This is a genomic window from Fluviispira vulneris (assembly GCF_014281055.1).
GTDB lineage: Bacteria > Bdellovibrionota_B > Oligoflexia > Silvanigrellales > Silvanigrellaceae > Silvanigrella > Silvanigrella vulneris.
The window spans coordinates 113777-171447 of sequence record NZ_JACRSE010000002.1; the positions used below are offsets into that span (position 1 = coordinate 113777).

54 protein-coding genes and 2 tRNA genes (2 of these 56 running past the window's edge) are annotated in these 57671 nt (G+C 32.4%); 26 read left to right on the forward strand and 30 right to left on the reverse strand.

The window, feature by feature from the left end; all coding sequences use genetic code 11:
• From H7355_RS04345 to H7355_RS04370, 6 genes are all read right to left on the reverse strand, one after another.
• On the reverse strand, positions 1-1372 hold the 5' portion of the coding sequence (locus tag H7355_RS04345) for a TldD/PmbA family protein (RefSeq protein ID WP_390808028.1). It extends 74 nt beyond the left edge of the window; only the first 1372 of its 1446 coding nucleotides appear in the window; it begins with the start codon at positions 1370-1372; the stop codon falls past the left edge of the window.
• Between the two features lie 43 nt (positions 1373-1415).
• Complete coding sequence (locus H7355_RS04350) at positions 1416-2201, reverse strand: substrate-binding periplasmic protein (protein ID WP_186645500.1); 786 nt, start codon at positions 2199-2201, stop codon at positions 1416-1418.
• A 28-nt stretch (positions 2202-2229) separates the two neighbouring features.
• On the reverse strand, positions 2230-4041 hold the full coding sequence (gene aspS, locus H7355_RS04355; RefSeq protein WP_186645501.1) for an aspartate--tRNA ligase: 1812 nt from the start codon (positions 4039-4041) through the stop codon (positions 2230-2232).
• A 99-nt stretch (positions 4042-4140) separates the two neighbouring features.
• A complete protein-coding gene (gene trmD / locus H7355_RS04360; protein WP_222435658.1) occupies positions 4141-4884 on the reverse strand; it encodes a tRNA (guanosine(37)-N1)-methyltransferase TrmD in 744 nt (247 codons plus the stop codon).
• A complete protein-coding gene (gene rimM / locus H7355_RS04365) occupies positions 4881-5441 on the reverse strand; it encodes a ribosome maturation factor RimM (protein WP_186645502.1) in 561 nt (186 codons plus the stop codon). The genes trmD and rimM overlap by 4 nt, the downstream gene beginning before the upstream one ends.
• Positions 5438-5797, reverse strand: a complete 360-nt coding sequence (locus tag H7355_RS04370) for a hypothetical protein (RefSeq protein ID WP_186645503.1) — start codon at positions 5795-5797, stop codon at positions 5438-5440. Before H7355_RS04370 ends, rimM begins: the two co-directional genes overlap by 4 nt.
• A gap of 106 nt (positions 5798-5903) precedes the next feature.
• Between H7355_RS04370 and H7355_RS04375 the strand changes: the two genes are divergently transcribed.
• The 8 genes from H7355_RS04375 to H7355_RS04410 all read left to right on the forward strand — a co-directional run bounded on the left by H7355_RS04375 (position 5904) and on the right by H7355_RS04410 (position 17259).
• On the forward strand, positions 5904-6893 hold the full coding sequence (locus tag H7355_RS04375; RefSeq protein WP_186645504.1) for an NUDIX domain-containing protein: 990 nt from the start codon (positions 5904-5906) through the stop codon (positions 6891-6893).
• A gap of 104 nt (positions 6894-6997) precedes the next feature.
• Positions 6998-8359 carry a cytochrome ubiquinol oxidase subunit I gene (locus tag H7355_RS04380; RefSeq protein WP_222435659.1) on the forward strand — a complete coding sequence of 454 codons (1362 nt, stop codon included), beginning with the start codon at positions 6998-7000 and terminating at the stop codon, positions 8357-8359.
• 1 nt (position 8360) lies between these two features.
• Complete coding sequence (cydB, locus tag H7355_RS04385) at positions 8361-9377, forward strand: cytochrome d ubiquinol oxidase subunit II (RefSeq protein ID WP_186645505.1); 1017 nt, start codon at positions 8361-8363, stop codon at positions 9375-9377.
• A 161-nt stretch (positions 9378-9538) separates the two neighbouring features.
• Entirely contained in the window at positions 9539-12604 is a 3066-nt protein-coding gene (locus H7355_RS04390; protein WP_186645506.1) for an NAD-glutamate dehydrogenase domain-containing protein, read from the forward strand.
• Positions 12605-12650: 46 nt separating this feature from the next.
• Positions 12651-13721, forward strand: a complete 1071-nt coding sequence (locus H7355_RS04395; protein WP_186645507.1) for an AI-2E family transporter — start codon at positions 12651-12653, stop codon at positions 13719-13721.
• Between the two features lie 45 nt (positions 13722-13766).
• Positions 13767-14735, forward strand: coding sequence for an aldo/keto reductase (locus H7355_RS04400; RefSeq protein ID WP_186645508.1), 969 nt, complete (start codon positions 13767-13769; stop codon positions 14733-14735).
• A gap of 7 nt (positions 14736-14742) precedes the next feature.
• Positions 14743-16191: a CRTAC1 family protein gene (locus tag H7355_RS04405; protein WP_186645509.1), complete on the forward strand. Its 1449-nt coding sequence runs from the start codon at positions 14743-14745 to the stop codon at positions 16189-16191.
• A gap of 12 nt (positions 16192-16203) precedes the next feature.
• Positions 16204-17259, forward strand: a complete 1056-nt coding sequence (locus tag H7355_RS04410) for a phytoene/squalene synthase family protein (RefSeq protein WP_186645510.1) — start codon at positions 16204-16206, stop codon at positions 17257-17259.
• Between the two features lie 15 nt (positions 17260-17274).
• On the opposite strand, the gene H7355_RS04415 is transcribed toward H7355_RS04410, so the two are convergent.
• Positions 17275-17499 carry a cold-shock protein gene (locus tag H7355_RS04415; protein ID WP_186645511.1) on the reverse strand — a complete coding sequence of 75 codons (225 nt, stop codon included), beginning with the start codon at positions 17497-17499 and terminating at the stop codon, positions 17275-17277.
• Positions 17500-18119: 620 nt separating this feature from the next.
• Here H7355_RS04415 and H7355_RS16010 point away from each other — a divergent pair.
• The 3 genes from H7355_RS16010 to H7355_RS04425 all read left to right on the forward strand — a co-directional run bounded on the left by H7355_RS16010 (position 18120) and on the right by H7355_RS04425 (position 22766).
• Complete coding sequence (locus H7355_RS16010; RefSeq protein ID WP_286190657.1) at positions 18120-18251, forward strand: hypothetical protein; 132 nt, start codon at positions 18120-18122, stop codon at positions 18249-18251.
• A gap of 78 nt (positions 18252-18329) precedes the next feature.
• Positions 18330-21449: a lantibiotic dehydratase gene (locus H7355_RS04420; RefSeq protein ID WP_186645512.1), complete on the forward strand. Its 3120-nt coding sequence runs from the start codon at positions 18330-18332 to the stop codon at positions 21447-21449.
• An 18-nt stretch (positions 21450-21467) separates the two neighbouring features.
• Positions 21468-22766 (forward strand): lanthionine synthetase C family protein, encoded by a 1299-nt coding sequence (locus H7355_RS04425; RefSeq protein ID WP_186645513.1) that lies wholly within the window; start codon positions 21468-21470, stop codon positions 22764-22766.
• Positions 22767-22859: 93 nt separating this feature from the next.
• Here the strand turns inward: H7355_RS04425 and H7355_RS04430 are convergent, their stop codons facing one another.
• On the reverse strand, positions 22860-24380 hold the full coding sequence (locus H7355_RS04430) for an ABC transporter substrate-binding protein (protein ID WP_186645514.1): 1521 nt from the start codon (positions 24378-24380) through the stop codon (positions 22860-22862).
• A gap of 501 nt (positions 24381-24881) precedes the next feature.
• On the opposite strand from H7355_RS04430, the gene H7355_RS04435 reads away from it, so the two are divergent.
• The gene (locus H7355_RS04435) at positions 24882-25439 is read left to right on the forward strand and encodes a hypothetical protein (RefSeq protein ID WP_186645515.1); all 558 of its coding nucleotides are present in this window, start codon (positions 24882-24884) and stop codon (positions 25437-25439) included.
• Here H7355_RS04435 and H7355_RS04440 read toward each other — a convergent pair.
• From H7355_RS04440 to H7355_RS04485, 10 genes are all read right to left on the reverse strand, one after another.
• The gene (locus H7355_RS04440; RefSeq protein WP_186645516.1) at positions 25407-27074 is read right to left on the reverse strand and encodes an ATP-binding protein; all 1668 of its coding nucleotides are present in this window, start codon (positions 27072-27074) and stop codon (positions 25407-25409) included. The two genes, H7355_RS04435 and H7355_RS04440, sit on opposite strands and share 33 nt — an antisense overlap.
• Positions 27025-28698, reverse strand: coding sequence for an ABC transporter substrate-binding protein (locus H7355_RS04445; RefSeq protein WP_222435660.1), 1674 nt, complete (start codon positions 28696-28698; stop codon positions 27025-27027). The genes H7355_RS04440 and H7355_RS04445 overlap by 50 nt, the downstream gene beginning before the upstream one ends.
• A 271-nt stretch (positions 28699-28969) precedes the next feature.
• The gene (locus H7355_RS04450; protein WP_186645518.1) at positions 28970-29221 is read right to left on the reverse strand and encodes a hypothetical protein; all 252 of its coding nucleotides are present in this window, start codon (positions 29219-29221) and stop codon (positions 28970-28972) included.
• Between the two features lie 176 nt (positions 29222-29397).
• Entirely contained in the window at positions 29398-29700 is a 303-nt protein-coding gene (locus tag H7355_RS04455) for a hypothetical protein (RefSeq protein ID WP_186645519.1), read from the reverse strand.
• Positions 29701-30045: 345 nt separating this feature from the next.
• Positions 30046-31500: a catalase gene (locus tag H7355_RS04460; protein ID WP_186645520.1), complete on the reverse strand. Its 1455-nt coding sequence runs from the start codon at positions 31498-31500 to the stop codon at positions 30046-30048.
• A gap of 142 nt (positions 31501-31642) precedes the next feature.
• Entirely contained in the window at positions 31643-32413 is a 771-nt protein-coding gene (locus tag H7355_RS04465; protein ID WP_186645521.1) for a carbonic anhydrase, read from the reverse strand.
• A gap of 484 nt (positions 32414-32897) precedes the next feature.
• Positions 32898-33776, reverse strand: coding sequence for a hypothetical protein (locus H7355_RS04470; RefSeq protein WP_186645522.1), 879 nt, complete (start codon positions 33774-33776; stop codon positions 32898-32900).
• 185 nt (positions 33777-33961) lie between these two features.
• Positions 33962-34336: a RidA family protein gene (locus tag H7355_RS04475; protein WP_130606309.1), complete on the reverse strand. Its 375-nt coding sequence runs from the start codon at positions 34334-34336 to the stop codon at positions 33962-33964.
• Positions 34337-34430: 94 nt separating this feature from the next.
• The gene (gene rfaE2 / locus H7355_RS04480; protein ID WP_186645523.1) at positions 34431-35945 is read right to left on the reverse strand and encodes a D-glycero-beta-D-manno-heptose 1-phosphate adenylyltransferase; all 1515 of its coding nucleotides are present in this window, start codon (positions 35943-35945) and stop codon (positions 34431-34433) included.
• 54 nt (positions 35946-35999) lie between these two features.
• The gene (locus H7355_RS04485) at positions 36000-36737 is read right to left on the reverse strand and encodes a hypothetical protein (protein ID WP_186645524.1); all 738 of its coding nucleotides are present in this window, start codon (positions 36735-36737) and stop codon (positions 36000-36002) included.
• A 75-nt stretch (positions 36738-36812) separates the two neighbouring features.
• Between H7355_RS04485 and H7355_RS04490 the strand changes: the two genes are divergently transcribed.
• Positions 36813-38666 (forward strand): hypothetical protein, encoded by a 1854-nt coding sequence (locus H7355_RS04490; protein ID WP_186645525.1) that lies wholly within the window; start codon positions 36813-36815, stop codon positions 38664-38666.
• Here H7355_RS04490 and H7355_RS04495 read toward each other — a convergent pair.
• The 3 genes from H7355_RS04495 to H7355_RS04505 form a co-directional block, all read right to left on the reverse strand.
• On the reverse strand, positions 38659-39591 hold the full coding sequence (locus H7355_RS04495; protein ID WP_186645526.1) for a TIGR00282 family metallophosphoesterase: 933 nt from the start codon (positions 39589-39591) through the stop codon (positions 38659-38661). The two genes, H7355_RS04490 and H7355_RS04495, sit on opposite strands and share 8 nt — an antisense overlap.
• A complete protein-coding gene (gene rny / locus H7355_RS04500; RefSeq protein ID WP_186645527.1) occupies positions 39581-41155 on the reverse strand; it encodes a ribonuclease Y in 1575 nt (524 codons plus the stop codon). Before rny ends, H7355_RS04495 begins: the two co-directional genes overlap by 11 nt.
• A 179-nt stretch (positions 41156-41334) precedes the next feature.
• Positions 41335-41417: transfer RNA gene (locus H7355_RS04505), tRNA-Leu, on the reverse strand.
• A gap of 215 nt (positions 41418-41632) precedes the next feature.
• Between H7355_RS04505 and H7355_RS04510 the strand changes: the two genes are divergently transcribed.
• The 3 genes from H7355_RS04510 to H7355_RS04520 are packed head-to-tail and all read left to right on the forward strand — an operon-like array spanning position 41633 to position 43203.
• On the forward strand, positions 41633-41953 hold the full coding sequence (locus H7355_RS04510; RefSeq protein WP_186645528.1) for a thioredoxin family protein: 321 nt from the start codon (positions 41633-41635) through the stop codon (positions 41951-41953).
• A gap of 1 nt (position 41954) precedes the next feature.
• Positions 41955-42200, forward strand: a complete 246-nt coding sequence (locus H7355_RS04515) for a DUF6952 family protein (RefSeq protein WP_186645529.1) — start codon at positions 41955-41957, stop codon at positions 42198-42200.
• A 16-nt stretch (positions 42201-42216) separates the two neighbouring features.
• Positions 42217-43203, forward strand: a complete 987-nt coding sequence (locus tag H7355_RS04520; RefSeq protein WP_222435661.1) for a YeiH family protein — start codon at positions 42217-42219, stop codon at positions 43201-43203.
• A gap of 17 nt (positions 43204-43220) precedes the next feature.
• Here the strand turns inward: H7355_RS04520 and H7355_RS04525 are convergent, their stop codons facing one another.
• The 5 genes from H7355_RS04525 to htpX all read right to left on the reverse strand — a co-directional run bounded on the left by H7355_RS04525 (position 43221) and on the right by htpX (position 48389).
• A complete protein-coding gene (locus H7355_RS04525) occupies positions 43221-44630 on the reverse strand; it encodes a DHA2 family efflux MFS transporter permease subunit (protein WP_186645531.1) in 1410 nt (469 codons plus the stop codon).
• Position 44631: 1 nt separating this feature from the next.
• Complete coding sequence (locus tag H7355_RS04530) at positions 44632-45459, reverse strand: nitrilase-related carbon-nitrogen hydrolase (RefSeq protein ID WP_186645532.1); 828 nt, start codon at positions 45457-45459, stop codon at positions 44632-44634.
• Positions 45460-45540: 81 nt separating this feature from the next.
• Positions 45541-46266: a hypothetical protein gene (locus H7355_RS04535; RefSeq protein ID WP_186645533.1), complete on the reverse strand. Its 726-nt coding sequence runs from the start codon at positions 46264-46266 to the stop codon at positions 45541-45543.
• Positions 46263-47381 carry a hypothetical protein gene (locus H7355_RS04540; RefSeq protein ID WP_186645534.1) on the reverse strand — a complete coding sequence of 373 codons (1119 nt, stop codon included), beginning with the start codon at positions 47379-47381 and terminating at the stop codon, positions 46263-46265. The genes H7355_RS04535 and H7355_RS04540 overlap by 4 nt, the downstream gene beginning before the upstream one ends.
• A 108-nt stretch (positions 47382-47489) precedes the next feature.
• Complete coding sequence (htpX, locus tag H7355_RS04545; protein WP_186645535.1) at positions 47490-48389, reverse strand: protease HtpX; 900 nt, start codon at positions 48387-48389, stop codon at positions 47490-47492.
• Between the two features lie 118 nt (positions 48390-48507).
• Between htpX and panB the strand changes: the two genes are divergently transcribed.
• Together panB and H7355_RS04555 are read left to right on the forward strand one after the other, a co-directional pair.
• On the forward strand, positions 48508-49335 hold the full coding sequence (gene panB / locus H7355_RS04550) for a 3-methyl-2-oxobutanoate hydroxymethyltransferase (RefSeq protein WP_186645536.1): 828 nt from the start codon (positions 48508-48510) through the stop codon (positions 49333-49335).
• A complete protein-coding gene (locus H7355_RS04555; RefSeq protein WP_222435662.1) occupies positions 49332-49601 on the forward strand; it encodes a (2Fe-2S)-binding protein in 270 nt (89 codons plus the stop codon). Before panB ends, H7355_RS04555 begins: the two co-directional genes overlap by 4 nt.
• On the opposite strand, the gene H7355_RS04560 is transcribed toward H7355_RS04555, so the two are convergent.
• Complete coding sequence (locus tag H7355_RS04560) at positions 49591-50319, reverse strand: substrate-binding periplasmic protein (protein WP_186645537.1); 729 nt, start codon at positions 50317-50319, stop codon at positions 49591-49593. The two genes, H7355_RS04555 and H7355_RS04560, sit on opposite strands and share 11 nt — an antisense overlap.
• 139 nt (positions 50320-50458) lie before the next feature.
• Positions 50459-50534 (reverse strand) — tRNA-Trp (locus tag H7355_RS04565).
• Between the two features lie 89 nt (positions 50535-50623).
• Here H7355_RS04565 and dut point away from each other — a divergent pair.
• A complete protein-coding gene (gene dut / locus H7355_RS04570) occupies positions 50624-51079 on the forward strand; it encodes a dUTP diphosphatase (protein WP_186645538.1) in 456 nt (151 codons plus the stop codon).
• On the opposite strand, the gene H7355_RS04575 is transcribed toward dut, so the two are convergent.
• Positions 51062-51826, reverse strand: a complete 765-nt coding sequence (locus H7355_RS04575; RefSeq protein ID WP_186645539.1) for a hypothetical protein — start codon at positions 51824-51826, stop codon at positions 51062-51064. The two genes, dut and H7355_RS04575, sit on opposite strands and share 18 nt — an antisense overlap.
• A 333-nt stretch (positions 51827-52159) precedes the next feature.
• Here H7355_RS04575 and H7355_RS04580 point away from each other — a divergent pair, with 333 nt between their 5' ends.
• The 7 genes from H7355_RS04580 to H7355_RS04610 all read left to right on the forward strand — a co-directional run bounded on the left by H7355_RS04580 (position 52160) and on the right by H7355_RS04610 (position 57348).
• Entirely contained in the window at positions 52160-52498 is a 339-nt protein-coding gene (locus H7355_RS04580; protein WP_186645540.1) for a hypothetical protein, read from the forward strand.
• Positions 52499-52628: 130 nt separating this feature from the next.
• Positions 52629-52868: a hypothetical protein gene (locus tag H7355_RS04585; protein ID WP_186645541.1), complete on the forward strand. Its 240-nt coding sequence runs from the start codon at positions 52629-52631 to the stop codon at positions 52866-52868.
• Positions 52869-52882: 14 nt separating this feature from the next.
• Entirely contained in the window at positions 52883-53383 is a 501-nt protein-coding gene (locus tag H7355_RS04590) for a type II 3-dehydroquinate dehydratase (protein ID WP_186645542.1), read from the forward strand.
• A gap of 1 nt (position 53384) precedes the next feature.
• Positions 53385-54311 carry a hypothetical protein gene (locus H7355_RS04595; protein WP_186645543.1) on the forward strand — a complete coding sequence of 309 codons (927 nt, stop codon included), beginning with the start codon at positions 53385-53387 and terminating at the stop codon, positions 54309-54311.
• Positions 54308-55381, forward strand: coding sequence for a type I phosphomannose isomerase catalytic subunit (locus tag H7355_RS04600; RefSeq protein ID WP_186645544.1), 1074 nt, complete (start codon positions 54308-54310; stop codon positions 55379-55381). Before H7355_RS04595 ends, H7355_RS04600 begins: the two co-directional genes overlap by 4 nt.
• Positions 55381-55962, forward strand: coding sequence for a hypothetical protein (locus H7355_RS04605; protein WP_186645545.1), 582 nt, complete (start codon positions 55381-55383; stop codon positions 55960-55962). The genes H7355_RS04600 and H7355_RS04605 overlap by 1 nt, the downstream gene beginning before the upstream one ends.
• A gap of 429 nt (positions 55963-56391) precedes the next feature.
• Positions 56392-57348 (forward strand): hypothetical protein, encoded by a 957-nt coding sequence (locus H7355_RS04610; RefSeq protein WP_186645546.1) that lies wholly within the window; start codon positions 56392-56394, stop codon positions 57346-57348.
• Here the strand turns inward: H7355_RS04610 and H7355_RS04615 are convergent.
• Positions 57345-57671, reverse strand: partial view of a hypothetical protein gene (locus H7355_RS04615; RefSeq protein WP_186645547.1) — the 3' portion only. It continues 705 nt past the right edge of the window; only the last 327 of its 1032 coding nucleotides appear in the window; its start codon lies off the right edge, out of view — the gene reads right to left on this strand; its stop codon occupies positions 57345-57347. The two genes, H7355_RS04610 and H7355_RS04615, sit on opposite strands and share 4 nt — an antisense overlap.

Consider the following 57671-nt stretch of genomic DNA (forward strand, 5'->3'; position numbering starts at 1 on the left):
CTGAACCGCAAAAACCAGCAGATATTTCAAGATCATTGCCAGACATTGAAATCCTTTGCATAACATCTGGTGCTTGTCCGATAAGTGTTGCACCTTTAACCGGTTTTGTTACTTTACCATTTTCAATTAACCAGGCTTCTTCGACTGCGAAATTGAAATCTCCTGTGCTTCCAACACTTCCTCCACCTAATTTCTTGCAATAAATACCTTTGTCTATGCTTGAAAACATATCTTCTTTTGAATAATTGCCATGGGCAATATAGGTGTTTCTCATACGACTAGCTGGTGCAAATGTGTAATTTTGTCTTCGCCCACTTCCAGTTCGTGGGTGGCCTGTTAAAAGATTTCCTGCTTTATCACAAAGAAAATTTCTTAATATTCCATTTTCAATGAGCAGTGTTTTTTGTGCAGGCATCCCTTCATCATCCATATCTATAGAACCAAAGCCATTTTCCCAACTTCCTTCATCCCAAGCTGTAAGATTTTCATGGGCAATTTTTTCACCTTTTTTATCTAAAAATGGAGTTGAATTTCTTTGTATTGCAGTTGTTTCAAGCAAGTGTCCACAAGCTTCATGGAAAATAACACCGCCAAATTGATTAGCTAAGATAACAGGATAATTGCCAGAAGATACAAAATCAGCATGCAGCATATGACCAGCACTCTCTGCAAGCTTTTCAGAAATTTCTTGTGTGTTTATCTTTCTAAAGAAATTTGGGTTAGCTGCATCGCCATAACGTATATGTGACGATGTTCTATGTGCACCATCTTCGCAAAAAACTTGGGTAGAAATTGATTGATTGAGACGAATATCTCTCGCAAATATTCCTTCACTCGAAGCGACTAAAACTTCTTGCCAATCTCTAAATCCATTCGTTGTTGCACTCTGTAAGAACTTTGTTGTTTTTTGTTGGGCTAAATTCATTTGAATAAGAGAATCGCACAATTCTTTTACTGAACTGCATTGTGCTAACCAGTTTGATTTTTCTTTTATTCCAACATAATCACGCAATGGCTCTAAATTTATTTCAGGTATTATTCTATTTTGTGAGAGACTTAGACCGTGGATATTGAGTGCTCTTTCTAAAATAACTTGAAGTCCTTTAAAGCTTAAATCATTTGTAGAAACGTAACAATCTTCTTTTCCTTTGAAAACACGGACACCAGCGCCTAAACTTAAAGCTGGATTTATTGCTGTTACTTTTCCATTTTCAATTAACGAACTTAAATAATTTCCTCTTTGCAGAAAAAATTCTATGAAATCAGCACCAGCAGCGCGGCCTATTCCAAGTAATATTGAAAGAGGCTCTCTCCAAGTATTGTCAAAAGATGCTGAGTGCATAATATGATTTTTTTGAGAAATATTATCCATTGAGAGTGCGTTTCTCATTATTTTCTCCATGAATGAGTATTATTTAATTTGGCAAGAAAAGAGCATCACGATATTGTGTAAGAATAGCATCGTATCTTCCAGTTTCTTTAATTATTTTATCTGCTTTTTGAAGTTTTTCTATCATATCTTTGGGTGCATTTTTTGTTACGGCTAAGAAAAAAGAGACATCAAGTGGACTAAAACCTTTTTTTAGACTTTTAACATCTAACTTTTTTGCATGCACAGTTTTTACAACTGTGCTTTCCGAGTTAAACCAAGCATCTGCTTTTTTTTTAAATAGATTATCTGCACACTGAGCGACTGTTGGAACTGGAGCTAAATTTTCAAAACCTTGACTAATTAAATATTTATATAAAACGGAATCAAGCCAGACACAAATTTTATTTAACTTCTTTGCGCTCTCCAATGAGTTTATATTTAATTTGGCATCTTTTAATGAGAAAAATGCTGTTTGAATATTGGCGATATGGCCGGTATTATAAAATGTATTTAAATTCTTCTCGTTTAAAATTGCGACCGTGGAGTATATTTTAGGATTATCCTGATCAACAGTTTTCATTATATTAAAAATATCTGGCAATGGATGAATTTCTTGGCGGTATTCTGTGTTAGATATTTTAAAAAGTTCTTTGGCAACATTTACATAGAATTCAGCTGGTGAAGGAGGGGTCATCAAAGTGATAGTCTGATTTGCATAGACATGCTTTGAGCAAATAATAAGTATGAAAAAGCTTAAATATCTTACAAAGATATTTAATATATTGATTAAAAATATTTTGAAATCGAGCATTTTAAAATGAAAATTCACTTTGTCCTCGATAAAAGCTTTAATATTCTTAAAGCTTTTTAATTTGAATATGAATATCGTTTAGTTGTCGCTCAGATACTGTTCCAGGAGCACCCATCATAAGATCCATGGCTTTTTGATTGAGTGGAAATGTGATCACTTCGCGAATATTTGGTTCATCTAGGAGCAGCATGATCATACGATCGATGCCTGGCGCAATACCTCCATGTGGAGGCGCACCATATGCAAATGCATTCCAAAGTGCCCCAAATTTACTTTCAACCACTTTTTCAGAGTAACCCGCTATTTCAAAAGCCTTTTTCATAATATCTCTGCGATGATTGCGAATAGCACCCGATGAGAGTTCAACACCATTACATATAAGGTCATACTGGTACGCTAAAATATCAAGAGGGTTCTTTTGTTGTAAAGAATTCATACCACCTTGAGGCATAGAAAATGGATTGTGTGAGAAATCAATTTTTTGTTCGTCTTCATTGAATTCGTACATTGGGAAATCAACGATCCAAGCAAATGCCCATGTGTCTTTATTTCTTAAATTGAGTTTTTCACCCAAGTGAAGACGAACTTTGCCGCCTGCAGTTTGGGTTGCTAGCTTATTGATTCCAACAATAAAAACAACTGCATCGTTGTTTTGTAAATTTAATTGACTGCCAAGTCCTTTTTTCTCGGCATCGCTGAGCTGTTTAGCAATCGAACCTTTCCATTCACCATCCTTGACTGCAAGCCATGGAAGGCCTCCTAGGCCATTTTCTTTGGCAAAAGTGTCTGCTTCATCAAAAAATTTACGGCTTTGAGTGGCAGCATTGGGAAGCACAATAGCGCGTATAATTCCTTTTTGTTCAAGGGTATTGCTGAATATGGCAAATTGTGTGTTTGCTAATGTTTCTTCTACATTTTGCATTTCAAGGGCAAAACGCAAGTCTGGTTTGTCGACCCCATATTTATCCATGGCATCATGCCAAGGAATACACGGGATTTTGCGATTTTTGTGAATATATTTTGAATCATAATTTGCTAGAGGAGTTATTTTTCTCTTAGTAAATGCTTCATTTTCGAAGAGGCCAAACATAAGATCTTCAATAATATCAAAAACATCATCTTGGGTTACGAAGCTCATTTCAATATCGAGTTGATAAAATTCTCCAGGTGATCTGTCACCCCTTGGGTCTTCGTCTCTAAAACAAGGAGCAATTTGGAAGTATTTATCAAAACCTGAACACATTAAGAGCTGTTTAAATTGTTGTGGTGCTTGAGGAAGTGCATAAAAGTGACCTGGGTGTAGGCGACTTGGGACTAAGAAATCTCTTGCACCTTCAGGTGAGCTGCTTGTTAAAATGGGTGTGCTGAATTCATTGAAGCCAAGAGCATGCATTTTTTCGCGGATATAACGAATAACATGACAACGAAATAAAATGTTTTTATGCATTTTTTCAGTTCTTAAATCGAGATATCTATAGGTGAGTCGCGTATCATCACTTTCTTGTTTTGGATTGTTTACAACAGGAAATGGCAATATCTCTGAAGGTGATTCAATACTGAATTCACTTGCTATAACTTCAATTTCTCCAGTAAATATCTTTTTATTGATTGCGCCTTCACGTTTTACAACTTTACCTTTAACTTGAATAACCGATTCAGAGCGCACACAGCTTGCTTCGGCAAAGAATGGAGAATTTGGTGGGATAACAACTTGAGTGATACCATAGTGATCTCTGATATCAATAAAAATGAGTCCTCCTAAATCGCGTTTGGAATGCACCCATCCCATAAGAGAAACACTTTGATTGATATGCTCAGTATTGATTTCAGAGCATGTATGTGTACGTAAAGTTTGCATTTCCAAATACCTTTCTAGAAAAATACAAGATAACGGTTGGGACATAACATAAATAAAGTTCGTAGCCTAGTGAAGTTAAAAGGATCAGAGTGAATAAGGTTAGCTAAACTTCCAAATTTTTTCGACAAAAACTTTTTCTTGTCTACTCAAAGTGTCCCAGTGCTCAAGGATCAGATCGGGGCGGTTTTGTGCAGTGATTTTAAGCTGCTCTTTTCTAGTAAAATCTGCAATTTTCTTATGATTTCCAGAAAAAAGGATGTCAGGAGCTTTCATACCAGAAAAGTTTTCGGGATGAGTGTATTGAGGGGCTTCAAGCAAGCCATTTTCAAAACTATCCGATTCTGCACTCAGGTGATTGCCCAATACTCCTGGGACAAAGCGAGCGACAGTGTCGATTAAGCACATGGCAGGCAGTTCACCTCCCGATAGGACAAAATCTCCAATACTTAAATTTAAATGTGCATGTTTTGCTATTACTCTTGCGTCATAGCCCGCATATCGGCCACAGAGTAGAAGAATATGTCTTTTTTTTGCAATATTTTTCGCTATTGAGTTGTTAAAGACCTTACCTGAAGGAGTTAAATTTATAATATATGTTTCTTCTGTTTTGACAGACAAGATAGCTTTTTCAGTGATATCAGGGCGGATAACCATACCGTCTCCGCCTCCAATAGGACTGTCGTCTACATTTTTTCTTATATTATCGGCAAAGTCTCGTAAGTAAATGGTTTCGAGTTGGATAATATTTTTTTTTATAGCTCTTGCAATGACGCCTTCATTTTTTATAGGTTCGAACATTTCTGGGAAAAGGGTCACAGCAGAAAAGCGTAAAAATTCTTTCACTGCTCATCATCCTCAAAAAATTCAGGTGTATACACTATTTCAATCAACCTATTCTCTTCGTCTATCTTTTTAATAAAAGAATCGACAAAGGGAAAGAGAGCAGTTCTGTCGGTGCCATTGATTTTGATTTCAAGATTGTCTTGTGCACCAAAGGAACTAACACCAATTATTTCACCAATTGTACCTTTATTTTCTGCAATAACTTGAAAACCCTTTAAATTGCCTACAATATACTCATCTTTACCAACAGAGATTTCGTTCTTATGAACATAAATTTTTTTATTATATAAGGACTCGATTTCGTTGCGCGATTCAAAGCCTTCTAGAATCAATGCAAGGGCATTACCACTCAGATATGCTTTTAGAACTTTTTTTTCATGATATCCTTGAGGAGTTTCTATCAAGAGTTTTTTATAACCGTCCCATTTCGAGCGTCTATCTTCTGTCTTCAAAAAAAATGCGCCCTTCAAACCATGAGGGCGACCTACTTGCGCAAACTGAATATACCCTCGCGAAGAGAGCTGGTTTTCATCTAAATGTTCTAATTTAATGGTCATGATTCCGGGTCTTTTAAAAATGCGTTCAGTTCTGATTCCATATCAGACTGAGTGATGTATCCCAGTTCTACAAAAATTTGTCCAATAGGGCGAATGTTTTTTTGCTGAATTTCAAGAAGATGTGTGACATCTTCTTGAGTGAGGAGACCCATTGACACTGCTATTTCACCAAAGGGTTTAGCTGTTTCGGATTGTCTGTTTAGTATCATAAAAATTTGCTCGACGGTTAGTTTTCCTTCGTTTAGAGCAATACGACCGATTGGGAGCCAAGTTTGTTTTTGAATATCGAGAGCCATCATAACTTGTCCAGGCGTTATATATCCTTTTTTTACTAGATAGGATCCAAAAAGCAACATAAGAACCTCTCAGGCCCGCAAGGTGAATAATGGTGTCTAAGTTTATGACTCCTATTTGTCGACATATTTATTAAGAATATGAGCTTTTAGAAAGGAAATGTGTCAAATGCTCTCACCGTATATAAGGTTAAGAGATGATTGTGTTTTATGCCAAAAACTAATGAAAGCTAAAAATGAAAATGATTTTCTTTTTGATGGAGGAAATCATTTTTTAGTTTATAAGAGTCCTTTTGCGCAAAAGTGGCCAGGGGCATTGATGGCTGTTTATAAAAGACATATTTATGAGCATTCACAAATAAGAGGTAACGAACTGCTAGACACATTACAAAGTTTAGTTTGTTTAGAAAAGGCAATCATAAAAGTAACAAAATGTAAAAGAATAAATTTTGTAAAGTTTGCTAACGTTGCTAATCATTTACATTGGCATATCATCCCTCGTTATTATAAAGAAATCTATTTAGAAAAATGTTCGTGGGAGTTATCAGACATTTCTAAAGAAGATCTTTACAAAAATATTGAACCTAATTTTTTTGTAAAAAACCAAAATTTATATGCAAATTTAAAAAAAGAATATACTTTTGAAATTCATCATAGAGAGTCATCATACTTTGGATGTGCTTTGTTTTTAAGGGCAAGTGATAAGAATATAAGAAATAATATTTGGAAATTAAGTCTGGATGAAATAATCAAAAGTGCAAGAGAAAAGCCAAGTGAATGGGAATGTCTCTTAATGAAAAGAAATTATTTTGATTTTGCTTGGGATTTTATTGGAGGAAATAGTGATATCAATGAATTTCCAGAATATACAATGATCCGTGAAGTGAAAGAAGAAGTTGGTTGGAAAATATTACATTATAAAGAAATATGTCGGCAGTGGAAACAAGGCACGATAAAGGGTTTTGTTTATTTAGCTATTCCCGAAGAAAAACAGTATATGGATGACGATCCTCCAAGAACTCCATGTGATGAAGTGCAAACTGTTAAGTATTTTAATTTATGTGAGATTATTAATTCGAATCATTTTTCAGACAGTGTAAAAGGACGAATCAAAGCATTTATTGATAAACGCTCAGATTTCTTAAGTATCGATCCATAAAAAAATAATATATTTCTCCGCAACTATTTGCTGCATTCCCTTTAATAAAACTTCTTTTAAGACATATATGTGTGACTGAATTTTATATTAAAGGAGAATCAGATATGACTGATTTCTTGAACACTGAAATATTAGCTCGTTTGCAATTTGCGCTTACGATTATGTTTCATTATTTATTTCCCCCTCTTTCCATTGGCCTTGGTTTATTACTTGTTTTTATGGAAGGGATTTATCTTAAAACTAAGAATCCTATATATGAAAAAATAACAAAATTCTGGGTAAAAATTTATGCTGCTAACTTTGCCATGGGTGTAGCCACGGGGCTCGTTATGGAATTTCAATTTGGCACCAACTGGTCTTCATACTCGAGATTTGTTGGAGATATCTTTGGTTCTGCACTTGCATCGGAAGGAATATTTGCTTTCTTTTTAGAGTCAGGTTTTTTAGCAATTTTAGTCTTTGGCTGGGATAGGGTATCACCCAAGATACATTTTTTTGCGACGCTTATGGTGGCTCTTGGTTCGGTGGGTTCAGCCGTTTGGATCATCATTGCAAACGCTTGGATGCAATCGCCTACGGGTTTTCATCTTGTAGGGGAAGGAATGCAGCAAAAAGCTGTGATCGATGATTTTTGGGCAATGGTTTTTAATCCTTCGAGCGTGAGAATGATCGTTCATGCCATTATCGGTTGTTGGTTGATGGGTGCATTTTTTGTAATGAGTATATGCGCTTATTATATCATTCAGAAAAAACATCTTGAAGTTGCCAAGAAATCATTTGTTATTGCCCTGCTTCTTGGCTTCACCGCTTCAATTTTAGCTGCAACTTCTGGGCATTTTTTAGCAGATCGCATTGCTATCACTCAGCCAGCTAAATTGGCGGCAATGGAAGGGCATTTTAACACAGGCACGAGTGGTGCACCTTTGTATTTATTTGGCATTCCAAATAGTGAAAAAGAAACTGTTGAGTATGGAATAAAAATACCGGGTGGATTGAGTTTTTTAGTGCATTGGAATTTTAGCACCCCTGTTATTGGTTTAGATCAATTTAAAAAAGAAGATAGGCCACCTGTAGGAATAACATTTTTTTCTTATCATCTCATGATCAGTTTAGGTGTCTATATGTTGCTCTTAACAACATTGTCTTTAATTTTGTTGAAAAATAAAAAATTATTTGAAGCAAAATGGTTAATGAAACTCTATTGTTTTTCAGTTATTGCTCCTATTCTTGCCAATCAAGCTGGCTGGGTTGCAACTGAAGTGGGTCGTCAGCCTTGGATTGTTTATGGACTTATGCGCACCCCTGAAGGCCTTTCTAAGGCAGTTAAAGCAGATCAAATATTATTTTCAATTATAGTTTTTGCATTTATTTATATTCTTTTATTTATTGCTTATATTTTTGTTATCCACAATAAAATAAAACATGGTCCAGATGAAATTGCGCAAAATAAAAAAGTAGGAGTTTAAAATGGATCTACATATTTTTTGGTTTATTATGTTAGGTATTCTTCTTGCTGGATATGCAGTTCTCGATGGATTTGATCTTGGTGTAGGTATTTTATATCCACTAGCTAAAACAGAAAACGATAAGAGATTATTTTTAAATTCAATTGGACCATTTTGGGATGGAAATGAAGTTTGGCTTGTTACTTTTGGAGGTGCTTTATTTGCAGCATTTCCAGAAGCATATGCAACAGCATTTTCGGGTTTCTACACTCCTTTTATGTTGTTGCTATGGGCACTTATTTTTAGAGCTGTTTCTATTGAATTTAGAAGTAAATATCATTCTAATATTTGGAAAAATACTTGGGACATAAGCTTTTGTCTCGCAAGTATCCTTGCAACTTTTCTATTTGGTATTGCGGTGGGTAATTGTCTAAAAGGAATACCTGTCGGCGAAGATAAAGAGTTCTCTGGTGTCTTAGCAGATTTATTAAGTCCCTATGCAATTACAATTGGTATTTTAGCTATCTCTACATTCGCCATGCATGGTTCAATTTTTCTTTATTTAAAGCTTGAAGGTGAAATAAAAGAAAAAATATATAAATGGTTATGGCATACTTTTGGTTGTTTTGTTGTTTGTTATATTTTCAGTACGATTTACACATTGGTTTCCATTCCGCATGTCATTCATAATTTCGAACGCTATCCATGGTTATGGATTATTGTGGTTTTAAATGTTTTAGCCATTGGGAATATCCCGAGAGCTTTGTTTTTAGGGAAACCGGGTTATGCTTTTTTATCTTCTTCAGCAACTCTCATAGCTTTTACTGCATTGTTCGGAGTAGCGCTCTTTCCAAATCTCATAACTTCAAGTATAAGCGCTGAATATAGTTTAAGTATTTACAATGCGTCTTCTTCTGAGAAAACTTTAAATTTGATGAAGATCATAGCCTTTTTAGGTATGCCTTTTGTTATTTCCTATACACTCATTATCTATTGGGTCTTCAGGGGTAAAGTTAAACTAGGTAAATTCAGTTATTAACGGTTTTGCAGAGTTTTTTTTATTCTAAATTCTCCTTTCCTTTCCGATAAAAAATGGTTACTGAATTTGCAAGTCAATTTTGATGTGTTAGTTACATTTTAAGTTTATCCTTTGATAAACTATTTGTTTGTTCATGTAGTGATACCGACTTGGAGTAAATCATGACATTACCAAAAATTCATAGCCATAAATGGTTAAGTGAAGTTGAATTGCTAGATTCAGATATTGAGCCATCAGAATCTCTCATGCCTGCAAATATTGAGAAGTTTTTTGCGGGCATTGCTGATACAAAAGCCTGTGCAAATGCGACCAATGGCATATTAAGTGATATAGCAAAAGAACTTGAGCACACAGTTCCTTGGTTTCTTTCGCAAATGCCACCTCTTTATTTGTGGTCTACCTCACAAAAAGCTGTCATGGACGATATTCTTGAAATCGTATCTGGGAAAGTTTTGACTGAAAGGCAAGTGGCAGAAAGAGTTTGTGCAGCATCACAAACAGTCACGTTGATTGCTGCGGGCGAACATTCAACAGCGTCGGTACGGATTGCGCCTGAGCTTTCTCGTTTTAAATGCAAGCTTGCCCGTTTGTTTAATTCTTTGGACAAAAAAATTGGTCTTTGTGAAATTTATCATGCTCCATACAATACGGAAACTGCTTGGTCGAGCAAAGCAAATCAAGCAAAACAAGAATCTCTTAAAAAAATATTAAGTAACAAGCCAAAAGCAAAAGTCGATGACTTTATTTCTTCTCTTGATAAAGATTATGTTGATGTATCAACTGTCAAGCAAATGGCCTTAGCTTATGATGCAATAGATTATTGTATGGAAAATGAAAATTCATTTGTTAATTTAACTACTATCGTAGATGAAATGACTAAAGATGCTCGTGTAAGAGTAGATATTTGCTTAAAGCATTTTCCTGTTAACGCTGCAATGGAAAATATAATTGGAATTTTTAATCGCTATAACTTTCAAGTCCGACGTTTATTAGCGACTGAAATATGTGCTAAAGATAATCAGAAATTCACAGTGTTGCATCTTATTTCTGGTACGCCTACAGGTGAAGTAATAACAGAAGATATGAAGTCTTGGGGTAAAGTATTAAAAAGCTTAAAAACCCTTTCTTATGTGGATCATGGCGACGAATTTACAAATTTATTACAAGGTGAAAATCCTTTCAGTTTAAATGAAACAAATCTTGTTCGTGCATTAGCAAATTGGGTACATATTTTCTTAACGAAACAGAATCCATATTATTATTCTATTGATCGCGTTTCAAAAGTTATTGTTAATAATCCTCATTATATGGATTTGAGTATCAAATATTTTAGAGCACGTTTTGATCCTCGTTTTCAAGGTGAGCGTAAACAATCAATTATTGAATACTATAATCAATTAAAAGCTACATTTGTAGAGTTAAATGATGTTGTTGAAAAAAATATATTAAAAGAAGGTTTAAATTTCTTAAATCATATTTTAAAAACAAATTATTTTTTAATTTCTAAAGGTGGTCTAACTTTTAGAATGGATCCAAGCGCGCTTGATAAGCATTATTATCCAGAAATGCCTTTTGGTATTTTCTATATGATCGGTCGCAACTTTAGAGCTTTCCAAGTGCGTTACCGTGATATTTCTCGTGGAGGGATGAGAGTTGTTATGCCTCGTTCTTCAGGAGATTATGAAAATGCTTTGGCTGGCATTTTTGATGAAGTCAATGGACTTGCCTCTGCACAGCAATTAAAGAATAAAGATATTCCTGAAGGTGGAAGTAAATGTGTTATGGTTGTCCGCCAAGGTGGCGATAAAAATGAAGCTGTTAAAGCTGCCATTTCAGGTTTACTCGATTTAATCGTGACTGATCCTGTAACAGGGAATTTAAAAGAAGGAATTATTGATTATCATGGTAAAGAAGAGATTATTTATCTAGGCCCAGACGAAAATCTCACTGATGATCTCATTGTTTGGATCATCAAACACGCACTTCACCGCAAATACAAATATGCTTATGCCTTTATGTCTTCCAAACCTGACTTTGGCATAAATCATAAAGTTTATGGTGTGACATCGGAAGGTGTGAACGTTTATGTCGACAATGTTCTTCGTTACCTTGGTCTACAAAATTCGACTTTTAGAGTGAAAATGACCGGAGGACCAGATGGTGATGTTGCAGGCAATGAACTCAACATTCTTTATCGTGAATATGGAGAGCGCTGTCGTGTGGTTTCCATAGGTGACGGCTTTGGAGCTGCTTACGATCCAAAAGGTTTAAATTGGCAAGAACTCTTACGCTTATATAAAGAATCTCGCTCTATTGTAGAATTCAATCCGCAAAAATTGAGTGGGGACAGTAAAGCTTTTGTTATTTCAGCAAATACAAAAGAAAATATGAAAATTCGTGACACCTTATATGCAACAGTTGAAGCAGAAATATTTATTCCTGCGGGTGGTCGTCCTTATACGGTTAAAGAAAGCAATTGGGATAAGTATTTATTGCCAAATGGTAAACCAAGTTCTTTAGCAATTGTGGAAGGTGCTAATATTTTCTTTACCAAAGAAGCAAGACAAAAGATTGTGGATTCAGGAGCCGTAGTTATTAAAGATAGCTCTGCAAATAAAGCTGGTGTGAGTTGTTCTTCCTATGAAATTATTGCTTGTTTAACAATTTCACCAGAAGAATTTTCTGAAATAAAAGATATATATGTAAAACAAGTTTTAACTATTATCCGTTTTAATGCAGATCAAGAAGCTAAACTTTTGTTCCGTGAATGGCAAAAAAATAAAGCAGGCACAGATCTTGTTAAATTGAGTTATGAAATTTCTACTGAAATTAACTCTGCAAAAGATATTTTACTTGATAAATTAAATTTATTAAGTGACGAAGAACTGTCTGGTAGTAAATATAACTTTATATTATTAAAACATTGTCCTGGAATTCTAGTTGAAAAATATCGCAATCGAATTATTGAGCGATTACCACGTGCACATAAAATTGCGATTTTAAGTGCCCATATGGCGAGCCATTTAGTTTATAGAGAAGGTTTGAATTGGCTAGAGTCAATGCATCCTGACCAAATATTTAAAGTTGCTCTTGATTATATGGATGCAGAACGTAACATTGAGAAAATGGTTGCCGAGCTTGAAAATAGCAATATCTCATTTAAAAATGAAATTGCTGAGGTTCTCAAAGCAGCAGGTGCAAAACACTTGGCGTCTCATCGCCTTTAATATCTTTTTAAAAATAGCTGCGGTAACCTCAAGCTAGGAGGTTACCGTGCGTACTTTTTTTACTCGTGAACAAAACTTTTTTCTTATCATAGCATTACTTTGTATATATATAATTTATCCTTTTTTACTTCCATTTGTTTTAGGGATTACCTTAGCTTATCTATTTGAGCCAGTATTATATAAAATAATATTTTATTTTAAATTGAAAAAAATAGTTTGGCATTGGCTGACTGCAATTGTTATTATTTTATTAACATTTATTTCAATATTAGGTCCGATATTTACTTTAATCACAACAGGTATTCAGGAATTGAGTGCTGTGCTTAGCATGCTTGAAAGTGAATTAAAAAATCCTACACATATTGACAGCGTTGCAAAGCATATCAGTCAGTATTTATTAAAATTTGGGTTTGATTATTCAATTGCAGAACTTATTGACAAAGGCCTCGATTTTCTAAAAAAAGCAGCATCCACCGTAGCTTCAGGTGCAGGGACTGCTCTCACAGCGACTCCTGGTTTTATTATAAAAGTTTCTGTAATGATCTTGACTTGGTGTTTCTTTTTAATCCATGGAAGAAAGTATCGAGAAACTATTTTACCCAAAATAATTCCATGGGAAACAGAACGCCTAATTGTAGCTAAAACTGTGTCGGCAGTGTTAAAAGCTCTTATTGTTGCAAACGTTCTTGTTTCCTGTATTCAAGCAATTCTTATCACCACTACCTTAGTGGCATTTGGTGTTCCTCGTTATGCTTTGCTAGGTATAATTGCTTTTTTTGTTTCATTTATTCCTGTCATTGGCACAGCACCCGTGATGCTTGGTTCCGCAGCTTGGCTCTATTTGAGTGAAGATAGAGTGGGGGCAGCGATTGGATTATTAATTTGTGCAGGGATTATCAGTCTTGCAGACAATGTATTGAGGCCTTTCTTTATGAAAGGAGGGGCTGAATTGAGTTTCTTTTGGATATTCCTTGCCATAGTGGGTGGAATGTCACAATTTGGGGTGACTGGCGCTGTCTTAGGTCCAGTGTGCTTTGCGCTTTTTGTTGCCGCGAGTAAAACATTAGATGAGTTGAGACGAAAGACAGTTCTGGAAGAAGATATTCCAAATCCTTAATAATATTTATTTTTAGGATTAAAATAACAAAAAGGATCATATGCAATGATTTTTCGTTCTCTTGGTAAAAATTTACAAGTTTCAGCTCTTGGTTTTGGGGGCGCTGCAATCAGTGGTGAGGAAGGTGGGTATGGATTTGGTTCTATATCTGAAGAACAAGCCTACGATCTCCTACAATATGCTTATGAAAAAAAAATCAATTTATATGACACAGCTCCTATTTATGGTTTTGGCAATTCTGAAAAAAGAATTGGTAAAGCTCTTTCGGGTCAAAGCAATATTAGAAAGAATATCGTTCTTGTTTCAAAACTTGGCGCCACTTGGAATGCAGATAAAATTAGAATTCTAGACAATTCTCCAGATACAGTTAAACGTATGCTTTCAGAATCATTAACAAACTTAAAAACAGATTATCTAGATCTCTATATGATTCATTGGCCAGATGCTAAGAACCCTGTAGAAAAAACCATGGAGGCACTTCTATATGCAAAAGAAGAAGGACTTATTCGCAATATAGGTGTTTGCAATTTTAGCCAAGATCAATTGGAACGTGCTTTAAAAGTTGGACAGGTGGATGTGATACAAAATCCATTTTCATTGCTTGATATTGAAGCAAAAAATGAATTATTTACATTTATTAAAGAAAGAAATATAGGATTTATGTCCTATGCAACCCTAGCTAAAGGTATGCTTTCTGGTTCATTTGCAAATAATAAAAAGTTTGAGAATTCCGATGTCAGGAATTTAAAAGGGAGAGTTTTTCAGGATCTCTTCAATTCAATCCAGCCATTGCTCAATACATTTTTTAATTTAGCGAAAGAGTGTTCCATGACTCCTGCACAAATAGCGCTTGCTTGGGTGCTTTCCCATGAAGAAATTGGAGTGGCTCTCTGTGGTGCTAAGACGTTCGAACAAATTGATGGGCTGATAGATAAAGTAAATTATTCTTTGCCATTAGAGGTAAAAAATACTTTAGATAAATTGTCCCTAGAATTTAAAAAAGTACGAGTATAAAAAAATTATGTTTTTTAAAAATAAAAAAAATAAAATACCATTTTCAGATGCATCACATGTTCTTGAGAATAATTACCCATCACAATCATATGGTGTCGTAATCTTTGATATTGATGGAGATAATGAAAATGAAATATTAATTGCAAATGCATTTGGCGAAAATATTATATATAAATATGATGATAATAAACAGAAATTTTTTGATATAGCTCCTGAGAATTTTAAAGAACCCAATAAAGCGACTTTAAGTCTATGTGTAGGAGACTTTCTTGGGAATGGTTCACCAGCAATTTATATGATGCATGCCGATACTTTAGGCGGTATTAAAACACAATATGACAGTGTTTTTGTAAGAGAACTAAATGAAAAGCATCAACTCAGTTTTAAGGATTTTCTCGGAACACATTCAAGCATGAGCAATCCATATTCAGGGAGAAGTGTTGCTGCTGTAGATTCTCAAGGCAAAGGTAAACATGATTTCTATGTGGTAAATTATGATGCTCCAAGTTTATTTTATACATATGATCTTCTTGATAAGTCTATAAAAGAAATATCTAAGGAATTGGGTATACGGCAATATGCAGGTGGAAGAAGTATATTGGCTCAATATATAATTAGTAATAATGCTTTGGATATTTTTATAGGCAATGAAGAAGATCCAAATGCCTTATTTAAAAAAAGTGATACTGGGAAATACGAAGAAGTTGCATTTAATTATAATTTATCAGATATCGAAAACGATGCTCGTGGTATAGCAATCGCAGATTTTGATGGAAATGGTCTTGCCGATATTGTGATTGGAACTTGGGAAGGTTCAAATTCCGTATTCATGCAGAAAAGTATTGGAATATTTGAAAATTACTCACCTGGATTTTTTAGTGAACCACGTCGTATTCGCAGTGTTATTGTTGCCGATTTTGACAATGATGGCAATGAAGAAATTTTTATTAATACCATTGGACAGCGAAACAGAATGTTTCGTTATTTAGGCAATAATGATTGGGAAGAAATTGATATTGGTGCACTTGCATGTCGAGATCTACAAGGGACAGGTGCTTCTGTTGGCGATTTAACGGGCAATGGTTTTTTGGATATTTTTATTACTGTTGGTGAAAGAAATTCACAAAAAAACAAACTCTTTCTTGGTGTGGCCAATAATAACTTGTGGCTCCGTATACAGCCGCTTACACAAAATGGCTTTCCAGCATTAGGTGCTAAAGTGAGATTATATTCTAAAGCGCATAGAAACCAAACCAAGTATATATGCTCTGGTAGTGGATATCTCTGCCAAATGGAACCTGTTGCACATTTTGGATTCGGCACGCTAGATCCCGAAATTATATCTATTGAAATCACTTGGCCTGGGAACGGGAAAGATCTTCCGATTACACGAAAATTGCTTGGTAAAGATATAAATTTAAATACTTTTATTCAAGTTCCGCATCCTAATTCCTAAGAAAGTTAATAAATGGATCTCTTAAAGAAAAATACGCAATTCTCTGCAAATGAAATAGCTTCTGCTCGAACAAGTTCTTTAGAATATTGCGAAAAAATTATAAATAATGTGTCACGTTCTTTTGCACTTGGAATTAATTTATTAAATGGCGAACTCAAAAAAAGTGTTTTAATTGGATATTTATTATGTAGAATAATCGATACAGTTGAAGATGATTTATCATTAGAAACACAGGTAAAAGAAAAGTATTTAAAAGATTTTTTAAGTTGCTTTGATAATATTGAAAATTCTTATGCATATTCAAGAATTAATAGTGCTTTGAAAGGTGACAAACATCATCTTGAACTTGTAAAAAATACTCATCAGGTCTTTCAAGTATATTTTACTTTATCGCAAAACACTCAAAATATTTTAAAAAAGTGGGTTTCAGAAATGTGTCACGGAATGATATATTTTGTGACAAAACAGCCTAAAGGAATTCGTATTCAAAATATTAAGGAGTATAAAAATTATTGTTACTTCGTTGCAGGGACTGTTGGCTATTTACTAACAGATCTTTGGCGTGAATACGCTTGTAAATTGAGTGAGAAAAATTACATTGAGCTCAACAAATATTCTGGAATTTTTGGTGAAGCTTTGCAAACGATAAATATCTTAAAAGACATAGCTTGGGATGCAAAATACGAAAACTCAATTTACATTCCCCAAGAGTTTTTACTCAAAAATGGTTCATCACATGAAAATATTTTAGATGAAAAGTATTACCGGCAGAATGAAAAAGCAGTTAAAGAACTTATTCTTATTGCTCACGAGAATTTAAGAGCATCTTTAATTTATATAAAAGAAATATCGAAATTTAATTTTAGGATTCGTTTTTTCTGTATTTTCCCACTGCTTATGGCCTTTGCGACCTTGAGAAAAATAGAAAATGCTCCAAATCTACTGACTCCTGAAAAAACGATTAAAGTTTCACGCCCAGAAGTAAAAAAAATAATAAGAATGTCTTTCTTAAGTGCTCTGAGTAATAAACTCATGTTGAGGGCGGTTCAGCAAATTTCCTCTAAATAAATTATATGAGACATTCTAAATTACAGTGACATTTTCAGCTTGCGGACCTTTTTGTCCTTGGGTTACATTAAATTGCACTTTCTGTCCTTCTGATAAAGTTCGAAAGCCACTTCCCGAGAGTGCAGAGAAATGGACAAAGACATCTGGTCCACCATTGTCTTGTTTGATAAAACCAAAGCCTTTAGTTTCATTAAAAAATTTCACTGTCCCATTGATTTTTCCACTATTATCCGAAGTCATAAGAGTTCCCCCAGGAATCAGTCCGTTGTACAAATTTATATTATGAGTGTAGCAGAGATTTAAAAAGATCTTAAGCCAAATTTTTTAGGAAAAAATTATTATATTGAAAATTTTGCAGTCTGAGTTTTATAGCTAGATTTAGTTTTGTCATTATTAAATTTATTTTTTCATTTATTTGCATAGGAGTTAATTATAAAAATAAACTATATACACATAAAAAGTTAGTTTTTTTATCGATTTTAGTGATAGAAATATAGAATAATCTGTAATTTATGATAATGATTTTAAAATTTTTTATTAATACAAAAATATTGAAAAATATTATTTTTTTTATATATGAGATTATATTTGTAAAGTATGGTAAAATTTATTAATTATTTAAAAAAAATTTAATTGAAAAGTTCTATTTATCTGTGCATTTTATTAACCCTAAATGTTTTAGCTCAAATCTTATTCCAAATAGTAAGCTTATTGACAACGATTATATTTAAATTTAAGATCTTTGTTGTCAATCCAAAAATTCAAATACTTTCTAATTATTGAGAGAAATGCGAGTTTGGTTGATCATATAAACATCTTTTTTGTTTTATGGATATTAACTTTTTTTAATGGAGGTTTTTATGTTAAACATGGCAGAAAATCAAAGTGAAGATCTATTTGAAATTGAGTTTAGCGTTAACACAGTCGAAATAATTGAAACTGCAATTATGAGTGGTTCATGTTTTTCTTGTATACTGTGCCGGACAAGATAAGAATAAAGCACGAAAAGTAAAACTTTCGTGCTTTATTCTTTTAAATAAAATAAATTTATAGAAAATTAGGGAAATGAAATGATTTTACCTGCCCAATTTTTTTTGTTAAGAATGCCAATCTTTCCCGTTAATTTTTTTCTCGAATACTTAAAAAGCTATGAGGATATTTTAATATATTTAAAAAATAAACCTTATTACAACATCTTTAAAGAAGCAATATTACTTTCAAGTCCTTCGTTGTATGAAAGTTTAATGCTTTATGAATCCGATAAAATTCACGACCTGAGAAAATTGACACAAATAAAATCAAGTCTACTAAAATATTTTTCCCGAGCTTGCACACGTTCTACTCCTTATGGCTATTTTGCAACTGTACAAATGGGATATTATTCTGAAGAGATTCGTTCATTTTATCAAAATGAAAATAAATACTATAAATCTATTCATCCAGACATGGAATGGTTACAAGGATTCGTGCGAAAAATAGAAGAAGATATAGCCTTTCTAGCTGATGTAAAATTAAAAATAAATCCCATTATCTATCAACATGGTGATAGAGTTTTATTACCTTATTCTTCAATTAAGACTAAAGAGCAGAATTCAGATAATAAGCTGCAAATAAATGAAGATGTATCCATTAAAAATAATTCACTCGTCAATTTTATCCAAATAGTATTAAAGGATGAAACAAAACTTTCATATTTAGTAGATAAAATTAAAATTAAATTCCAGCTTAATGATGATATTAAAATCTTAAATCTTTTGCAGGATCTCATTAATAAGAGTTTTATAATAACAGAGCTCAAACCTATTCTCGGAAAATCAGATGTCTTTTCAGAGTTTATTGATAAGTTAGGTCAATTTCCATCGCAAAAACAGAATTATGAATATTTAATTAATTTAAAAAATGAAATAAATAAGTACGCTGAATTAAATATTGGTGATGGTATAACTCAATTGGAAAAAATTTTAAGTAAAATGAAAGAATATCTTCGTGTAAGTAATTATTTACAAGTAGATATTTCGGCTCAGAACAAAAAATCCTTTAGATTAAATAATAAAATGCTAAGTAACTTGCAAGATGCTGCAAATTTTATGCTTATGCTTTCTCCAAAAGAATTTGGCTTTGCTCATATGAGAGAATATTACGAGGAATTTTTAGAAAAATATGGAACTTATCGTGAAATTTCTCTCAAAGAATTGATGGATGAAAATTTAGGACTCGGAGCACCTGCTGAATATAAATATCCCCAAAGTTATAGAAAAATTAAGAAAAGCAAAAAATCTGGCGAAGAGAAATTAGTCGCTCTATTAATAGATAAAATAATGCTGAGCCAAGGGAATTTAGTTGAATCAATTCAAATAACAGAAAATGATCTCAATAATCTAAGCTTAAATAAAATTAATCTTGATGGTATACCAGAATCTGCAGAGATTTATGCACAGATATTTGATGATAACTCTTTACTTGCAGATAAAATAGCTTTATCAGGCATTCAATGGACCTTTGGTGCTTGTGCATCGTTTGGACGCTTCACTGATTTATTTTCAAGTGCAGAAAAAAATGATATTCGTTCTTATATAAAAACCATTGAAGAGAAAAATCCTGATATTTTATATTGCGAAATTGTATATTCTCCCCATGCAAGTAGAAGTGGAAATGTTGCATTAACTGAGAGCTATTGGGGATATCAAATTTATTTAGACTCATTTCAAAATAAGCATGGATCAGTTTTAACTCTTGATGATATTTTTGTTTGTGCAGATGCGAAAAGGTTATACTTTAAATCAAATAAATATCAAAAAGAAGTTGTCTTTGTCGCATCACATGTTTTAAATTTTCAAAATGCTCCTAATATAGTACGTTTTATGCGGGAATTGAGTTTTGAAAATAAAGTTCTCTGGAATTTTTTTCAGATAGGTGATTTAGCAAAGTCTACATATATTCCACGCATAGAGTTTAAGAATGTTATAATTTCACCAAGAACTTGGACTTTGACTATTGATTCTCTTAAATATCATAAAGAAAATATTACGATAAAAGATGATTTTATATCTGCATTTAAAATGTGGAAGAATAGTTGGAGAATTCCGAGATATATATATTGTGTTCACACAGACAATAAAATTTTATTAGATATAAATCAAGATTTTCATCTCCAAGAAATAAAGAGAGAATTATTAAATAATAAAAAAGTTATTTTGCAAGAATATTTAGATATAGAAACAGCAGAAAATAAAGACGAAAAATTTATTTTCAATAAAGAAATTGTTTTTCCTCTTTTACGAAATGAGAAGAGAAATAGTTCCTTTACAATTTCTAAGAGTATAAGTAATAATAATTACCCTCGCTTGTTCTTCCCTGGCAGTGAATGGTACTATTGTAAACTGTATTTTTCTAAAAGTCGAGAAGAAGAATTTATAGCTAATTATATTCATGAATTTATGCTTGAAATAAAAAATGAAATTAATATCGAATCTTGGTTTTTTATTCGATATAGTGACGATAAAAAACATATTAGGTTAAGAATTTTGCTAAAAGATAAGCTTGAATATACTAAATTATCGGAAAAAATGAATTTATTCTATACACTCTGCAGTAAAAGAGGGATTTTGAACTCTGTATGTGTGGATTCCTATGAGCCAGAAATAGAGAGATATGGTGGTCCAGATTTATTGCCATTTGCAGAAAAAATATTTCAATATGATAGTCAGTTATCCTGTTTGATTTTAAAAAATAAAAAATTGATTGGTGAAGAATTTTCTTTAGAATATTTATGTGCATTTTTATCGATTGAATTATTAGATGCATTTTCTTTGAATTATAAAGAAAAATTAAACTGGGCTGAATCTATTACAAACAAAGACTTGTATATAGATGATTTTAGAGATAAGAGAAAAAGAATTACAAATATATTTATGGAAAATGAATTGAAATGGTATAAAAATAAAGAATTTAATTTTTTAAATGAAGCCATTCAATTTCGCTCAAATGCTGTCGAATCTTTTAAAAATATTTTTGAAAAAATATATGATGAATCCAATATATATGAAGCAAGAAGTAGTATTATAAAAAGTTTAGTCCATATGCAATGCAATAGAAATCTGGGTATTAATCGAGAAAGAGAAAAGAAAGCAAATGCATTTATATTACATACTCTATATAGTTTAAAATTTTATTTGAATAAAAATAATTGAAATTAAATGGGGAAAATAATGTTTCACGAAATCATTACTGAAATATCTAAACGCTTTGAAGACATTTCTTATATTGAAAATAATACAAAAAATTTCTTTACTGATAAATTGTCGTTTAATCATACGAGTCTTGCTGAAGGATTTCCTGCAATAGCATTATTTTATGCACAATTAAACTTAATTGAGCCAAATGCAAGAATGAAAAAATTAATTCATTTATATCTAGAAAAAACAATTTCGTATTTTCAAAATAAAAATATTGCATCAAACTCATCTATTTTTAGTGGAATTTCGGGACTTAATTTTGTTGTGTGGATGTCATCTGAAGAGGGCAAATTATATCAGGGATTATTGTCTAAAATTGATGCAGTTTTGTTTTATATGTTAGATCAGCAGCTAAAAAATATTGCTCAGAAAACATTATTGAGTCCAATGGATTATGATCCTATTCAAGGCCTTTCAGGTGTCGTTCGCTATTTGATATTACGAAAAAATGATAGAAAAAATTATTATTATTTGCAAAAATGCTTAGAAATTCTTATTCAATTAAGTTCATATAAAGAGATTGATGGAAATTACATCCCTGCTTGGTACTTTGAAAATGAAAATACTCAAAGCGAAAAAAATTGGTATGACGGTTTTCATAAAAGTTTTAATTTAGGATTTTCACATGGTATTTCCGGAGTCTTAGCTGCTTTAAGTTTAGCAAAAATAAACAGTATCGATATTAAAGGTTTGGATCAAGCGATTCTTAATATTAAAAATTGGCTTTTAAAATGGACTCTAAAAGACACATGGGGAGATTATTGGCCCAGCATGATAACCTTAGAGGAAGAATTGCAGGGTGAAATTTCGTTAAAGCAAGAGAGGGGAGAGCGGCAAGCTTGGTGTTATGGAACCCCAGGTATTTCAAGAGCGATTTACCTTGCAGGACAAGCATTAAACGATCATGAATTAAAAAATTTTGCTTTGAAAAGTTTTTTAGCAATAGAACAAAGACCAGAAGAAACATGGCGCTGCAATTCACCAACGTTTTGTCACGGCTATGCAGGCCTTTTGCAGATTGCCAAACGATTTTATTTTGATACAAAAGAGCCAAAGCTGGTTCCACTTATTTCTCGATTGGAACAAAGAGTTATGCATTTTTATTCCCAGGGCTCGCCATATCTCTTTAAGGCGGAAAGTAAAAATGGTAAACTAAGTGGAGATCTTGGAGAAATTGGCATTATTGAAGGCACAGTGGGAGCCGTTTTATGTCTTCTCCATACAGATCATTTTTCACATTGTATCTGGGATTATCCATTTTTAATTTCTTAAAGATAAATTTTTTTGCAGAAATATTTATTTTTTATTATGTAATATTTATATTTTATTAAGGTATAAGTTGAATTAGATGTGGATTAATTTGGACTAAAATAATTTAAAATCGAGGAGTTTAATTTTCCATAAATCAAGTCGAACACCACTGTATTCAGATTCAAGAAACTCAATTCTATCTTTTCTATAGGCAAATCTCTTCTTTACATTAAAAATAACCACCATATAATTTTTCTTTTTAAAATATTTGCTCAAATTACGAGTGTATTCAGGGTTTGATAAAAAATTATTTACAGATAATTCGTATAAATCTAAAAACTCCTTGTCATTTTCTGGATAGATGTTATTGAAGAAAGATCCGGCTTTAAAATAAGCAAAATTTGCATTTGGATCATCTGTTTGGGTGTCAAAGCCCGTAAACCACAGCACATTTTCATCATCTTTTTTAAACTTTGTGTAGTTTAAATCTGTATTGTAAAATTTTAAATTGATGCCTATTTCAGAGAGCTGACGTTTTATTTCTTTGATATAATTAACACTGTTTAAATCTTTTTTAATTGACCAAAATGAATGCACATTAAATTCTTTTCCTCGCCAAAGTTCAGCAGGCACCTTATTTAAATATTCTTTGGCTAACTCAACGTTTTGCACAGTTAAGTTTTCTCTAGACCTATATCTTTCTTGCCAAGAGTATCTAGCTAGCATTTGATCTTCTGCTACGAGGTCATTGTCAGGAGAAAAATTAACAATTTTTTCTCTATCTAAAGCGAGCGAAATTGCCGCTCGAAAATTTTCATTACTTCCAAGCTTTGATTTAAAATTGAAGAGAAATCCTCCATTAACATAAATATTAGGAAATAATACTTTCCCATCATATTGAGATTCAGACATATGAGAAAGGAAACGGAGATCGCCTATATCTTTATTCTCAAATATAATTCGGATGTACTTTGGAATATCCTCATTTGAAGTTTTTTCTAAAACAAATTGATACTTTTCCAAATCAGATTTTACAATTTTGTAGCGGCCAAAACCAATTGGTATACCCTTCCAATCAGCATAATTCTCAGTCAGTTCTTCGATTGGGACAATTGGCATATATGCGCTAGAAAGTTTTTGTAATAGGAAATTATTATCTCTTTTTAAATGTAAAATGATCTGGTGATCATTTATAACTTCAAATCCAGATAAAACACTTCTTGGGTAATTTAGATGATTAATCATCTGATACTTTACAGGCATTAATGAATCTATGCCTTCAATATCATCAAGATTAGAAAATGCAAAATTATCCTCACGATTTTGCATTAAAAGTCTTATAAATGAGAATTCTACATCAAAGGCTGTGACTGTTCTTCCATTATGAAACTTGACATTTTCTTTAAGATTAATGATACATTTTTTATTCTTACAAGAATAATTATCGACAAGAATGTATGGATCCTTTTTTGTGCTCAACTCTACTAAATCAATTAAATTACCAAAAACAGCAGAACCAAAAGTTTCAACTACATTTGTCGCAGTGTCAACATAATTCCATGGAATATAAGGTGTTTCTCCTAAATTTATAGTTAAAGTCTTTTTGTCATTGTAAATATCCGAATCGCTATACATGTTTTCATCCTTTTGATTGTTTAAAACTATTAAAAACGTTGATAATATAAGCGTAGATATTATTAAGAAAATATATATTAATTTCATTTAAAACTTCGCTTTTAATGGAAAATTGGGTCAAAAAAAAAATTTAATCATAAAAATTTAAAAAATGCAAATCAATTTTTAAATTTTAATTGGTATCATTATTTAAATTTCAATTTTTAAAATTGATCTCGGGAATATTGAATTTAATAAAAATAAAAATTATAAATTTTTAATAATAAATTTATAATTTTTTTCTATTGTGATTTTACAAAATCATTCAATTAAGTATGCATAATAGGTTGGAAAAAATGATTTTTAATTTCCTAAAGATATTGAATATATTGATAAAAAAAGATTAATTTAAATTAAATATAATATTTAATCTTATTTTTTGTAATTTACAGATATAAATTTTGAAAGTATAACTAAGTTTGGTTGGTGTATTATTTTATTTTACAAATAAAGGTATTTCTTATGGATAATAAAAAATTAGAAGATAATATTCGACATGAGTTAAATAAAATTTTATTGCTTTGCGAAGCAGAAATAAAAAATGGAAATGAAGTTGAAAAAGAAAGATTTTCAAGAAGCGAAAATGAAGCGTTAAAATATTATTTGTATTTTTCTTTAATCACCAGAGAATTAATGGCAAAAAAAATTGGAGTCTCATGTGAAAGGCAATTGAGAAGATATTTTGAATCTCCTTTATCTGTTCTAAATAATTTTTATTTGTGTAATAATATTGCAAATTATTTAAAAATAAACTATATTGAATTTATGTCGAGAATAGTGGATGAAAAGAAATCTGAATTGAATTATCAATCATCATTACTTGAAGCTATTAAGCAATATGATGAGCAATTTTCAATTGCTGCTAGAAGAAAATTAACAAAACTTATTTTAGTCATATTAGAAAATAAAATTGATATTGATTGCTTTTATGAAAGTTCAATATTTTTAATTTCAAAAAAACAATACAAAATTGAATCAATTAATAGGTTAAAATTGTTTATTGGTAAATATGTCAGTTAATATATTTTGATAATTATTTGCTTTTTTTGGGATAAATGCTTTTACTTTTTGAAGGAATTTCTGAGGAATCGTTCTCAAAGCCTCTTTTTCATAAGATGAGCATATGACAATATTTCCATTGAATTTATCTTTTATATAAATATCTATATCTTCAAAAAATCCGCTTTCAATTAAATTATAATCTCCAAAGTTAAAATCACAAATAATAAGGGAAATTTTACTTAAAAAATCTTCATTATTTATTCTTTTTCCCATGCTATAAGAAAAAAAAGATTCGGGATTTTTAAAAAAAAGTACTTTCGCATCTGTCATTTTCTTTTTCCATTCATCCCAGAAAAGAATTTCATCTTCAATCATAATAACAAGAGGAATATCTTCTATATTTGGTATTGTAAGATAATCATCCTTTTTGTTCACTCTACTTTTTTGTGTTTCCATTTTAATTCTTAAATTAGAATATTTTAAGCATGGTAATAAAAGTCTAAAAGTAGTTGGATTATTTGAATATAATAATATTTCAGCAGATGATCTATTTAACATTTTTTTAAGATTTGTAAGTCCTTGTCCATGCCCATTCTCTTTAGTGGAATAGCCATCAAATATTTTGTCTTTAATTTTAAGTTCAATTGGGATTCCATCATTAGAAACATCAATAATTATTTTAGAATTATATCTTTTTTGCGAAATATTTATCTTAATTACTTTAGCATTTACGCTTTCATGTAGAGCATTATCTATGAGAACAATAATTGAGTGTTCTAAATATTTATTGATATAGTTAATTAGATTATATGTGTTAATACTTATTTCAATTTTAACATCTAAAGTGGAAAATTTAGAAATTCCTTCTATAAACTCTTTTGGATTAATACTGGTAAATCTTGAGTCATCTATTAGCTCTGCAACTTGATAGTTATAGTGAATTGCTCTCTTAACGATATCTTCTTTATTTCCATTTGAGTTAAGAACATTAATCTGATTGTCTAAACTATGCTTAATTAAGTTGATCGTATTATGAATGGTATTTACTCTTATTTTATCAATTAATTTATCTTGGCCTTTATTATAATATATTTTTAAAGGAAGTGCTACTAAAAAAGTCCAAATCATAAAGCAAAATAAATTTAAAATAATTATAGCAATAAAAAATGGTAAATTAAAAATGTAAATTATTTTTTTATAATATATAACTTTATATTCTTTGTTTCTTGTTTCATATATATTTGCAAAATATAAATATTTATTATATAGAATAAAAAATTCTTTTTTTGTTAATTTTCTTTTAATAACTTTGACTCTGTCTTCATTAATTTCTATATCTGAAATACTCCATATTGGGCTACTCGATAAAGTACAGTTTTTACAATCCCATATCTCAACAGAAAAATTATTTGAATTTGATTTCTCATAATTATAAATAGAAAGTGAAAATTCTAGCAATCGAGTTAGAATGTCCTCATTATTATTGAATTTAGATAAATGCTGTATATATCCACTTCCAGAATAAAATAACTCATCCATGTTTCTTTTAAAATAAATAAAATTTTCTAGGATAATAATTGCAACAATAAGAAGAGAAATGAATTCAAGTTTTATAAAAGTATAGATTGAAAATTTTTGTAAGTAATTCCTCAAATGTTAGCCTATTAAAAAAATTATCTTCTTTTAAACGAATTTTCCACAGATCCATTCTGATTCCGTTGGGCTGTGGCTCAATGAATTCAATTCGATTCTTCTTATATGAGAATCTTTTTTTGACATTTAGGATAACAACCATGTAATTTTTTTCTTTGAAATAAGAGCTGAGTTTTTGTGTGGCTTCAGGTTGTTCCATAAAGGTGTTGTTTGATTCTTTAAGAAGATTTTCAAATTCTTTATTGTTTTCTGGGAATATATGCCTAAAAAATGATCCTTTAGTAAAATAAGCAAAATTTCGATTCGGATCGTTAGAAAGTGAATCAAAGCCAGTCCACCAAAGCACATTTTCATCCACTTCTTTAAATTTAGTATAGTTAAAATCTGTATTGTGAAAGACTAAATTCAATCCAATTACTGAGAGCTGCTGTTTTATTTCTTGAATGTATTTTATATCGTTTAAATTTCTTTTCAGTGTCCAAAAAGAATGCACATGCAAAGTTTTATCAAACCAAAGTTCTTTAGGAACTTTATTTAAAAATTCTTTTGCCAAGATAATATTTTGTTTAATAAGAGGCTCATGTGCTCTATATTTTTGTAAAATGGAATGACTTGGGAGAATTTGATCTTCTGGCTCAAGGTCATTATCAAGTGAAGTTTGCGCAATTTTGTCACGATCAAGTGCGTGAGATATAGCATTGCGAAAGTTTTCGTTTGCCCCGAGCGGGGTACTAAAATTAAAAAGAAAGCCTGCATTCACATATACAGTGGGTAGAATAACCTTGCCGTCTAATTTTGAATCAGACATATGTGATAAAATACGAATATCTCCTATATCTTGATCGCTAAAGACGATACGTATATATTTGTGAATATTTTCCAAAGCTAAATTTTCTAAGATAAATTGAGATTTATCTAAGTCAGCTTTTATAAGTTTATAGCGGCCAAAGCCAATCGGTAAATGTTTCCAATGGATATAATCAATTTGTAGTTCTTCAATGGGAACGATAGGAAGTCTGCCTGTATTTAATTTTTCAATAATATAAGGATTATTTCTTTTTAAATGGAGAACAATTTTGAAATTGTCTATCACTTCGATTCCTTCAAGAATACCTCTTGGGTATACGATTCCATTTTTGGTCTCGTTTTTACTTTTTTGAATGCGATCAATTCCCTGAATGTCATTAAGTATAGTAAATGCAAAATTATCTTCTCTCTTTTGCGTGAGGAATCGGATAAGTGAAAATTCGAAATCATAGGCTGTTACGCTGCGGCCATTGTGAAACTTAACTTCTTTATTTAAATCAATTCTGCATTTCTGCTCCTTGCAGACATAATTTTCTATTAAGATATATTTATTTGTGCTGCTTTTAATTTCTTGTGTTTCAATAAGATTCCCAAAAACAGCAGCAGCAAAAGTCTCTATGACATTTGTTGAGGTATCGATAGAATTCCAAGGTATCTGAGGTGTTTCGTTTAAGTTCACAGTTAATGTATTTTTTTCATTAAAAAGTTCTGAATCTGTATACATATCAGTTTTTCCTGTGCTGTGTTTATTCAAAAATATAATTATGATTGTTATTGAAATTACTAAAGTTATGTGTGAAATGATTTTATATCTCATAATGGTATCCTCAATTATTTAAAATTGATATAGTATTGTAAATGATTGTGACTTTTATATCAAGTTAACATTTTTTTCTAAGAAAATGGTGGATATAGAGAGAAATGAGAAGATAAATTTAAAAATTTGATAAATTAAAAAGGCATATTGAATATTTTTATGCGATCATTTGCTGAATTTCTGCAAATAATAATTTTCTCAATTTTGTGAATTTAATCCCTTCCATTGCTTTGATTCCAATTTCTATGCTTTGCTTTCAGATATACATAAATTAATTCAATTCCACCTTTGCTAGATTTAGCATTTGAACTTTATCCTGCATAACTAGGGATTTAATTCGCAATGGATTATAGTAATAAGATATTTTTCGCTCGAGCAGTGGTATGACATAAGCTCTGCTATCCACATACTTTGTTAATGAGCGGATACTTTCAACTTGGTCACTTTTTGAAGCGACTTTGGCAGCATAGAACGCTTGGTCAAGAATTCCTGGAGATAAATTAAATGACCCATCCATCTCCATGAATTGTCCTAAGACTGCGGAGTTAATTATTGATAAACTATCACTACCTGCTGACTCTAAATAGGGCTTGAATTTCTTTCTGTTAAAAGTATGTGCATGTTTGTTTCCGCAAATAAGTTTATAGGTTTAAAAAAGAGAATTATAATTATATATTATTTTATTCATGTTTATCCAAATCATTGTAAACGAGATGAAGCATGGGCAAGTTTTAAATGATCGACTAAAAAATTCGAATCGACATTATTAATGAGTTCTATCAGTAAAACTTCTTCATCGTTTGTCTGAGTCTTTAACTCACAAATGAAATAGCTCTGTTCTCGACTATTTGCATATGAAAATGAATTGTTTAAAACAAGTGATAAGAGGCAGCAAATGAATGTGACTTTTCCAGCATTCTTTGTATTTATTTGATTTCCTTTTTTATTTATTATAAAAAACTGAATTATTTTTTTACAAGTATTCCAATAAAGAATATGCAAGTAGCTCTGGTTGCAAAAAAATGGTTTAAGAAAAAAATTATCAATTAGAATATTTACAGTGATATAATTTGTATGTCAAATATATTAAAATTAAAAATAATAGTAGTCTGCTTTATTTTTAAAAATAAATATTGAAATTAATTTTATATTTTTTTGATCATAATCTTTATATTAAGATGAAGGCCCATCTACTGAAAAAGCGTACCATGACGAAGTAGCGTGATTAGCAGGCTGAGTTTACTCAGAATTATTACAAAAACTTGAAACTCTATTGTAATTATGAGTACTTTCGCAGAACGAGAAAGATTTGGTTTTGAACTGAAAGGATTGAAGAATTAAGTTTATTTAAATAAACAAGCCCAATGCTTTTGCAACACCAGCCCCATAATTGGGATCTGCTTTTTTGCAGTTTTCGATATGTCTTAATTTAATTTCATTTGAAGCATTTCCCATAGCACGAGCAGTGTTTTCAAAAAGAATTTGTTGTTGCTCTGCACTCATCAATCGAAATAATAGACCTGGTTGGGAATAATAATCGTTATCTTCTCTATGATCCCAATGTCCAGCAGTTCCTTCCAAAAGTAAATGGGGCTCTGCATAATTGCTTTGTTGCTGCCACTCGCCTTTGCTATTTGGTTCATAATTCAGAGTTTTTCCTTTGTTGCCATCGATTCTCATGGCACCATCACGATGGTAACTGTGATATGGACAATGAGGGGTGTTTACTGGAATGTTTTGATGATTCACACCAAGTCGGTAACGTTGTGCATCCCCATATGAAAAAAGTCTTCCTTGCAACATTTTATCTGGAGAAAAACCAATACCAGGAACTATATTTGCAGGATTAAAAGCTGCTTGTTCAACTTCGGCAAAATAATTTTCAGGATTTTTATTGAGTTCTAAAATTCCGACTTCGATGAGAGGGTAATCCTTATGCAACCAAACTTTTGTAAGATCAAATGGATTATACTTGCACTTTGCGGCGTCTTGTTCCGACATAATTTGAATACACAATTTCCAACGTGGGAAATCTTTATTTTCTATACTTTCAAAAAGATCTCTTTGATGACTTTCGCGATCTTTTGCAATAATCGCTTCAGCTTCGGAATCTGAAAGATTCTTTATCCCTTGTTGTGAAATAAAGTGAAATTTAACCCAACTGCGATTGTTGTCTTTATCAAGCATACTATAGGTATGACTACCAAAGCCATGCATATGTCTGTATGAAAAAGGAATTCCTCTTTCACTCATTACTATTGTGACTTGATGGAGGGATTCTGGAGATAGAGTCCAAAAATCCCAATTATTTTCTGCGCTGCGCATATTTGTTACAGGATCACGTTTTACTGCATGAGCCAAGTCTGGAAATTTAATTGGATCGCGTAAAAAGAAAACAGGCGTATTATTTCCAACTAGATCCCAATTGCCTTCTTCTGTATAAAATTTTATTGCAAAACCACGTATATCTCTTTCAGCATCTGCAGCCCCTCGTTCACCTGCTACAGTAGAAAATCTTATAAAGAGATCTGTTTTTTTACCTATTGAAGAAAAAATACGAGCCTTTGTATACTTCGATATGTCATGTGTTACTGTAAATGTTCCATAAGCTCCAGAACCTTTTGCGTGCATACGACGTTCTGGAATAACTTCTCGATCAAAATGAGCTAACTTTTCTAAAAACCAAACATCCTGCAAGAGCAGAGGGCCGTAACGACCTGCAGTCATTGTATTTTGATTATCTACAACGGGTGCTCCAGCATTATTTGTTAATTTATTAATATTTTTATTAAGTTGAGACATATTTATTGTTTCCTTTATAATAAGGTAGTTTATCGTGAAAGTTAATGCTAAATATAGGTACTCACACACAAAAATGAATTCATTGTAGCTGCGATTCGCAACCATTCTTTGATCTTAGAATTCAAAGGAATGAGTTAAGTTCTTAATTAGATAAATTCGTTTCAACGACTCTATTATTTAAAGGCTGAATCTCTCTGGCATTATTGGGGAAAATTGTTTTAAAATTTTGTATTTGTTCTTCAGACACTTCAACACCATTTTTTAAAACGAGCCAATTAACTTTTTCATCGCAAGGAAAGGTAGTTAAAGAACCAAAATAGCTATAATAGGATAAATCACTGGGTAAAATATCATTTAAATTTATTTTTAAATTAGTATTCAAAATTGCATGATCTTCCTTTGGTAAATTTTCAAAAAATTGTTTTAAAGCAAAATTTTCCTTTCCTGTATTCATTAATATTGCCATAACTGCATATTCACCTGATTCACTTTGATGAACGAGATGTAATTCTAAGTCGGAAAATTTACCGTCTATTTTATGTTCACTCGGTGCGTGCAAGTGAAATTGTATTAATGAATATTTTTTATTTCCAAGCATAATGCTATTTGTTTTATCAAACTTTGCTTTAATTGTATGCTGATTATTTTTTATAATTAATGGTGAAGAATGATAATTTATAAATATTTTAGGTAGCGATTCATTTGTTTTTAAATCACTCGTCAAAATATGAATTGGAGATTGTTTTTTCCCATGAGCACATGAATTAAAATCTTCTATAAGTATGTTTTCACTCAGATATTCCTTTTTTTCATCATAAATTTCTAAATGTTGAGAATTTTTATATTGCTTAGTTTGAACACATCCAGTAATATATAGACAACAAAATATTGGTAATAAAAAATGAGAACTCATAAACTTAATCCTAAAAATTATTGAAATAGATATTATAAAGAATGAAACTTAAGTCATTCTTTATAAAAGAATGATAACTTACCATTTATGATATAGTTATACAAGGATTTCTGTGTAATTAATATTTTTGTAGATAAAACATGTTTAATACTGTATGTCTTACTCTTGCACTCAATAGAGAAATTACGTAAATAATAATTTTAACTTTTCTTAAGGTGCTTTAATCTAATTTTCGTTTGTCAAAGTTTTTTATGAATTTTAATATCTTGCTAAAAAGAATTTTATGAATAAGGAAACGGCAAATGATATTATAGATATGTTGATAGAATAAGAATTCATATCTTCTGTTATACTAATAAGAGTCTCAATTTATGCTATGCTTAATATAGGAATAATAAATATGAAAATTCACAATTTTTGAAATAAAGTGAATGAAAATTTAATAAATATTGCGAATTTAAACCAATAATATTATGTATACATATTAATTCGGTTTTAAAATAACAACTTTTGCTCTGCGCTTAACGGACCAAGTTGACTTTTCGCGATTGAAAAAAGAAATCGCTGGTAAGGTTTCTGCTATGACAAGGGATTTGATCTTATCGCTTTCTTCAAAAATACCTACTTTTTGCGCTTGTTTGATGATTTGAAAAAATTCATCCTGTGAGCAATTTTCTGTTACTTCTGCAGTTTGAGTTTCTGGCGCATAGGGTTTGAAAATACTATCTTCAATTCTTAAATTATACTTTTCTAGTTTGAAGTTTATTTGTGCGTTTTGGTGATGAACAATTTGTAAATTTTTCTGTAACTTTAAAAGATGTGGTTCTATATCTTTAGGATTTGCTTTGTCCTCTATGAAGAGTTGCACAGTGAGGCGAATTTGTTTTGCGAGAAGATTCGAAATTAAGAAATTTCGCATAAACTCTGCAATCTCAATGGCTCCTGCGCTTTCGACAAAATCATTTTGTGATGATAACAAAGCAGCTTTAGACTGAACTAAATCTTGTGAAGCATTTTGAATAAAGAAGGTTGCACGATCAAATGAGTCCATTATTTTTTGATGGAGAGCTTCTTGTTTTTCTGGAAGAGTGTCCACAATTTTAAGACGCTCAGAAACCTGTTTCAATTGATCTTGTTGAAAACTTAGACTGTCTGCCAGTTGGTCGGAAAGTGTTTTGATTGCTTCCATGTTTCTTTGATTCATAAGAATGAGTTCTTGATTTTCAGCTCTTAAATTCGCCACTACTTTTTGACTTTCAAAACCAAACAAGCGGGTTAAAAAAGAAGATTTTTGTGGTGCATTGAAATTTGTCGCAGAAGGAATTGGCTTAATCGCTGACTTTTGCATGGTTTTCATGTTCATGGAGACCTCCTTGTCGCATGCTGAGTTATCTTATACTTTTCGTTGGACTCCAGTCAAAAAAAATACAAAAAGAATCAGCTCATATTTAAATAATACAATATTTTTATATTAATTAAGAAATATTAAAAAATAAAATAAAGTAAAAGTGCGATATAGAAATACGTTTTATTTATTTCTATAAAATATTAAAGAGATGCAATACACTCTATTTCGACCATAACATCAAGCGGTAATTTAGCTACTTGAACTGTTGAGCGGGCAGGGGAGTGTCCTTTGAAGAGCCTTTCATAAACACCATTCATTTTTTGAAAATCATTCATGTCTTTTAAGAACACAGTGGTTTTTACAACTTTTTCAATTCCTGATCCACTTGCGTCCAAGATAGCTCGCATATTTTTAAAGACTTGTTCTGTTTGGCCTTCAATATCTGTTGCTTCAACCTTCATAGTTGAAGGATTCAAAGGAATAGAGCCAGAGCAGTAGACCATGTTGCCCAAAACGATTGCTTGGGAGTATGGACCGATTGCTTTAGGTGCGTTGTCTGTTGCGATGATTTTCATTGAATTTTCCTCTTTGAAATTTATAGAATCAAACATACCAAAAGTGTTTTAAATTAAAAATTGCCAACAAACAAGTTTGCTTTGACTATGATGTTTAATCGAGCTGAGCCTTTTGAATAATGGATGTCGTGCTTCTTCCCGGAACGAGTGCGATGTGTTCAACGCTCCCTCCCCAAGAAACCACTTCTTTTGCGCCAACAGTATTTTCAAAATTATAATCAGCGCCTTTGACCAACACATCTGGTTTAATAGCTAAGATGATTTCAAGTGGAGTGTCTTCATCAAATATAACCACATAGTCTATGCAGGCGAGTGACGCTAAAATTTTTGCTCGATCATTTTCATTTTGCACGGGACGGCTTGAGCCCTTAAGCCGTTGCACACTTTTGTCAGAGTTGAGTCCAACGATGAGTAAATCGCCCAATGCACGTGCCTTCTGCAAATACTCCACATGACCTGCATGAAGAATATCGAAGCATCCGTTGGTAAAAACTGAGCGTCTTTTTTGTGATTTTAAATCTTTAGCAAGCAGGGTGAGTAAATTGATATCGAGGCGTTTTTCTGGATGTGTCGCTTCGCTCTTGTCTTTGAAAACACTTAAAAACTCAGAAGGAGAGAGAGTTGATGTTCCTAATTTTCCACAGACAATGCCTGCTGCAATATTGCCAAGCTCAGTTGCGCGGATAAGAGGAAATTGAGCTGCTAAACACATTGCAATAAAAGCTATGAGAGTGTCACCAGCACCTGATACATCCGAGACTTGCAGTGCGTGTGAAGCAATACGATAGGTGCCTTCAATATCTTGCCCCCGTGTCATGACCCCGTGCTCGGAAAGGCTCATGACCAAATTTCTGCACCCACTCATTTTTAAATAGCAGTCAGCAATAGCATCGACTTCTTCTTCAAAAGATTTGTTATTTGCACTTGGATTTTGTGATTTAAAAACAGATTTTCCTTCGTTCAAATTGGGTTTTATCACGGTTGAATTTGCGTATCTTCCCACATCTTCGCTTTTGGGATCTGTCACTATTGGGATATTTTTTGCATTGCTGATAGCGATAAGGCGAGTGATCAGATTTTTAGTCAAAAAACCTTTGCCATAATCTGATAAGATAAGGCAGATATTTTGGTTATTTTCTATGAAATTCTCAAACAATTCTATAACTTTTTCTTCTTCTGTGCTTGAGATCATCTCATTGGATTCTTTGTCAACACGCACGATCTGTTGAGCGCCTGAGCTGGAGTTTCCAGACATAATTCTCATTTTTGTTGTTGTGGGAATATGTTGTGAGACAATTAAAGCACAGGTTTCAATATTATGATTCTCAAGGACATTTTTTAAAACTAGGGCCTCAGCATCGTTTCCAATACGGCCACAGAGTACGGCCCTTGCTCCCATAGATGCAATATTAGCTGCGACATTGGCAGCTCCGCCCGGAACGGCTCTTCTTTTGCTCTCTAGTACCACTGGAACCGGAGCTTCAGGCGAAATGCGGCTCACTCTCCCCTCGATATAAGTATCGAGAATGATATCTCCTACAATGAATATTCTTGTTTCTTTTAAGTTTAGAATATCTTCTGGAGTCGTGTGATTAAAGAGAGGTGTCATAAAAAAGTGCTCCAAACAGGGAGGGTTAACAATCACTTACTGAGCTATGAGTTATCAGTTTGGTTCATGGAATTCAAGAACTAAGCGGATAGTATCTATTTCTATTTCTTGTGCTTGACTCGTTGTATTTTGCGCAAATGCGTGATTAATTGCGATTTTATAAAAGTCATTTTTTTGTTCAGAACTGAGGTCGTTTAATTGTGCTGATAGTGCATTTTTAACAACTTGATCTAAGTAAGACCTTTCTTCTTGTAAAGGTAATATTTTAGCAATGCTTATATCATAATAGCTTGTATTTGATTTTGTTAATTTGAATAGTACTTCGTATTTTCTTGGAAATAAATTTTGACCAAGAAGTTGTTTTGGGAGTTTTAAATATCCAAAAGGATTTTGAGAAATTTTAACATTGAACTTTTTTTCTTGGGACTTTATAACCTGATCTTTAATTTCGCTTGCTTTGGAATCGTCTTTTTTTTCAGTTATAATATTATTTACAAAATTATTATTTGCATTTTTTATTTTTACTTTTTTAAACTCATTTATTTTTTTATTATTGCTATTTTTGGGTTTGCTTTGATTAATCGTTTGATCTGCAGAGCTATTTTTTGTTGTAAATGTATTTAAAGTAATGATTTGATAGTTTTCAAAAGGTTTTTTTTCAAATATTTTATGATTCCTATACACGAAATGTAAAACAAGAAAAAATGCACCATGAATAAGCATTGAAAGAAGTATGGAAAGGGTGAATTTCAAAACTTTGTTAAGTCCGTTTTTATTTGAAATATGTTTCATGCTATTCTTTCTTTTAAATCCTATGCACTATTCTGCATTTGGATAAGTATTCGTTCTTAGCTTATGGAGTATGATATGTCCAAACAATCAACGATTGTTATTCTTTGCTTATTTGGTCTTTTAGCCATTGGATCATCCATAGGTATCCTGTTCTTTGGGAAAAAAAACTTTCAAATTGAGACAAATTTTTCTCAAGTCAACACTGCAAATGCAGCACAAGATTTCAGAGATTTTCCTCTTCCTGAAAATCCTTCTGTCTCCTCAAAATATAATGCCTGGTACGTTATAAATTTAGGTAACATTCCCATTGGTCTTCTTGTTGCAGGAACTGAAAATTTAAAAACTGGAATTTCAACACAATATACTATGCAGTTTGTGAGTCGAATTGGCTCTTCTCCGTTGCTTTCTATTTTAAAAGGAGAGATGGACTTAGAGCAAGAAGAACAGCTTAAATTTCAGCAAACCCTTTTATCACGAACTGCAAATGGATCTTTTAAAGAAATTCAAAATATTTGGCGTCAAGATAAGAATTCTAATCTTGAATTGGACAAAGATATGGGAGCTAATCTGCAAGGAATTATACCTGCAACATTGTCTAAGAATAAAATAAATGCTGCTTTAAACAGTTCAACTCGTCTCTTTTATTTTGAAGCAAAAGACACTAAAAACAAATCAACAAAAACCTTTGTTCCATTTTCGGGGAATTTTATAAATAATTCTGACATAGATGTCAAATATGACGATGATGGATTTTTAAATACGGGGAAGTTAATACTAGAAGGTGGTAATGAACTCCAATTTGTTAGAATTGAACAAGATCGTTTCAGTTCTTTAACAAAATCAATTGCGGAAACACTTATCGACTTTGGTTGGTTTGCCTCCTTAAATTCTATGAAAAATGAATTTGATTATCTCAGAAAATCACTGGAGACTTGTACTCTTCAAGCTACAAGTTTAAATAATAAAATGATTCGCTATATGCCACAAAGTTCTTATTTAGCTTATAGACGAATTGTAAACATGTCGCACTTTTGCTCGAGTTTAAACCGTCATCTATCTACAAAAGATGCAGATAGCAGTGCAAGTAAGCTTGTTATTCTTTCAAACAGTGTTAAAAATTTATTAAAAGAAAATCCCCAAGAGTTACCTTATTATTTTGCTTATTCTCCTGATATGACACTATTTTACAATGATACAATTTCATTTCTATGGCCAAGAATCACATCTCTTTTAGTAAAAACAACTATGAGCGAACTTGAAAATAATTTTGAATTGGACAAAAGTCGTAAATCTCTAGTAGGCATTCAATTAAATATTTCTAATATGCAATCCAGAGCAGTTGTACGAGCACAAATTAAACTGATTGAATCACCTCTTAATTTTAATATAGAAACAGCACAGCTTTCTAATATGAGTGCTTCGAGCTTAAGCGATATTCCTATGAATATTGAAAAGCCATTGACTTCAATTTTTCTTGATGGTCAGTTTTTTGCTAAAAAAATGGATATTAGTTTTGATGAAATATGTAAGGCAAATAATGGTAAAATAGGTTTAGATATTGGTGATGCTCCACAGGTTGCGATAAATTCAGAATCAATTCGTGGAGTTTGGGATATGCAAACACGTATTGAACTTGCGCGGCAATTCGCTATAAAATCAACGATTGCGAAAAATTGTTCCGATATTTCTTTTCGTGTTCCTGTGAGTTTGCAAAAAGCTTTCTCGAAGGAATTAGAACAATTCAAAAGCGAAGTTTTAGGTTCTGAAAATGAACTTCTTTTATCGAATAATATTCAGAAAAAATTATGGATTGTTCCAGGTAAATATCGATTAGTTGTGACTTCGCTTGTAACAGGTGCTGTTTTATCTGCTCAAGAGTTTTCAGTGGCAAGTGGTGTGAATACAAACGTAACAGCTAAAATCAATTAATTTTTTGAATTGAAGTTAAAATAAAACTATCTTCATATCCCGCACGATATTGCAAACGATGACATGCTATTGACAAACTTTTTTTAGGACAGATTTCCATTAAAAAACCATTAAACCAAAGGTCTTTTTCTGCGACTTCATGAGCCATTTTTACACCAGGGTTTGAAAATCGATTGATAATTCTCTCTTTATTCATACCTATAACACTGTCATAAGGGCCAGTCATGCCAACATCGGTTAAAAAGGCTGTGCCATTTTCAGTCAGACGTTCATCACTTGTGGGTGTATGTGTGTGTGTACCGATCAAGCCAGCAAGTATACCATCATACATCCATGCAATAGCTTGTTTTTCAGAACTTGCTTCAGCATGAATGTCAGCAATAACGATATGAGAGCCTGATTTGACTTTATCTTTAAAGTTTTCTTTTTCTTTTAATAAAAATTCAAATGGGCTGCTGTATTCTTCTCGCATGGCAAAATTACCCATAAGATTTATAATATGCACAGACTTATTTCTCTCTTTAATAAAAAAAGAAGGAGCTTTATCAATATGTGATATACCGACCAGATTTTGTGGGAGAACTAAATCTCTATGTTTTTTACGTATATTATGCACATCGGATTTATCTTTCCAGTGATTCCCCATCGTGACAGCATCAATACCTATACTTTTTATTTCATCAAATATTTTTTCAGTTATACCAAAACCACCCGCTAGGTTTTCTCCATTAATAGTAATAAAATCGAGCTGGATTTCTTGTTTAAGCTGAGGAATGACCTTCTTTAATATTCTCCTTCCACCACGTCCTAAAACATCACCAATCATAAGAATTTTTATACTCTCATGATTGGGTTTGAGATGATTTGCTATGGAAGAAAAAGAATTATCTCCTGAATACGAATGCGCTGTAAATTTATTTTGCAAGATGTGTCGCTCGCTGTTCTCTAACCATAGTTACTTTAATATTACCAGCTTGATGAAGCTCGCTGCGTAAGCGTTTTGCAACAGACTTAGCAAGTAAAGTTACAGCTTCATCATCCATTACTGTGGGGGATACCATAGCTCGAACTTCGCGGCCAGATTTAATGACATAAGCTTGTTCTACACCATCAAATCCTTCGACTGTTGATTCCATATCGCGCAATCTATCAATTGCTTTTTCAAGAAATTCTTTGCGAGCGCCTGGTCGGAAATTGCTCAGAACATTTGCAGTTTGCACGATGACCGTGATGGCGTTTAAACCATGTAAATTATCATTATGATGTTTAGCTGCGGCTTCAACAACTTCAGGTGATTCACCATATTTTTGTAAAAAGAGAGCTCCAACATGCGAATGATTTCCTTCTGATTCTTCATCTAAGCTTTTGCCAATATCATGCAACAGAGCTGCCCTTTTGGTTAAGCGAACGTTGAGATCAAGTTCTGCCGCAATGATACCTGCAATTTGAGCTGTTTCAATGCAATGTTGCAGTACGGATTGGCCACCCGTTGTCATATATTTTAGTTTTCCAAGCGCTTGAATGACTTCTGGATGCAATCCCGTGATTCCACAGTCAAAAGATGAGCGTTCGCCTGCTTCTCGGATCATTTGTTCAAACTCAGTTCTTGTTTTTTGCACGACTTCTTCAATGCGTGCAGGATGAATTCGTCCATCTGCTACTAAACGTTCTATAGCAGTTTTTGCTATTTCTCTGCGGATCGGATTGAAGCAGGAAATAATTACGGCCTCAGGAGTGTCATCTATAATAAGATCGACTCCAGTGGCCTGCTCAATTGTACGTATATTGCGTCCTTCGCGACCAATGATTCGCCCTTTCATATCATCCGTAGGCAATGTGATGACTGAAACTGTAGCATCTGTCACAAATTCATTTGCTATCCGTTGAATAGCGGTGGAAATAATTCCACGTGCTTTTTCATCGGCAATGCGTCTTGCTTCTTCTTCTGCAGCGCGAATTTCTGCACTTGCAGATTTTCTCACTTCGACTTCAATAGCTTTTTTCAATTGTTCACGCGCTTCTTCCTGTGAGAGTCGAGCTACGGATTCGAGGCGTGATTTGCTTTCTTCAACGGTTTCTTCCGCCTTTCTAAGAGCTTCTAAAACTTTTTTTTCTTCAGTTTCAATGGACTCCGTTTTTCTTTTCAGTTCTTTTTCTTTCTGATCGAGTTGCTGAGCTTTTTTTTCTATTGTCTCTTCTCTTTTTTGAATTCGTGCTTCTATTTTCTTGATTTCAAGATTTTTTTCTCTTTGTGCTCGTTCAAAATCTCGACCTTCATTAATAGCAAGTTCTTTCGCTTCTCTGAGAGCTTTTTTAACAAGTTCATCCGCTTGCGCTCGGGCTTCCCCAAGTCTTTTCTCCGCTTCTTCATGTTTGATCTTTAAATCCTGCGTTAGGGCGCGCATGTTCATTGTATGAACCCCCAAAAACGCTAGGGCGGCCACAGCTATTCCGATAGCTATGATCAGTACATATTCCCAAACACCCATGTTTTTATGACTCCAAAAATATAATTTCATTAATTTTTATGTCTAAGTAAATCCTTTTAGGGACATACCAACATTTTACAGTTTCCGACCTTAGAACATCGTATAGATTTTTACCAGTAATAGAATAAGTGGAAACAAAAAAGGCTGGCAATAAAAATTGCCAGCCTTTTTTTAAATAATGGTGCGGATGGGCGGACTCGAACCGCCATGCTTGCGCACACGCCCCTCAAACGTGCGTGTCTACCAATTTCACCACATCCGCAGTGAGGGGGTTAGTACCTTAGGAAAAATAAAAGGTCAACTTTTTCCTGTATGAAATTTTAAAAAAGTGAAGTTTAAAATAAAATAAAGTAAATTCAAGAACTTACACTAAATAGAAAGTCTCACTAATTTAGTAATTTGCTTGCATTTGTCATTCTTTCCTTTCAGGTTTAATCTTTCTATGATTTTGCATTCTATCAGGTTAAGGAGTTTTAAATGTCTGAAATAGTTGAACTTAATGATGATAATGGGGCTTCAGAGTTAAAGAAGGAGAATTTGGCGCTTATCGACTACTATGCGCCTTGGTGTGGATCCTGTCGTATGGCATTGCCAATGTTTAAAAAAATTGCGAATGAACTGGGTTTGCCATTGTATAAGATTGATGCGGAAAAAAATGAAAATTTGCGTGGATTAATAGAAATAGAAAATCTTCCAACTGTTGCAATATGGAAAGACGATAAAATGATAGCCAGTATTTGTACGACAAAGGAAGAAGGGCTGCGTTCATTTTTGAAATCTCATGGTATTGGTGGTTGATATGGATATAAAAGTAATTAAAGAATTATCGCAAAAATATTCTCAGGATGATCTTTTAAAATTTGCAGATGAACTTGAAAACTCCGAAAAAACAAGCTGCCCAGAATGTCAAAATAACTCAGATTTAAATGAAGTTATGAGTAATTTTCTGCAAGCATGTGAAATTAAAAAATTGATTGACAATGGTGTTTCTTTAAATGAGGCTGTCAGAGAATTTACAAAAAGAGTGAGAACTGTTTTGTCATAATATGAGAATCGCTAAATTGAATAAAAATAATGTTGCAAAAATTTCTTATCCATTATTTGCATTTATGTTACTTATTCTTCCTTTATTTAATCATGTTTTTGCAAGATTAAATGCAGGCTTAGCTGTGTTAAGTGGTATTTTATTGTCTCTGATCTTGCAAAACCCATATCATAAGCAGACTAAACAAATTGCAGCAAAATTTTTATCATGGTCTATTATTGGATTAGGCTTTGGTATGAATTTGATAAAAGTTGCAGAGGTCGGACTGAATGGAGTTACATATACCATTATTGGGATCGCTTTAACTTTGATTTTAGGAATAATAATTGGAAAAATTTTAAATAATAAAAGAGATATGTCCCTTTTAATTTCAGTCGGTACAGCAATTTGTGGAGGCAGTGCTATTGCTGCACTAGCTCCAGCAATTAAAGCAAATAATAATGATATTTCTGTATCATTAGCTATAGTCTTTATTTTAAATGCGCTTGCTCTTTTTATTTTTCCACCTATAGGAGAATTCTTTAACTTATCTCAAGTGCAATTTGGTTTGTGGAGTGCATTGGCAATTCATGACACCAGTTCAGTCGTAGGCGCAACTTTGGCTTATGGTGAGCAATCCTTAGAAATGGGTACGACTGTTAAGCTTGCGCGGGCAATATGGATCGTTCCAGTCGTTTTTTTGATAGGAATTTATTATGCAAAATATATTTTTAAAAACGGGGAAAATCCAAAAGAAAAAGTAAAAAAACCTTGGTTTATAATTTGGTTCCTCTTAGCAGCGGCAATCGTAACTTGGGTCCCATCTTTGCAAGCACCTGGTCAAATTATACGTGGCATTTCAGAAAGAATGCTTATTATTATTTTATTTTGTATAGGCTCAAACCTTTCTCGCTCAGCAATAAAAAGTGTAGGGATTCATCCATTTATTCAAGGAGTATTGCTTTGGTTAATTATGGCTTCACTTACATTTATGGCAATATATTTTCATAAGATCGGTGTTTAGTTATATTTTATAAATTATCATTTAATATTTTTTGTTGCATGCTCACCATCAGATTTTTTTAAAGTCAAACTCAAGATAGATACTGGTAAAATACAAAGTGCTAGAATAAAAAAAGTAGTTCTAAAAGCTTCTATTGCTTTCGGATTATGTATTGGAAAAGTATAATAATTAAGAAAACTAATCAAAATAAAAGAAGAAAATCCAATGGATATACTATTTGAAAATTGGCGGATTGTGACATCAAGACTTGTAGCGGTGGCAGAAATATTTTTGGGTACATCGACATAGATCATTGGTCCATTGCTCGAGAAAGCTAAAATATTAAAAAAACCAAAAATAGCAGTTGAAAATATTATATAAATAAGACTGCTATTTTGATTAATAAAAGAGATTAAAATAAGCGCAAAACATATACCAAATGGTGCGATTGAAAGAACTCTTTTGAATCCATATCTTTTTAATATTCTTGGAGATATACCACGCATAATGAGAGCACCAACGGCCATGGGGGCGACTAACAATCCGGATTTTAAAGGTGTCATACCAAATTGCAATTGAAAGAGTAATGGAAGGAGAAAAGAAACACCGCCAGTAGATATATAAGTTATACTATTTCCGATAACTCCTGTCCTAAAAGTTTTTATTTTAAAAAGAGTTAAATTTAAAATAGATTTTTCCTGCATTTTAATTGCATGATATATGAATAAAAGAAGAGTAAATGAACCAATTGTAGCTACAAAAGTGTGTAGTTTACTTGAAATTAAGTTTTCTCCAACTGTTTCCAAGGCAACAGTCAACGAGGCTAATGAAATTCCAGATAAGAAAAACCCTTTTAAATCTAAGCGTTTTTTATTTTCTGCAATTTCGTTGGGAATATATTTTTGCACTAATAGATAAGTTAAAATACCCATCGGAATATTAATAAAGAAAATGATGCGCCATGTTGTGTAGGTCGTGATAACTCCACCTAATAAAGGACCTACAATTGGACCAAAAAGTGCTGGAAAAAATATCAGCATGGTAGCGCGTACAAGTTCAGATGGAGGAAAAATACGTACCATAATGAGGCGTGCAACAGGTGTCATCAGTGCGCCGCCAAATCCTTGGATAAAGCGAAATATAGAAAGTTCTACCAGAGAAGTTGCAAGACCACAGAGAATAGAACTTATGGTAAAAATAATGATTGCAGAAGATAAAACCGGTTTTGTGCCGAAGCGATCTGCAGCCCAGCCGCTTATGGGTATAAACATAGCTAAACTCAGCAAATAACTAGTCACTGCAAATTTTAAGTTTACAGGATTGGCTTTTAGTGAATGTGCTATATCTGGAATCGCTGTATTAATTATGGTTGTGTCAACCATTTCGATAAACATAATTCCAGCCAATATCCAAATAATAACCCTTTTATTAATATCTTCTGGATTCATTTTAAAAAATCTTTCTGTCCTTTAAAGCAGGAAGTCTTGTTCTAGATTCATCTATACTTGATTTATAAATGTCGGCGGTCATAATTCCTGTTTCTTCATTCATTCGAGCTATGATTTTTCCCCAAGGGTCAATAATCATGCTATTTCCATAATTTTTCTTTTGACCATTCAAGAAGGAGCCTGTTTGGTTGCAAGCTACAACAAAACATTGATTTTCGATAGCGCGCGCACGTAATAAAACTTCCCAATGATCTTTGCCTGTTTGCCAGACAAAAGCTGCGGTTACAAAAATAATATCGAAGAAATTATCTTGTTTTAAGGCAGAGCGGATGATTTCGGGAAAGCGCAAATCATAGCAGATGATATTGAAAGCATTCCAGATCCCCTCTGAAGTATTTAATTGATATGATTTTGGATTTTCTCCGATTTCATAGGAATCACTTTCACAATAGAGAGGATTGCCATTTTTATCATGCAGATTAAAAAGATGTTTTTTTCTATATGTAGATAAAACTTCGCCATTTTTATTATATGTTACGCAGGTATTATAAACTTTTTTAGAATTATTAGGTATTTCTTCTGAATGACTGCCGGCTACAATATTCACTTTATATTCTTTTGCAGCAGTTTGAATTTGAGCAAATATACCTTCATGTAATTTTGATTTTGTTTGTACTCTGAGACTCTCGTCTCCCATATATGTAAACATTTCGGGCAGAACAATAGTTTCTGCTCCTTGTTTTGCCGCTTCTGCAATATTATTTAAGGTAATTTTAAGATTCTCGTTGACGTCATTTTGAGGGTTTAACTGAAGACAGGAAATGCGCATGAAAAAAAACTCCTTGTAAAAGGGATAACCTCTTTATTAAAATTAGAGCGAAATATTTTATAGCATAAGACATATGTAATTTCATTCTTGAGATATAATAAAATTAGTCACTTTTGCATTATTTGAAGCACCAGCCGTTGCTGTTATTTGGCTGAATAAATTGGCAAGAAGTGATGAACCAGTCGTTGTTCCTGCTGAGATACCTGCACTTGATAAATTTGTTTGTGCATTTTGCAGATTTGTATAGACATTTGATGAGTCAGTTGCACTCATTGCATTGGTAAGTGCAGTTGATATATTGCCTGAACTATCTAAACAATCTGCTTTTATAATTAAAATTGCGAGACCTGCTTGAGCAAGAGCCAATTGGTAATTTTGATTTGCCGTACGTTGAGAAGCAGATATCGTGCTTAAAATATTAACTGCGTTTGTCATATATGTTATATTAGTGGAAGTTCCGCTAGGCATTGAAGCCAAAATAGCTTGAAAATTATTTTTTGCGCTGCTTGTATTCGTTAAAATCGAAACAGTGATATTCAGTAGGTTGTATCCTGCGGAAAGCATATAAGCTGTGCCAAGCATACTAATGGCTTGAGTGTCATTAGGATTGCTGTTCAAATAAGATACTAAAGAACTGATGGCAGAAGGATAATCTCCTGAATAAATGCTGCTTTGTGCTTTGTCTTTTTGACTTTCTGTTGATAATGAAGAGAATAAATTGCTATTGCCACAGGAAATAAAAACGGGTGAGGTAGAAAAAAGCAAAATAATAGTAAATAATTTTATTTGAATTTTATTTAAAATCATTTTAACCACCCAAGCATAATCCGTACAAAAAATCTTTCACTTGGTAGAGAACCAGTAATTTTCCCGATTTCTTCTGTATACATACCGCCTTCTATTTTAACTATTTTAAAGTTTAAAAATAATCCAAATGTTGGGTAACCTTGATTGAGTCCAGTCATTATTCCAAAGAAATTATTTAAAATATATTCAGCTCCTAAATGTATTCTTTTACCAATTTCTGCTTTTTCTGTATTACTTATATCTCTAAAATCTAGGTAGAGACCCACCCGACTTTTTTTTGTGCCAAAAGTTGTCTTAAAGCCTGTATCAAAAACAGTTGGTTCAGAAGATGGAGCTGTGCTCCCTTCTGGAACTGTCCACCGATATTGCATGCCAAGATTGCGCACAGTGAATCCGAGTTGGGTCGAGCTTTCCTTATGTAAAACAAGAAGAAAGCCAATATCTGCGCCCACCCCACTGCCGACATTAAGTGAGTTATTAATAATAGTTTTAAGTGAATTATTTGAGAGTTTAGTATCTACATCAAGGGCAGATATTGCAAGGTCCACTTCTTTTTTCTGAATATATTTTCCATTTAAGCCAACGAGGAAATGGCCATCAAAAAAATCGTGCGCTAAAGTTAAATAAATACCTGCACGATTTGCGCCATAAATATTTGCTGTTGGTATTCCTGTTGATGGATCAATTCCTGCATAAATATTTGAATTTATTCTATCCATCACACCAAGTGATACTTTCTTGAAAACGATTCCCGTAAAACTTTGGCCAGCAGCACTATAAACTTTGTTCTGATTCCCAGCTAAAAGGGATGCCACATTCCCATTGCCCTGTGCTGAGTCATAAAGGCTCTTAATATTGCTTGTCCCTTCTATTTGAGGGCTGATTAATACGATTTCATTTAAAATATTATTTGTATATGCAATTGCTGCTGGATTGTAAAAGATTGAATCTCCTCCATTTGCATCAGCAATGCCAGAATCACCGCGACCTAAAAAGCGAGATGAGCGATATTCCCTTTGCAATTCTTGGGAATAAATGGGTTGAATTTTAAATAATAAAATAAATAGAATAATTGTATTTAAGTTGCATTTAATAGTTTTAATTATTCCATCCATGGATATGTCCTTATCCTTTGATTCATTCAAAGGCTTACGGAAATATCGGAATAAAAAAAGGGAACTTTATTTTAAGTTCCCAAAATTAAAGCAGTATATTGATTTGTTTTATAGAATTTGATTATTCTGCTTAAGAGTTTCGATTCTCTGCGCCAAAGGTGGGTGGGTAGAAAACAATTCTAAAAAACTCGATCTGTTAGAAATTTGAAAAGCAGCTAGGGAAGAAGGTGCTTTTTCTTGTTCCTGTAAAGGTAATTCATAGGCTCGTTGCAGAGCGCTGAGTGCTGCGATCATATTGCTTTTGCCGGCGAGTTGTGCTCCGCCACTATCAGCTTTAAATTCTCTTATCCTTGAGAACCAGCAAATGACAAGACTGCCTAAAATACTGAAAAGTATTTCAAGAACAATAATAACAATAATATTGACGATCGGACGGATGTCCTCTTTCACGAATTGAGTTGTGGCAAAGGCGATAATTCTTGCAAAAAACATGACAAATGCATTTACCACACCTTGGACAAGAGTCATGGTTACCATATCACCATTTGCAATATGTGAAATTTCATGGGCAAGAACACCATCTACTTCGTGTTGATTCATATGTTCTAATAATCCGCTTGATACAGCGACCAGCGATCTTTTTTTAGAAGGGCCCGTTGCAAAAGCGTTTAAATCAGAGCTTTCAAAAATACCAACTTCTGGAGTAGTGGGCAGACCTGCTTTTCTGGCTAATGCAGCAACTCGATTATAAAGATCCCTTTCCCGCGCGTCAGCATTTGTGGGATCAATGACAGAGATGTTCATCGAAAACTTTGCCACCCAGCGGGAGATAGCAAGGCTGATAAAAGCACCGCCAAAACCCCAAATGAAACAAAATGCGAGCAAAGTACCGTAATTTATTCCTCTTTCTGACATATAATGATTTACACCAAGTACCGAAGTTACGATGGTAATGGTAATCATTACTAATATATTTACGGCTAAAAAAAGTATAATGCGTTTTGCCATGTCGTTATTTCCTCCCCTATCGAACTCATATTAAATATACTATATAAATGTAAAAGAATAAATTCTCTTTAGAATAAATTTTATTCTTACAATTAATTTAACAAAGGTTAAAAGCTTTATGGTTTATTCAGACCCTCTTAGTGCAAAAATTGATCAGAAAAAAGTAAAAGTTCGGGTGCAAAATATTCTCGATATGAAAAAAAATTCTAAACGAATTTCATCAATTACCTGTTATGATGCAACTTTTGCCCGCATGATCGAATCAACTGAAATCGATATAGTTTTGGTAGGTGACAGTTTAGGCAATGTAATTCAGGGTAAAAAAAGCACTATAAATGTGTCAATTCATGATATTGCATATCATATAAGCTGTGTCTCATCAGCATTAAAGACCCCCTTATTGGTGGGAGACATGCCTTTTTTGAGCTCTGGAATAAGCCGTGCAGAAACTGCTCACAATGCTGGGATATTGTTACAAGCTGGGGCGGAGGCTGTTAAAATTGAAGGAGCAAGTTCAGAAATATGTGAGCAAATTCATTTTTTAACCCGACATGGCATACCTGTGATGGGGCATATAGGACTTATGCCACAAAGTGTACATGCTTTGAGTGGCTATCGCATACAAGGTAAAAATGAACATGATAAAATGAGGCTTCTGACTGAAGCGCAAAAATTGCAAACAGCAGGTTGTTTTGCCATTGTGCTCGAGCTTATTATGCCCCAAACAGCAAAAGAAATTTCTGAGTCATTAGAAATTCCTACGATTGGAATTGGCTCTGGCAATTTTTGTGATGGAAATATACTTGTGTTGCAGGATATGTTAGGAATGAATAAGGAATTTAAACCAAAATTTTTAAAGCATTTCTTAGAATTAGAGGATTCTATAACTCAAGCTTTAAATGAATATTGTGCTGACGTTAGAAATGCAAAAAGTGAATTAATATGATTGAAAAAAAATTAAGTATAGAAGAAATAAAAGCACGTTTAAAAGTTGTTTGTATATGTAAGGGAATTAAGCAAGCAAGAATTTGTGAGGCGATTGAAAAAGGGGCAGATACGGTTGAAAAAGTTAATAAAGTAACAGGAAGTGGGAGTGGTGGATGCAATGCGACGCGCTGTGGTCCTGTGATAAAAAAGTTGGTTGAAACCAAAGGAAGAATTTTGCTAGAACCTTATAAAACTGAAGTGGAAGACGATGATCTTAATTTCTAAAATTATCTTCATTTTCTAATTTTATATAGTGATTTAAACTTTCAATAATAGAATAAGAGTGTGGATAGTCTCTGCGAATACCTATGTGAAAGTGAGTTGAACTCTTTTTTATAAAAGGAATATCAAATATTTTAGAATCCTTTATATCTTTCTTTAAATCGTGATAAAATCCAAGATTAGCAACTATAAAGTCAATTTTATTGGCGTTCATTTTGGAAATACAATCTGTTCTTTTAATTACTTTTATTAAGTTAATTTCACTTAGATTTGCTTCACTCCAAGCATTGCCTTTATAATCACAGATGCGGTATTTTTTTAGATCTTCAATATTTTTAATTTTTTTTATCTCATTTTCTAAGTTCTTTTTTGTATATAATAAAAAGTTTTTTATAATAAAAGAGGATTTTTGAGTAAAATAAGCATACTCTTTTCTTTTCTCAATTGGAGTTGTTATAAATCCATCAGCTTCACCACTTTGTACCATATATTGTGCTTTTTCCCAAGAATAAGATTCATTAGTAACTTTAATATTAATTTTAGAAAATAGCTCTTTTATATAGTGAGGGAATATCCCATTTGCATCATTTTTTTCACTTGAAGATGAATAACTGTAAGGATAAAAATCATTAAAATAAACAAAAACCATTTCTTCAGCAGCATAAGCAGATAAGTTAAAAGTATGTGAAAATAGAATTGTTAGGTATACAAATAATTTCATCTCATTCCTAACTCAATCATCTAGAGTGTGTGAGATATGATTTTAAAATATTATATAAAAAACATAAAACATGAATTTTGACAGGAAAAAAAATCAATTTTTCTTGTGCGGAGAGAGAGATGAGGTAAAGAAAGAAGAGTGGCAGGCCAGGAGGGACTCGAACCCCCAACAAGCTGATTTGGAATCAGCCGCTCTACCATTGGAGCTACTGACCTACACGAATTATTGTCGTTACCAGTTGGCAATGATTTGGTCAAGCATCAAGAACTGTTGGAATCAAAGTTTTTAGAATCGGGTGAATGATATGTTAAAATTAAAGCATTTAGGGACAGGCGAAATATTTTATGCAACAAGACAGTCGGCAGGCTTTGATATCTGTGCAAATCAGGAATTAACATTAAAGGCAAAGTCTTGGGCCTTAGTAAAAACAGGGTTGAGGATCGTTGAATCTGTTGATTCCCAATTGATTAAAATAGGTGATCAAAAGTGTAATGCTGTTGCAGAGATTCAGTTGAGACCTAGAAGTGGCTTAGCTGTAAAATATGGAATAAGTGTTTTGAATTCTCCAAGTACGATAGATGCAGATTACAGAGGCGAAATAATGGTAAGTCTTGTAAATCATTCTGATAATGATTTTAAAATTCAACCTGGGGATCGAATAGCTCAGGGGGTTTGTGCTCTTACTATTCAACTTCCAGGAATTAAAGTGAAAGACGTTGAACGGGGGGAAAGTGGATTTGGCTCAACTGGAAGAAATTGAATAGAGCAAGGCCTTGACTCGCTCCTTTAGGGCGAGAAGTTCAATGGAAATAATTTGGCCTAAAGACTTGGGATCATTCCATTCTTCCCAATCCATTTGTATTGCCTGTGCAAAATGAACTTCTTCCCAATCCATTGTTTCAATTGACAGGCAGGCATCATCCCAATCCATTGTTTCAATTGACAGGCAGGCATCTTCCCAATCCATATTTTCTAAAGGTGGTCTATAAATATAAACTCCAGATTTCCAATAAGCATTAGCTGCGGTATCTTCTGAAAGTTTAAATAGTTGCTCTTTTCCTATGTTAACATTCATTCCATAAAGCGTATTTGTATAAGCAAAAAATGGGATATTAGGATTTATCCGCATAAATTCTTCCATAATTTGATTTGATCCAGCATGACAGATGATAAGAACAACTGAATCGATTAGGTTATTCATCTTTAAATCATTAATTTCAAATTGAAAGTATTGCATAAATTCAGGCACGGTGATGAGATGCTGTTTAGAAATATCCGGGGCTAATATTTCTTTAATATTTTCAAAACCATGCGCAATAATATACAAAGGCTTTTTTAAGTTATAATTCATTAAAATTTTAGGAGCTATTATTTTTCTTACATTTTTACCAGCTTCAAATTTATCAAGGTTTATAATATTTGAATATTCTTGATGAATTTGAGAATACCCATTTAAATTCAAATGTAAAAATGAAAATATAATTATTTTATAGAAAAAAATTCTCATATTATAAAGTCTTAGAAAAATTATACAGATAAAAGCAACGGTACTACTTTTTATTTAAAAGTAAAGACTCATATCCCTTGCTAAGCAGGGTACTATCCAACTGAGGGACGAAATTGCTAAGAGTTAGGCAAATGGTATTTGAATTACTTACTCTTAACTCTGCATCATATTTTTCTCAGCCATTTCATTCGCTCGAATTTAAAAAAAAGATATCATAAGGTTTGAGCGAGATAAGTTTTTATTGACCGATTGGTCAATATGTGGTATTATTACGCAGCTTAAGGGCAATGCTGTTTTTAGACTTATCATAATAATTTTAGGAGTTTATTTCTTATGGATGACCCTTCGGGTAGCGTGACAGATCGAAGTCAAAGTTTTCAATATCCTGTTGATAAAGCACTGAGCCTTGAAAGAACTATTTATTACATTCCAGAATCAGTTTCTGCACAAATTCAATTGTTTTCAGCTGTTAAGAATATTTGTAGCACATTTGATGAAATATTAAGGTATCTTGAAGATGGCAAGGTGGATAAAATTGTTTTTCACCCAATGACAGCCTCTTCAGATAGAAAATACATTGTCCATTGGGCAAAAGTATTTAATCCCAACATTATTGAGCAGTTAAATAATAACTTTCCTGCTAAATCATACAATCCAAATCACGTTGCATAAAATCAAAGTCATTTTGCTGTCTCATCATCCAAATTTTGAGTGATACTGAGTGGACTGACTTGCTCTTTATTTTTGGAAATGTAAAATATCTTAGAAGAATGGATTTCTTTTGTGCTGTGAGATTCTTTTTATGAAAGAACAAACTTATAATAAGTTAAAAAATTTTCATAGAGTTAAAAATATAAAAGAAATTTCTCAGAAGAATATAAACCTGGGCATCTTTGAAAATAATACAATTATTAAGATTCAAGAGAATATCTATAATTACAAAAAAAAAGAGCTTGAAAGATTAAGAAAATTGGAAATTTTAATGGAACTTTTAAAGAAAATAGAAGAAAAATCCCTACATTTCAAGTATACTTTTAAATAAATTGCAGGTTAGTTATGAGAAAAATTCTTGTTGTTAATGGCCCAAATTTAAGTTTATTAGGCAAACGTCAAACCCATATTTATGGGTTTGAAAGTTTGCAAACTATTATTCAAAATTTAAAAAAAATTGCAGAAAAAAATGATCTTATCCTAAAGGATTATCAAAGTAATATAGAAGGAAATATCGTTTCATTTTTAAATGACGAATATTTAGAGCTTTTATCCAAAAAAAATATCAAAACATTAACAAATTTAAATATGACAGAACATGTTAATATTGCTGGAATAATTATTAATCCTGCAGCTTATACACATACAAGTGTTGCCATTCATGACGCCCTAGAAGTTTTTTCACAAGAAAATATTCCGATTTTTGAAGTGCATTTAAGCAATATTTACGCACGTGAAGAATTTCGACGTAATTCTTTTGTGAGTCCAATTGCAACTGGGGTTATTTCTGGGCTTGGCTCATTTGGTTATACCGTTGCTCTTCACAGAATCATAGAGTTGGTATAAAATGTTAGAAAAATTACTTAATTTGATATCTTACGAAGAGCTTATCTTCTCTTTTAAAGAGAAAGAGCTTTATGAAGAATTTACGGTTCATCATGAAACGTTTGCCTTAAGATCAGCAAAAGTTGTCAAAATTTCCGATGCAGATTTGTTGCGCAAGATTCTACCAGAAGAGTTCTCTTCACAAATGTTTGGTTCTGGACATTTAAATTTACTGGCATTTGTCTTTGCGCTCAGACATAAAATCTTAGCTCTCAATTCTATGTTTCATCTCTCGGCTCTGAAACAAAATAAAGACCCCTACTTTCATCAGACAAAAACTGAGTTCAGAAAAATATTTGGTGGTACTTTTATTGATGAATTTGACAATATTTTTGAAATGTTACTTCCCACTTTTTGGGGGAACTCAAAAAAATTACCGATATTAGGTTTTTCAGCAGTTGGATGTCATTTTGTTCTGAGAGATATTCATTCTTGTAGAGCATTTGATGCATATAATATTCCATTTTGTAAAAATTATGCTGAAGGTACCTTTTGCAGATATCATGCACAAGAAAAATATTGGATTAAATCGATTACTGAAGAAGCTTCTGTTCAAGCAAAACTTTCTCAATTCTATTTAGATCCAATGAATTTTTCTCAATTTGATGAAGCAACTTTAGAAAAACTCGTTAACGGTTTCTTCTCACACTTTAAAGCATTTCATGAAAGTAAACATATTCCATTTATTTCCCAAGAAAGAGTGCAGTTTTTATTAAATTTTTATAGCTTTTCGGGACTTGAAGATTTAAAAGAGAAGGGTACTATTGAATTGCGTAAACGCTTTCTTGAAAAGGCAAAACAATATCATCCCGATGTTGGTGGTGCACATGACTCTTTTCGTGAAGCTCGTGAAAATTATGAATTTTTGAGAGAGATCTTAGTTCGATGAATCAATTATTTTATAAAATGGATGCGTTTAATTTTGTTCCAATTAAACGCACTCCTTGGGGTGGGGCTAAAATTTCAGCTCTCAAAAAAAAATACTTTCCAGAAAATAATGAAAAAATTCCTCAGAATATTGGTGAAAGTTGGGAAGTATCGACAGATGAACAATTCCCTTCATTTGTTTATTTAAAAAACAATGAAAAAGTAACATTGAAAAGTCTCTTGCAGAATAATGCCCAGGCGATTTTAGGAAAAAATACTTCTTCTAAATATGGAGCACATTCGCCGTTGCTTTTAAAATGGCTCAATGCAAACGATCTTCTTTCCGTCCAACTTCATCCAAATAATGGAAATTCTCTCTTAAAAAGTAATGAATGTGGGAAACCTGAAAGTTGGCTTGTGCTTGACACCGATGAAGCTGGGTTTGTTTACTTAGGCTTTCAAGAAAATTTAACAAAAGAACAAATTGTTCAATATCTTTTAAATGATGAACCTGAAAAATGTTTATACCGTTATGAGCCAAAAGTCCTAGACTATATTTCTGTTCCTGCAGGTTGTGTTCATGCTGTTGGCACAGGTGTATTTGTTGCTGAACCCCAGTATGTTCTACCTGAAAAATCTGGAAAGACGTGGAGAATTTCTGACTGGCGCAGACTCTATGATGATAACGGAATGAAATCGAGCAAGGGAATTCCGAGAGAGTTACATGTTGAAGAATCTTTGCAAGCAATTGATTGGAGTCTTCCACGCGGGAAAAAATTAGAAGAAAAACTCGTGCAGAATATGCAAAGTAACAAACCTTTTTATGGTGATGAAAACAATCCTTTTGCATTGCAAGTCTTTTGTGAAAAGGGTAAATTTCAGTATGACCCGCTTATAAAAGATACATTTTCTGTTGTCACAGTTTGGGCAGGTGAAGTGATTTTAAAATGTGATTCAGATACTCTCATAATGCATGGTGGTGAAAGCGCACTTGTTTCTTCAGAGGCAAGGCAAGTAACAATTCAGCTAACACAATATGGCAATGATAAGTCTTGTGCTGCTTTTTTTGCTTTCAATGATGAGGTCTTTTGATGGCATTTATTAATGAAGCCACAGGTGATATTCATTTTAAAATTCTTTATATAGGCAGTCAAAGTGCTGGTAAAACAGCAAATATTCAATCACTTTATTGTGATACACATGCAGAACTGAGTTTGAAAGATCACTCTTCGCTGTTAGAAAATATGCCGAGGAATACTTTTTTTGATTTCTTGCCTCTTTCATTTGGTGAAGTTGCAGGGCGTAATGCAAGAATGCATCTTTATACTTTGCCTGCGCATACATTATGGCCGACAGTAAATATTAATTTAATGTTAGGCGTGGATGGGATCGTGAATGTAATAGACAGCCGCGTTCGTTTTCTAGATAAAAACGAAACACAAATTCAATATGTTAAAAAGCTTATTGATTCATTGCAGCTTGATTTTAACAGTATTCCATTTGTATATCAATTTAATCATTCTGATGCCCCAGATGCTTTGTCGTATGAAAATCTGACAAAAAACTTTTTATTAAAAGAGGAAGATTGCTTTGCGGCTATTGCGCACCAAGGAATTGGGGTTATGCAATCTTTCAATCGTATCACCGATAAAATTATTCAAAAATTTATTTAATTTCTATTGTCGCATATTTTACAGGCAAAATTGAAGAGAAACATATATCTATGATCTTCGAATCTTTCAGCTTTAGACTAAAGATCCACTATGATCTTCGTCAGATGGATTTTTAGTCTATTTTAAAGTGATCCACCTTAAAAATATCTTGCTTTATCATTGTTATTTTCTTTCATAAATATCTAAAATGTGTATAATGAGGGGAATTAATTAAATATCAAATAAATTGATATTTAATTAAAGCTATTAAAGAATTTTTTTCAATATCACCTTGTTAAAAAATGCAATAAATATTATTTTTAATTTGAAAGATTTTTAATTAAAAGAATCTTTCTGAGTTACTTTGTTATAACGTAATTTAATAATATTATATAAATTTATTCTTATGTTTTTTGTAATTTTATATATTTGACATAAAGGAAACAGAAATTGTCATTAGGAATGAGCGGAAAATCTTCTTCATCGGATATTAAATATGATTTTTCTAGAGGATTTGGTGCACAAGATTTTAAAACAATTGATACATCTTTATGGGAATCCCTAATCGATTGGATAAATTCTTTAGCTAAAGTAGAATATAAAGTCGTTGCAAAGTATTATAATAAACTAAAGCGCTATTGTAAAGAAAATTTATATTTAGATAAAACTCTCAAGCTTTATTTTTTATTCAGAATAAGATTGGAGTTAGGTATTCACCCAGAACGGAATATTGAAAGTATTTGCTTCAATGTCTACATAGTAACGTCTAACTTATCAAAATTAAAGTCCATTGATCAAGTTATGACGAATCTTTATAAGTGCACAAATTTTGTAGACCCGATTGATATTCATAAGATAAATAATTGGGATACAAAATTTTTTACAGATCCAAAAACTTATCTAAATTTACAGAATTTAGATAGTTTTATTTTTCTGGTGCATCCAATCGATGAAGAGAATTTTAATAAAAAAGAATTTATTAAAATTGAAGAGAGTTTTAAAAATAATGATGCTCTTTTGACGAGTGTTGTATCTTCAAAACATAGGTTTTTTTATAGAAATGTTTCACTTATATTAGCGGTCCCGAAACAGAATGTAATTTCTACTTATAATTGTAAAGATAAAACATCGAGACTGATGACTCCAGCAGAAGTCATCGAAAATACAGTATTGCAAAACACAGAAGTCATCGTATGTGGCAGAGTCGGTGTCAGTATACACCCAAGATATCCAGTATCAAGTGAAATTAAAGTGATAGGAGTAATAAATGTTATTGATAAAAATTCAGAATTAAGTGAAAATGAATACCAAGCTATTGAAAAATATTCACATAAAATAAAAAGAAAATATAACGTACCAATTATTAAAATTGATGGGTTTTTAGAAAAATCAAAGCAGATTAATTAGAATAACCAACCTATTTTTAAAATATTCCAATAGGGTAATGGATAATTATTTAAATTATCTACTATACTTGATTGGAGTTGATTAGATAACGCTATGTATTGATCACTTGAAAGAATCGAACTGACATAACTGGCGACTGCAGGATCAGTGAACGTACTAGTTAAAGTAACTGTGTTTTTAACTGGAAATTGCACACCAAACTCTGACCCAAAAGCAAACCAACCATATTTTCCTCCCCACGTTGCAAGCCAGCCGATTTGGGGAGTCAAGTAAATTGAAGTAACTCCTATGTCTTCAATTACTGGAGTTGATGTGTTTACTCC

What these genes read in the sequence shown, in the direction of transcription:
- aspS (WP_186645501.1), bottom strand. Translation starts at nt 4,041, where the DNA reads ATGCAAACTTTACGTACACATACATGCTCTGAAATCAATACTGAGCAT.
- rimM (WP_186645502.1), bottom strand. Translation starts at nt 5,441, where the DNA reads ATGACCATTAAATTAGAACATTTAGATGAAAACCAGCTCTCTTCGCGA.
- H7355_RS04370 (WP_186645503.1), bottom strand. Translation starts at nt 5,797, where the DNA reads ATGTTGCTTTTTGGATCCTATCTAGTAAAAAAAGGATATATAACGCCT.
- H7355_RS04375 (WP_186645504.1), top strand. Translation starts at nt 5,904, where the DNA reads ATGCTCTCACCGTATATAAGGTTAAGAGATGATTGTGTTTTATGCCAA.
- H7355_RS04380 (WP_222435659.1), top strand. Translation starts at nt 6,998, where the DNA reads ATGACTGATTTCTTGAACACTGAAATATTAGCTCGTTTGCAATTTGCG.
- cydB (WP_186645505.1), top strand. Translation starts at nt 8,361, where the DNA reads ATGGATCTACATATTTTTTGGTTTATTATGTTAGGTATTCTTCTTGCT.
- H7355_RS04390 (WP_186645506.1), top strand. Translation starts at nt 9,539, where the DNA reads ATGACATTACCAAAAATTCATAGCCATAAATGGTTAAGTGAAGTTGAA.
- H7355_RS04400 (WP_186645508.1), top strand. Translation starts at nt 13,767, where the DNA reads ATGATTTTTCGTTCTCTTGGTAAAAATTTACAAGTTTCAGCTCTTGGT.
- H7355_RS04405 (WP_186645509.1), top strand. Translation starts at nt 14,743, where the DNA reads ATGTTTTTTAAAAATAAAAAAAATAAAATACCATTTTCAGATGCATCA.
- H7355_RS04410 (WP_186645510.1), top strand. Translation starts at nt 16,204, where the DNA reads ATGGATCTCTTAAAGAAAAATACGCAATTCTCTGCAAATGAAATAGCT.
- H7355_RS04415 (WP_186645511.1), bottom strand. Translation starts at nt 17,499, where the DNA reads ATGACTTCGGATAATAGTGGAAAAATCAATGGGACAGTGAAATTTTTT.
- H7355_RS16010 (WP_286190657.1), top strand. Translation starts at nt 18,120, where the DNA reads ATGTTAAACATGGCAGAAAATCAAAGTGAAGATCTATTTGAAATTGAG.
- H7355_RS04420 (WP_186645512.1), top strand. Translation starts at nt 18,330, where the DNA reads ATGATTTTACCTGCCCAATTTTTTTTGTTAAGAATGCCAATCTTTCCC.
- H7355_RS04425 (WP_186645513.1), top strand. Translation starts at nt 21,468, where the DNA reads ATGTTTCACGAAATCATTACTGAAATATCTAAACGCTTTGAAGACATT.
- H7355_RS04430 (WP_186645514.1), bottom strand. Translation starts at nt 24,380, where the DNA reads ATGTATAGCGATTCGGATATTTACAATGACAAAAAGACTTTAACTATA.
- H7355_RS04435 (WP_186645515.1), top strand. Translation starts at nt 24,882, where the DNA reads ATGGATAATAAAAAATTAGAAGATAATATTCGACATGAGTTAAATAAA.
- H7355_RS04445 (WP_222435660.1), bottom strand. Translation starts at nt 28,698, where the DNA reads ATGAGATATAAAATCATTTCACACATAACTTTAGTAATTTCAATAACA.
- H7355_RS04450 (WP_186645518.1), bottom strand. Translation starts at nt 29,221, where the DNA reads ATGGAGATGGATGGGTCATTTAATTTATCTCCAGGAATTCTTGACCAA.
- H7355_RS04460 (WP_186645520.1), bottom strand. Translation starts at nt 31,500, where the DNA reads ATGTCTCAACTTAATAAAAATATTAATAAATTAACAAATAATGCTGGA.
- H7355_RS04465 (WP_186645521.1), bottom strand. Translation starts at nt 32,413, where the DNA reads ATGAGTTCTCATTTTTTATTACCAATATTTTGTTGTCTATATATTACT.
- H7355_RS04470 (WP_186645522.1), bottom strand. Translation starts at nt 33,776, where the DNA reads ATGAACATGAAAACCATGCAAAAGTCAGCGATTAAGCCAATTCCTTCT.
- H7355_RS04475 (WP_130606309.1), bottom strand. Translation starts at nt 34,336, where the DNA reads ATGAAAATCATCGCAACAGACAACGCACCTAAAGCAATCGGTCCATAC.
- rfaE2 (WP_186645523.1), bottom strand. Translation starts at nt 35,945, where the DNA reads ATGACACCTCTCTTTAATCACACGACTCCAGAAGATATTCTAAACTTA.
- H7355_RS04485 (WP_186645524.1), bottom strand. Translation starts at nt 36,737, where the DNA reads ATGAAACATATTTCAAATAAAAACGGACTTAACAAAGTTTTGAAATTC.
- H7355_RS04490 (WP_186645525.1), top strand. Translation starts at nt 36,813, where the DNA reads ATGTCCAAACAATCAACGATTGTTATTCTTTGCTTATTTGGTCTTTTA.
- rny (WP_186645527.1), bottom strand. Translation starts at nt 41,155, where the DNA reads ATGGGTGTTTGGGAATATGTACTGATCATAGCTATCGGAATAGCTGTG.
- H7355_RS04510 (WP_186645528.1), top strand. Translation starts at nt 41,633, where the DNA reads ATGTCTGAAATAGTTGAACTTAATGATGATAATGGGGCTTCAGAGTTA.
- H7355_RS04515 (WP_186645529.1), top strand. Translation starts at nt 41,955, where the DNA reads ATGGATATAAAAGTAATTAAAGAATTATCGCAAAAATATTCTCAGGAT.
- H7355_RS04525 (WP_186645531.1), bottom strand. Translation starts at nt 44,630, where the DNA reads ATGAATCCAGAAGATATTAATAAAAGGGTTATTATTTGGATATTGGCT.
- H7355_RS04530 (WP_186645532.1), bottom strand. Translation starts at nt 45,459, where the DNA reads ATGCGCATTTCCTGTCTTCAGTTAAACCCTCAAAATGACGTCAACGAG.
- H7355_RS04535 (WP_186645533.1), bottom strand. Translation starts at nt 46,266, where the DNA reads ATGATTTTAAATAAAATTCAAATAAAATTATTTACTATTATTTTGCTT.
- H7355_RS04540 (WP_186645534.1), bottom strand. Translation starts at nt 47,381, where the DNA reads ATGGATGGAATAATTAAAACTATTAAATGCAACTTAAATACAATTATT.
- htpX (WP_186645535.1), bottom strand. Translation starts at nt 48,389, where the DNA reads ATGGCAAAACGCATTATACTTTTTTTAGCCGTAAATATATTAGTAATG.
- panB (WP_186645536.1), top strand. Translation starts at nt 48,508, where the DNA reads ATGGTTTATTCAGACCCTCTTAGTGCAAAAATTGATCAGAAAAAAGTA.
- H7355_RS04555 (WP_222435662.1), top strand. Translation starts at nt 49,332, where the DNA reads ATGATTGAAAAAAAATTAAGTATAGAAGAAATAAAAGCACGTTTAAAA.
- H7355_RS04560 (WP_186645537.1), bottom strand. Translation starts at nt 50,319, where the DNA reads ATGAAATTATTTGTATACCTAACAATTCTATTTTCACATACTTTTAAC.
- dut (WP_186645538.1), top strand. Translation starts at nt 50,624, where the DNA reads ATGTTAAAATTAAAGCATTTAGGGACAGGCGAAATATTTTATGCAACA.
- H7355_RS04575 (WP_186645539.1), bottom strand. Translation starts at nt 51,826, where the DNA reads ATGAGAATTTTTTTCTATAAAATAATTATATTTTCATTTTTACATTTG.
- H7355_RS04580 (WP_186645540.1), top strand. Translation starts at nt 52,160, where the DNA reads ATGGATGACCCTTCGGGTAGCGTGACAGATCGAAGTCAAAGTTTTCAA.
- H7355_RS04585 (WP_186645541.1), top strand. Translation starts at nt 52,629, where the DNA reads ATGAAAGAACAAACTTATAATAAGTTAAAAAATTTTCATAGAGTTAAA.
- H7355_RS04590 (WP_186645542.1), top strand. Translation starts at nt 52,883, where the DNA reads ATGAGAAAAATTCTTGTTGTTAATGGCCCAAATTTAAGTTTATTAGGC.
- H7355_RS04595 (WP_186645543.1), top strand. Translation starts at nt 53,385, where the DNA reads ATGTTAGAAAAATTACTTAATTTGATATCTTACGAAGAGCTTATCTTC.
- H7355_RS04600 (WP_186645544.1), top strand. Translation starts at nt 54,308, where the DNA reads ATGAATCAATTATTTTATAAAATGGATGCGTTTAATTTTGTTCCAATT.
- H7355_RS04605 (WP_186645545.1), top strand. Translation starts at nt 55,381, where the DNA reads ATGGCATTTATTAATGAAGCCACAGGTGATATTCATTTTAAAATTCTT.